This is a genomic window from Pedobacter vanadiisoli, from assembly GCF_042684385.1.
Taxonomy (GTDB): domain Bacteria; phylum Bacteroidota; class Bacteroidia; order Sphingobacteriales; family Sphingobacteriaceae; genus Pedobacter; species Pedobacter vanadiisoli.
Genome location: NZ_JBHULL010000008.1, coordinates 461,372 through 519,042, shown reverse-complemented (window position 1 = coordinate 519,042; position 57,671 = coordinate 461,372). Strand labels below are relative to the sequence as shown.

The 57,671-nt window shown below is 38.7% G+C and carries 56 protein-coding genes (2 of these 56 running past the window's edge); 26 read left to right on the top strand and 30 right to left on the bottom strand.

Annotated features, from left to right (window positions below):
- From ACFSR6_RS10935 to rsgA, 4 genes are all read right to left on the bottom strand, one after another.
- Positions 1-822, bottom strand: the beginning of a protein-coding gene (locus tag ACFSR6_RS10935; protein ID WP_379078594.1) for a preprotein translocase subunit SecA. The gene continues 2,655 nt to the left of window position 1, outside the view; the window shows 822 of its 3,477 coding nt (coding positions 1-822); it begins with the start codon at positions 820-822; its stop codon lies beyond the left edge, outside the window.
- Positions 823-956: 134 nt separating this feature from the next.
- Positions 957-1,256, bottom strand: a complete 300-nt coding sequence (locus ACFSR6_RS10930) for a hypothetical protein (RefSeq protein ID WP_379078592.1) — start codon at positions 1,254-1,256, stop codon at positions 957-959.
- 277 nt (positions 1,257-1,533) lie between these two features.
- Positions 1,534-2,487, bottom strand: coding sequence for a Smr/MutS family protein (locus ACFSR6_RS10925; protein WP_379078590.1), 954 nt, complete (start codon positions 2,485-2,487; stop codon positions 1,534-1,536).
- A gap of 106 nt (positions 2,488-2,593) precedes the next feature.
- On the bottom strand, positions 2,594-3,514 hold the full coding sequence (rsgA, locus tag ACFSR6_RS10920; protein ID WP_379078588.1) for a ribosome small subunit-dependent GTPase A: 921 nt from the start codon (positions 3,512-3,514) through the stop codon (positions 2,594-2,596).
- A 177-nt stretch (positions 3,515-3,691) separates the two neighbouring features.
- Here rsgA and fumC point away from each other — a divergent pair, with 177 nt between their 5' ends.
- The 7 genes from fumC (at position 3,692) to ACFSR6_RS10885 (ending at position 8,661) form a co-directional block, all read left to right on the top strand.
- Positions 3,692-5,089: a class II fumarate hydratase gene (gene fumC / locus ACFSR6_RS10915; RefSeq protein ID WP_379078586.1), complete on the top strand. Its 1,398-nt coding sequence runs from the start codon at positions 3,692-3,694 to the stop codon at positions 5,087-5,089.
- Positions 5,090-5,191: 102 nt separating this feature from the next.
- On the top strand, positions 5,192-5,539 hold the full coding sequence (locus ACFSR6_RS10910) for a hypothetical protein (protein ID WP_379078584.1): 348 nt from the start codon (positions 5,192-5,194) through the stop codon (positions 5,537-5,539).
- A 7-nt stretch (positions 5,540-5,546) separates the two neighbouring features.
- Positions 5,547-6,062: a fumarate hydratase gene (locus tag ACFSR6_RS10905; RefSeq protein ID WP_379078582.1), complete on the top strand. Its 516-nt coding sequence runs from the start codon at positions 5,547-5,549 to the stop codon at positions 6,060-6,062.
- Between the two features lie 2 nt (positions 6,063-6,064).
- Complete coding sequence (locus tag ACFSR6_RS10900) at positions 6,065-6,871, top strand: S1/P1 nuclease (protein WP_379078580.1); 807 nt, start codon at positions 6,065-6,067, stop codon at positions 6,869-6,871.
- A gap of 124 nt (positions 6,872-6,995) precedes the next feature.
- Complete coding sequence (locus ACFSR6_RS10895) at positions 6,996-7,418, top strand: hypothetical protein (RefSeq protein ID WP_379078578.1); 423 nt, start codon at positions 6,996-6,998, stop codon at positions 7,416-7,418.
- A gap of 1 nt (position 7,419) precedes the next feature.
- A complete protein-coding gene (locus ACFSR6_RS10890) occupies positions 7,420-7,854 on the top strand; it encodes a low molecular weight protein-tyrosine-phosphatase (RefSeq protein ID WP_379078576.1) in 435 nt (144 codons plus the stop codon).
- A 39-nt stretch (positions 7,855-7,893) separates the two neighbouring features.
- Positions 7,894-8,661, top strand: a complete 768-nt coding sequence (locus ACFSR6_RS10885; protein ID WP_379078574.1) for a ThuA domain-containing protein — start codon at positions 7,894-7,896, stop codon at positions 8,659-8,661.
- Between the two features lie 52 nt (positions 8,662-8,713).
- Here the strand turns inward: ACFSR6_RS10885 and ACFSR6_RS10880 are convergent, their stop codons facing one another.
- A complete protein-coding gene (locus ACFSR6_RS10880; RefSeq protein WP_379078572.1) occupies positions 8,714-9,382 on the bottom strand; it encodes a hypothetical protein in 669 nt (222 codons plus the stop codon).
- Positions 9,383-9,532: 150 nt separating this feature from the next.
- Between ACFSR6_RS10880 and ACFSR6_RS10875 the strand changes: the two genes are divergently transcribed.
- Positions 9,533-10,987 carry an alpha-L-fucosidase gene (locus ACFSR6_RS10875; RefSeq protein WP_379078570.1) on the top strand — a complete coding sequence of 485 codons (1,455 nt, stop codon included), beginning with the start codon at positions 9,533-9,535 and terminating at the stop codon, positions 10,985-10,987.
- A gap of 8 nt (positions 10,988-10,995) precedes the next feature.
- Here the strand turns inward: ACFSR6_RS10875 and ACFSR6_RS10870 are convergent, their stop codons facing one another.
- The 3 genes from ACFSR6_RS10870 to ACFSR6_RS10860 all read right to left on the bottom strand — a co-directional run bounded on the left by ACFSR6_RS10870 (position 10,996) and on the right by ACFSR6_RS10860 (position 16,673).
- Positions 10,996-12,522, bottom strand: a complete 1,527-nt coding sequence (locus ACFSR6_RS10870) for a rhomboid family intramembrane serine protease (protein ID WP_379078568.1) — start codon at positions 12,520-12,522, stop codon at positions 10,996-10,998.
- 7 nt (positions 12,523-12,529) lie between these two features.
- Positions 12,530-13,279, bottom strand: a complete 750-nt coding sequence (locus ACFSR6_RS10865; protein ID WP_379078566.1) for a class I SAM-dependent methyltransferase — start codon at positions 13,277-13,279, stop codon at positions 12,530-12,532.
- A 196-nt stretch (positions 13,280-13,475) separates the two neighbouring features.
- Positions 13,476-16,673 (bottom strand): S41 family peptidase, encoded by a 3,198-nt coding sequence (locus ACFSR6_RS10860; protein ID WP_379078564.1) that lies wholly within the window; start codon positions 16,671-16,673, stop codon positions 13,476-13,478.
- Between the two features lie 74 nt (positions 16,674-16,747).
- On the opposite strand from ACFSR6_RS10860, the gene ACFSR6_RS10855 reads away from it, so the two are divergent.
- The 4 genes from ACFSR6_RS10855 (at position 16,748) to ACFSR6_RS10840 (ending at position 20,239) form a co-directional block, all read left to right on the top strand.
- The gene (locus tag ACFSR6_RS10855; protein WP_379078562.1) at positions 16,748-18,028 is read left to right on the top strand and encodes a glycosyltransferase; all 1,281 of its coding nucleotides are present in this window, start codon (positions 16,748-16,750) and stop codon (positions 18,026-18,028) included.
- 136 nt (positions 18,029-18,164) lie between these two features.
- A complete protein-coding gene (locus ACFSR6_RS10850; RefSeq protein WP_379078560.1) occupies positions 18,165-18,911 on the top strand; it encodes a glycosyltransferase family 2 protein in 747 nt (248 codons plus the stop codon).
- Between the two features lie 3 nt (positions 18,912-18,914).
- Positions 18,915-19,607 (top strand): hypothetical protein, encoded by a 693-nt coding sequence (locus ACFSR6_RS10845; RefSeq protein ID WP_379078558.1) that lies wholly within the window; start codon positions 18,915-18,917, stop codon positions 19,605-19,607.
- A 71-nt stretch (positions 19,608-19,678) separates the two neighbouring features.
- On the top strand, positions 19,679-20,239 hold the full coding sequence (locus ACFSR6_RS10840) for a type 1 glutamine amidotransferase domain-containing protein (protein WP_379078556.1): 561 nt from the start codon (positions 19,679-19,681) through the stop codon (positions 20,237-20,239).
- A 113-nt stretch (positions 20,240-20,352) separates the two neighbouring features.
- On the opposite strand, the gene ACFSR6_RS10835 is transcribed toward ACFSR6_RS10840, so the two are convergent.
- From ACFSR6_RS10835 to typA, 5 genes are all read right to left on the bottom strand, one after another.
- A complete protein-coding gene (locus ACFSR6_RS10835; protein ID WP_379078554.1) occupies positions 20,353-21,396 on the bottom strand; it encodes a hypothetical protein in 1,044 nt (347 codons plus the stop codon).
- Between the two features lie 125 nt (positions 21,397-21,521).
- Positions 21,522-22,712 (bottom strand): serine hydrolase domain-containing protein, encoded by a 1,191-nt coding sequence (locus ACFSR6_RS10830; RefSeq protein ID WP_379078552.1) that lies wholly within the window; start codon positions 22,710-22,712, stop codon positions 21,522-21,524.
- Positions 22,713-22,742: 30 nt separating this feature from the next.
- Positions 22,743-23,657: a lysophospholipid acyltransferase family protein gene (locus ACFSR6_RS10825; protein ID WP_379078550.1), complete on the bottom strand. Its 915-nt coding sequence runs from the start codon at positions 23,655-23,657 to the stop codon at positions 22,743-22,745.
- Positions 23,658-23,743: 86 nt separating this feature from the next.
- Positions 23,744-24,730, bottom strand: coding sequence for a lysophospholipid acyltransferase family protein (locus ACFSR6_RS10820; protein WP_379078548.1), 987 nt, complete (start codon positions 24,728-24,730; stop codon positions 23,744-23,746).
- Positions 24,731-24,822: 92 nt separating this feature from the next.
- Positions 24,823-26,628: a translational GTPase TypA gene (gene typA / locus ACFSR6_RS10815; RefSeq protein WP_379078546.1), complete on the bottom strand. Its 1,806-nt coding sequence runs from the start codon at positions 26,626-26,628 to the stop codon at positions 24,823-24,825.
- A gap of 203 nt (positions 26,629-26,831) precedes the next feature.
- Here typA and ACFSR6_RS10810 point away from each other — a divergent pair, with 203 nt between their 5' ends.
- Positions 26,832-27,191, top strand: coding sequence for a DUF4180 domain-containing protein (locus ACFSR6_RS10810; protein ID WP_379078544.1), 360 nt, complete (start codon positions 26,832-26,834; stop codon positions 27,189-27,191).
- 131 nt (positions 27,192-27,322) lie between these two features.
- Here the strand turns inward: ACFSR6_RS10810 and ACFSR6_RS10805 are convergent, their stop codons facing one another.
- Complete coding sequence (locus ACFSR6_RS10805; RefSeq protein ID WP_379078543.1) at positions 27,323-27,775, bottom strand: VOC family protein; 453 nt, start codon at positions 27,773-27,775, stop codon at positions 27,323-27,325.
- A 133-nt stretch (positions 27,776-27,908) separates the two neighbouring features.
- Between ACFSR6_RS10805 and ACFSR6_RS10800 the strand changes: the two genes are divergently transcribed.
- Both ACFSR6_RS10800 and ACFSR6_RS10795 read left to right on the top strand, forming a co-directional pair.
- On the top strand, positions 27,909-28,586 hold the full coding sequence (locus ACFSR6_RS10800) for a TIGR02117 family protein (protein WP_379078541.1): 678 nt from the start codon (positions 27,909-27,911) through the stop codon (positions 28,584-28,586).
- 100 nt (positions 28,587-28,686) lie between these two features.
- Positions 28,687-29,127: a DUF1801 domain-containing protein gene (locus ACFSR6_RS10795; protein WP_379078539.1), complete on the top strand. Its 441-nt coding sequence runs from the start codon at positions 28,687-28,689 to the stop codon at positions 29,125-29,127.
- Between the two features lie 23 nt (positions 29,128-29,150).
- On the opposite strand, the gene ACFSR6_RS10790 is transcribed toward ACFSR6_RS10795, so the two are convergent.
- The gene (locus ACFSR6_RS10790) at positions 29,151-29,963 is read right to left on the bottom strand and encodes an alpha/beta hydrolase (RefSeq protein WP_379078537.1); all 813 of its coding nucleotides are present in this window, start codon (positions 29,961-29,963) and stop codon (positions 29,151-29,153) included.
- A 182-nt stretch (positions 29,964-30,145) separates the two neighbouring features.
- On the opposite strand from ACFSR6_RS10790, the gene ACFSR6_RS10785 reads away from it, so the two are divergent.
- The 10 genes from ACFSR6_RS10785 to ACFSR6_RS10740 all read left to right on the top strand — a co-directional run bounded on the left by ACFSR6_RS10785 (position 30,146) and on the right by ACFSR6_RS10740 (position 42,199).
- Positions 30,146-30,853: an esterase family protein gene (locus ACFSR6_RS10785; RefSeq protein ID WP_379078535.1), complete on the top strand. Its 708-nt coding sequence runs from the start codon at positions 30,146-30,148 to the stop codon at positions 30,851-30,853.
- A gap of 81 nt (positions 30,854-30,934) precedes the next feature.
- Entirely contained in the window at positions 30,935-31,990 is a 1,056-nt protein-coding gene (locus ACFSR6_RS10780) for an ATP-grasp domain-containing protein (RefSeq protein ID WP_379078533.1), read from the top strand.
- 29 nt (positions 31,991-32,019) lie between these two features.
- Entirely contained in the window at positions 32,020-33,120 is a 1,101-nt protein-coding gene (locus ACFSR6_RS10775; protein ID WP_379078531.1) for a carboxylate-amine ligase, read from the top strand.
- A 7-nt stretch (positions 33,121-33,127) separates the two neighbouring features.
- Positions 33,128-33,955 (top strand): type 1 glutamine amidotransferase, encoded by an 828-nt coding sequence (locus ACFSR6_RS10770; RefSeq protein WP_379078529.1) that lies wholly within the window; start codon positions 33,128-33,130, stop codon positions 33,953-33,955.
- A gap of 121 nt (positions 33,956-34,076) precedes the next feature.
- Positions 34,077-35,264, top strand: a complete 1,188-nt coding sequence (locus ACFSR6_RS10765) for an ATP-grasp domain-containing protein (protein ID WP_379078527.1) — start codon at positions 34,077-34,079, stop codon at positions 35,262-35,264.
- Positions 35,265-35,677: 413 nt separating this feature from the next.
- On the top strand, positions 35,678-36,265 hold the full coding sequence (locus tag ACFSR6_RS10760) for a Crp/Fnr family transcriptional regulator (protein ID WP_379078525.1): 588 nt from the start codon (positions 35,678-35,680) through the stop codon (positions 36,263-36,265).
- A 197-nt stretch (positions 36,266-36,462) separates the two neighbouring features.
- Positions 36,463-36,993, top strand: coding sequence for a YceI family protein (locus ACFSR6_RS10755; protein ID WP_379078523.1), 531 nt, complete (start codon positions 36,463-36,465; stop codon positions 36,991-36,993).
- Positions 36,994-37,070: 77 nt separating this feature from the next.
- Entirely contained in the window at positions 37,071-37,943 is an 873-nt protein-coding gene (locus ACFSR6_RS10750; protein ID WP_379078521.1) for a pirin family protein, read from the top strand.
- 422 nt (positions 37,944-38,365) lie between these two features.
- A complete protein-coding gene (locus ACFSR6_RS10745; RefSeq protein WP_379078520.1) occupies positions 38,366-41,662 on the top strand; it encodes a glycosyltransferase in 3,297 nt (1,098 codons plus the stop codon).
- A 75-nt stretch (positions 41,663-41,737) separates the two neighbouring features.
- Positions 41,738-42,199 (top strand): hypothetical protein, encoded by a 462-nt coding sequence (locus ACFSR6_RS10740; RefSeq protein ID WP_379078518.1) that lies wholly within the window; start codon positions 41,738-41,740, stop codon positions 42,197-42,199.
- Here ACFSR6_RS10740 and ispF read toward each other — a convergent pair.
- Both ispF and porV read right to left on the bottom strand, forming a co-directional pair.
- Entirely contained in the window at positions 42,196-42,675 is a 480-nt protein-coding gene (ispF, locus tag ACFSR6_RS10735; protein ID WP_379078516.1) for a 2-C-methyl-D-erythritol 2,4-cyclodiphosphate synthase, read from the bottom strand. The genes ACFSR6_RS10740 and ispF overlap by 4 nt on opposite strands.
- Positions 42,676-42,720: 45 nt before the next feature.
- Entirely contained in the window at positions 42,721-43,911 is a 1,191-nt protein-coding gene (porV, locus tag ACFSR6_RS10730; RefSeq protein ID WP_379078514.1) for a type IX secretion system outer membrane channel protein PorV, read from the bottom strand.
- A gap of 652 nt (positions 43,912-44,563) precedes the next feature.
- Between porV and ACFSR6_RS10725 the strand changes: the two genes are divergently transcribed.
- Positions 44,564-46,240 (top strand): SUMF1/EgtB/PvdO family nonheme iron enzyme, encoded by a 1,677-nt coding sequence (locus tag ACFSR6_RS10725; RefSeq protein ID WP_379078512.1) that lies wholly within the window; start codon positions 44,564-44,566, stop codon positions 46,238-46,240.
- Positions 46,241-46,392: 152 nt separating this feature from the next.
- Here the strand turns inward: ACFSR6_RS10725 and ACFSR6_RS10720 are convergent, their stop codons facing one another.
- From ACFSR6_RS10720 to nuoH, 13 genes are all read right to left on the bottom strand, one after another.
- Positions 46,393-46,893, bottom strand: a complete 501-nt coding sequence (locus tag ACFSR6_RS10720) for an acetyl-CoA carboxylase biotin carboxyl carrier protein subunit (RefSeq protein ID WP_379078510.1) — start codon at positions 46,891-46,893, stop codon at positions 46,393-46,395.
- Between the two features lie 3 nt (positions 46,894-46,896).
- The gene (locus tag ACFSR6_RS10715) at positions 46,897-47,481 is read right to left on the bottom strand and encodes a DUF4159 domain-containing protein (protein ID WP_379078744.1); all 585 of its coding nucleotides are present in this window, start codon (positions 47,479-47,481) and stop codon (positions 46,897-46,899) included.
- 128 nt (positions 47,482-47,609) lie between these two features.
- The gene (locus ACFSR6_RS10710) at positions 47,610-48,314 is read right to left on the bottom strand and encodes a 16S rRNA (uracil(1498)-N(3))-methyltransferase (protein WP_379078508.1); all 705 of its coding nucleotides are present in this window, start codon (positions 48,312-48,314) and stop codon (positions 47,610-47,612) included.
- Positions 48,315-48,322: 8 nt separating this feature from the next.
- A complete protein-coding gene (locus ACFSR6_RS10705; RefSeq protein WP_379078506.1) occupies positions 48,323-49,750 on the bottom strand; it encodes a hemolysin family protein in 1,428 nt (475 codons plus the stop codon).
- Positions 49,750-50,301, bottom strand: coding sequence for an inorganic diphosphatase (locus ACFSR6_RS10700; RefSeq protein WP_379078504.1), 552 nt, complete (start codon positions 50,299-50,301; stop codon positions 49,750-49,752). Before ACFSR6_RS10700 ends, ACFSR6_RS10705 begins: the two co-directional genes overlap by 1 nt.
- A 2-nt stretch (positions 50,302-50,303) precedes the next feature.
- The gene (locus tag ACFSR6_RS10695; protein ID WP_379078502.1) at positions 50,304-50,963 is read right to left on the bottom strand and encodes a DedA family protein; all 660 of its coding nucleotides are present in this window, start codon (positions 50,961-50,963) and stop codon (positions 50,304-50,306) included.
- Positions 50,964-51,010: 47 nt separating this feature from the next.
- On the bottom strand, positions 51,011-52,384 hold the full coding sequence (locus ACFSR6_RS10690; RefSeq protein WP_379078500.1) for an NADH-quinone oxidoreductase subunit N: 1,374 nt from the start codon (positions 52,382-52,384) through the stop codon (positions 51,011-51,013).
- A 3-nt stretch (positions 52,385-52,387) separates the two neighbouring features.
- Complete coding sequence (locus ACFSR6_RS10685) at positions 52,388-53,851, bottom strand: complex I subunit 4 family protein (RefSeq protein ID WP_379078498.1); 1,464 nt, start codon at positions 53,849-53,851, stop codon at positions 52,388-52,390.
- Between the two features lie 20 nt (positions 53,852-53,871).
- Positions 53,872-55,776: an NADH-quinone oxidoreductase subunit L gene (gene nuoL, locus ACFSR6_RS10680; RefSeq protein WP_379078496.1), complete on the bottom strand. Its 1,905-nt coding sequence runs from the start codon at positions 55,774-55,776 to the stop codon at positions 53,872-53,874.
- 13 nt (positions 55,777-55,789) lie between these two features.
- On the bottom strand, positions 55,790-56,119 hold the full coding sequence (gene nuoK, locus ACFSR6_RS10675; RefSeq protein WP_039472993.1) for an NADH-quinone oxidoreductase subunit NuoK: 330 nt from the start codon (positions 56,117-56,119) through the stop codon (positions 55,790-55,792).
- Positions 56,119-56,622, bottom strand: coding sequence for an NADH-quinone oxidoreductase subunit J family protein (locus ACFSR6_RS10670; RefSeq protein WP_379078494.1), 504 nt, complete (start codon positions 56,620-56,622; stop codon positions 56,119-56,121). Before ACFSR6_RS10670 ends, nuoK begins: the two co-directional genes overlap by 1 nt.
- Before the next feature lie 131 nt (positions 56,623-56,753).
- Positions 56,754-57,257: a NuoI/complex I 23 kDa subunit family protein gene (locus ACFSR6_RS10665; RefSeq protein WP_379078492.1), complete on the bottom strand. Its 504-nt coding sequence runs from the start codon at positions 57,255-57,257 to the stop codon at positions 56,754-56,756.
- A 2-nt stretch (positions 57,258-57,259) separates the two neighbouring features.
- Positions 57,260-57,671 carry the final stretch of an NADH-quinone oxidoreductase subunit NuoH gene (gene nuoH / locus ACFSR6_RS10660; protein WP_379078490.1) on the bottom strand. It continues 626 nt past the right edge of the window, so only the last 412 of its 1,038 coding nucleotides appear in the window; its start codon lies off the right edge, out of view; its stop codon occupies positions 57,260-57,262.

Genomic DNA, 57,671 nt, shown 5'->3' with positions numbered 1-57,671 from the left:
ATCAAACCCGAACTCATTATTGGTTCCGTAAGTAATATCTGCGGCGTAAGCCTTTCTTCTTTCTTCCGAGTTTGGTTCGTGTTTATCGATACAATCAACCGTTAAACCATGGAACTCGAATAACGGGCCATTCCACTCACTATCACGGCGTGCAAGGTAGTCATTCACCGTAACGATGTGTACACCCTGTCCGGCCAAGGCATTTAAATAAGCCGGCAGTGTACTCACAAGGGTTTTACCCTCACCGGTAGCCATCTCGGCAATTTTACCACTATGCAATACAATACCACCAATTAACTGTACATCGTAATGTACCATGTTCCAGTTTACCTCGTTTCCGGCAGCATCCCATTTATTGGCCCACTGTGCCTTATCGCCAACAATTTTTACATTGTTTTTGCGCGCAGCGTAATCCCTGTCAAACTGGGTTGCAGTAACTTCTAAATAATCGTTTTCGCTTAAACGGCGTGAAGTTTCTTTAATTACAGCAAAAGCCTCCGGAAGGATTTCCGATAATACTTTTTCTAATTCTGCATCACGGTCTTTACCCAAGGCATCAACCTGATCGTAAATAGCTGTTTTCTGGTGAAGATCCAGGCTTTCGTTCTCTGCATCGGCTTTTAAAGCTGCAATTTTTTCATCGATCCCGGCTAAAAAACTAGAAATCCTTTCTTTAAATTCGATGGTTTTACCACGTAACTCATCGTTGCTTAGGGCAGACAGTTTACTGTAGTGCTCATTAATTTTAGTAACAATTGGCTGAATAGCCTTTATATCTCTTTCTGATTTACTTCCGAAAATCTTCGCTAAAAATCCTAACATTATATTTTAAATCGTATTTATTTATTAAAAAATGGTGTGCTTACAACAACCAAGCCACTGTCAGTATTAAGTCAGTTTGGCAGTTGTTGGTATAAAATGGGGCTTAAATCTTAAAAGATTTTTAACAAAACGAACTAGGGACTGTTGTTTTTCGGTTTCTTGCGGATCGTTAAATCAGTGATTACCTGATTTACACTTACATATTTTACTACCTTTAATTGAGGTTGGGTTCCAATTAAAGCTAGACGTGTGTACGATAACAAATAAGGGTTACGCTGTTCGTTGAACTGATTAACACTTTTATCAGACGCATTAGCACTGATTTTATACTCGTTACAATATTCGTTCAATATCCTTAGCCCTTCAACACGTTCGGCTTTTGCCAAATGTGTTAAACTAAAAAATACAAGAGATATGGTAACCAGGTGTTTCATTAATAGCGGCAAAGCTAGTTTTAATCTTTTATAAAAAGAAATTACAGCGCAGCAAAAAGTGTTCCTTAATTTTCCCGTCATTCTAAACGCAATGAAGAATCTGGCCCCATGGATGTCGAACCCAAAAAACTTGCACTTGCGATTATTGAAGTATAGTACTGACAAAACAATACAACATTCTTCATCACATTTGGGATGATAATAAAGTTAATTCGTTACGCAGTTAGGTATTATCAGAGTATGTTAAAAAAAATGATTCAGTGTAAGATGGCTATTATTACTTAAAAACTACCTCTGTAGCGCCATATCCAAATTTTTCTTTTCTGGCATCCATATAAGTTTTAATATGCGGATTTTTACTAATCAGTTTATGGATCTTATCGCGTAAAGTACCATTTCCTGAGCCATGGATAAAAATCATCTTATCGAAATGATGCACTATCGCTGCATCAAGTGCATTCTGAAAATGTGTGAGCTGAATCTGCAAAATTTCGCCAGCTTCTAAAAAGTGGTGGTCATCACGTAATTTTTCAATGTGCAAATCTACCTCCTTTGCAGGCGCTTCGACTATTTTCTTTTCATCGGCCGATTTAAAAAAACTTTCTTTTAATTTTTGCGCATCGATGGTTACCGGTACCAGGTCATCTAAACGAACCAGCCAACCCTTGTTTCTAAGATTAGGCAATTCTTTCTGTTCGGTACTAAAATCTTTTGCCCTGAACTTCTTGCGGATCACCAATGGGTCTACAGGTTTAGCATCGGCTAGCCCCACCAACAAAACCTGAAAGGTAAACTCTGGCCAAAGCTCCAGATCGGCTAAAGATGCCGCATACACCAGTGCCAGCGAATAAGGTTGTATAATGCCATGAAAGGCATTCGCATATTTTCCCTTTCTTTCGGTAGTCAGGTTCAGCAATAAAGTATTGGGCGATTGGTTCTGCACATGCAAATGAACCACATTACCTGCTTTATCATCAGTTGCTGCAGCTACATAAATACCATTTTCTATTTTAGTAACGCCGGGTACATTAACCTGAATCGGCTTAGGCACATCAACCTCTTCGGCTATTACACCATGGCCATGTACAGATGTTAAGTTACTCACCGCAACCGGAATTTCAAAACCATCTTCATCCGTTACTCCCAAGGTTTGGGCATCGATAATGCGGGTTACATAGCCCTCGCGTTTTTCATCAACAAAACGCACAAAATCTCCCAGTTTAAATTTCATCTCTTTATTTTTTAAGAAGGTTTTTAATATAATTCGTTATTTAATTAAGAGGTGTTTCTATCGCATTCCATAGCTTGGAACTTTGAACTTCCAACTCCTGACTTAACTAATGCCTGGTATCGTTTCCGTGATAAATACTCAGGTAACTTTCGTATCTTGAGATGGCGATTTCGCCTTCATTAACCGCTTCAATAACAGCACAACCCGGTTCGTTTACGTGACGGCAATTGTTAAAACGGCAATTGTGCGAAGTTTCGAAAATCTCCCTGAAAAAATGCCCCAGTTCCTCTTTTTCGATATCGATCACCCCTAATTCACGGATGCCTGGCGTATCTACAATAAAACCACCTTGTGGCAATTCGAACATTTCGGCAAAGGTTGTGGTATGTTGCCCTTTATCACTCCAGTCAGAAACCTCTCCCGTTCTTAAATCACGATCAGGCAATAAGGCATTAATCAGGCTCGATTTACCTACACCGGAATGACCTGAAATTAAGGTAATTTTATTGGTAATCAGTTCCTGGATCACAGGGATATTAATTCCTTTTAAGGCCGAAACTTCATAACAGGCATAGCCGATATTTTCGTAGATATTTTTAAACTCCTGTAAAATCTCCAAGCCCTCCTTGCTGAACAGGTCGAGTTTATTGAATACTAAAACTGCAGGTACATCGTAAGCTTCGGCGGTGACCAAAAACCGGTCTATAAATCCCAAAGAGGTACGCGGCGAAGCTAAAGTAACCACCAGAATGGCCATATCTAAATTCGCAGCCAGGATCTGGGCCTGCTTACTCAGGTTGATCGACTTGCGGATAATATAGTTTTTACGGGGCAGCATTTCATTGATTAAACCCTGATTGCTATCACGCTCGAACTCAAACTTCACCCTGTCGCCCACTGCAATAGGGTTGGTTGTTTTAAGTCCTTTAATCCTGAATTTCCCTACAATCCGGCAATCATAACGTTCGCCATTATCGGCCAGAACACTGTACCAGCTTCCTGTAGATTTGATAACTAATCCCTGCATATTTGCAGTAAAGGTATGAATATGATTCCATTGGTAGAAGTGGCCCTGGTGGATAAAAGTTTGTGCTTTAACCAGTACCTTCCTCCTATATTCTTGCTATCTACCAAATATCTTACATAAATACAACGCTTTAAAAGGCAAAAAACCTAAATTTGCCACAACAAAAATCAAAATATAATGAGTTTCAGAATAGAACACGATACCATGGGCGAGGTGCAGGTACCTGCCGACAAATACTGGGGTGCACAAACCGAACGCTCACGCAATAACTTTAAAATCGGTCCAGAAGGTTCGATGCCTAAAGAAATTATCCATGCTTTTGGTTACCTGAAAAAAGCAGCGGCACTGGCCAATAATGAGCTTGGTGTATTATCGGCTGATAAAGCTGAACTTATTGCCAAAGCTTGTGATGAAATTATTGCAGGTCAGCTTGATGATCAGTTTCCACTGGTAATCTGGCAAACCGGTTCGGGTACGCAAAGTAACATGAACGGAAATGAGGTAATTGCAAACCGTGCACATGTTATTAATGGTGGTGCACTGGCTGATGATAAAAAAGTTCTTCACCCTAATGATGATGTAAACAAATCACAATCATCAAACGATACCTATCCAACTGCAATGCACATTGCAGCCTATAAATTAACTGTAGAAAATACCATTCCGGGTTTAACTCATTTAAGAAATGCTTTGGCTAAAAAAGCTGAAGAATTTGCCGGAATTACCAAAACCGGCCGTACCCACTTTATGGATGCTACGCCATTAACCTTGGGGCAAGAATTTTCGGGTTACGTACAACAGATCGATAACAGCATAAGGGCTATTAAAAATGCCTTAGTAATGGTTGCCGAACTGGCTTTGGGTGGTACTGCTGTTGGTACAGGCTTAAATACACCTAAAGGATATGATGTTTTAGTAGCTAAAAAAATTGCCGATTTAACAGGCTTACCTTTCGTTACAGCTCCAAATAAATTTGAAGCATTGGCAGCACATGATGCAATGGTTGAACTTTCTGGCGCTTTAAAACGTACAGCTGTTGCTTTAATGAAAGTAGCTAATGATGTAAGGATGTTAAGCTCTGGTCCGCGTTGTGGTATTGGCGAAATCATTATTCCTGATAATGAACCGGGATCATCAATTATGCCGGGTAAAGTTAACCCAACCCAGCCTGAGGCTTTAACCATGGTTTGTGCCCAGGTAATCGGCAACGATGTTGCTGTTTCAGTAGGTGGCATGTCAGGTCATTTCGAACTGAACGTTTTTAAACCATTAATTGCCGCTAATGTGTTGCAATCAGCACGTTTAATCGGCGATGCCTGCGTTTCTTTCACGGATAAATGTGCGGAAGGAATTACCGCCAACTTACCTGAAATTGAAAAACACCTACAGAATTCGTTAATGCTGGTTACTGCATTAAACCCACATGTAGGTTACGAAAACGCAGCAAAAATTGCAAAAAAAGCACATAAAGAAAATAAAACTTTAAAAGCTGCAGCAGTAGAACTGGGTTTACTAACAGCCGAGCAGTTTGATGAGTGGGTGCGTCCTGAAGATATGGTTGGCAGCCTAAAATAAGCCAACAATTAAACCGCTAAGTTGCCGGCAACTTAGCGGTTAATATAAAATACCAGCTTTGAGTTAGGTTCAGATCAAAACATTAAATAAATAACAGACCATATGGAGCCAATAATTGTTACAATGATCAGCATGGTATCTATTATAGCCCCATGCATTGTACTTGGCGCATGTTGTTATTTTTTAACCAAGAAAGCAACTACTGAGGCTATTTTAATGACTATTGGGGCAGGCACTGGTCTAATTATTCACTTAATTTACCTTTTAATGCCTATTTTAATGAGCTACAAAAATGTGCCCTACAGTAATATTTCTAAGTATTATACTGTAATTGGCATTTTTAACTTCATTTCAAGCCTATGCTTTGCTATTGGTTTTTTAATATTGATCATCAACACAGTTAAAAAGAATAAGATTGTTAAGGATGAGTTCCCTAAAAGCATCGATTAACCATACAATGAACAAATTGCATCCTGGCTCAAGAATTTTCTACATTATTCTTTTAGCATTACCCATTTTACACCTAGCTTGTAGTCCGCGACCAAATATCCAGGGCAAGGGCGAAGACTTTATGCAGGGTGTTTGGAACGAAGATTCGGTTGCTTTTAGCAATAAGCTGAGCAACTATACCCAGCATCACTTTAAATTTACCTGCGATTCGGTCTATATCGACATGGTTACCCACAGCAAAGTAAACCTTTACGAAGATTCGTGCTACAAAAACGGTATCTGGAAAGAGTATGCCAAGGGTGTTTATGTGGTAAGAGGCGATACATTATTTGTTGGGGCTACTTTTACACATGCCAATTACAAACAAAAAATATCAGGTTGCTACCGCACCGGTAGATATGAAAAGAATTTCCTGATCAAAAAACATGCTGCCGATACCTTATCTTTAGAAAGTTTAAGCGATCAGCGCGAAATCAAATTAATCCTCAAACAAAAGATTACCTGCGTACAAAAAGAATTATAAAAATGATTTTAACATCGATTAAAAAGAAAATAACCACTGCCATTGCAGTTGGTTTTTTGGCTTATTTACCCATGCAGGCAAATGCCTGGGGTATCATTGGCCACCGTGTGGTTGGAGAAATTGCCGATAGTTATCTAAAGGCAAAAACGCGTAAAGCCATTAAAGATATTTTAGGCTATGAAAGTCTGGCCATGTGTGCCAATTGGGGCGATTTTATCAAATCAGACTCGACCTACAATTATATGTACAACTGGCATTTTGTTAATCTACCGGCAGGATTGAATAAAGATGGTGTTTACAACTTTTTGGAAACAGAAAAATCTCCTAACCTTTACAATAAAATACCTGAACTGATTGCCGTTTTAAAGAAAACCAGCAGTACCGCTGATGAAAAAAAACTGGCTTTACGTATGCTGGTGCATTTAGCAGGCGATTTATGTCAGCCGATGCATGTTGCGCGTAAAGAAGATTTAGGTGGAAACCGTATTCCGGTACTGTGGTTCAACGAAAAGTCAAATCTGCACAGAGTATGGGATGAGCAGTTGATTGAATACCAACAGTTAAGCTATACCGAATATACAAAAGCCATTAACCATGCTTCGGCCATACAGCTTTATAACTGGCAGAATACAAATTTGAAAGATTGTATTTACGAATCGTATACGATCTGCAATAAAATTTACGATACTGCCAAGCCTGATTCGAAATTAAGCTACCGTTATAATTTCGATTGGATTGATACCCTTAACAACCAACTTTTAAAGGGAGGAGTACGCCTGGCAAAAATGCTGAACGATATTTACGGATAAATAATCTTGTTATTATTATTCAATGCCCTAATGCTATTTAGCTTAGGGCATTTTTTTTGGCAGGTGTAACACATCAACAATGAGATCCGTTTAATGTAAAATAAACCAAACCAATTATAAACCAATGAAAAAATTATTACTTATTTTAACCGTTTGCCTAGCATTTGGCTGCAAAAAAAACCTGGACGAAACACTAACCAAAAAAGACTGGCGCATCGAGTCGGCTACGGTAAAACCGGCGATGACGATTGGCAAAAAAACAAGTACAAACTATCTCGAACTGATGGGACCATCGAGTTGTGTGAGCAACTCCATAATGTCTTTTTCATCGGAAGGAACTTACTTTTGGAGCTCAAACGGAGCACTTTGTGATCTCTTATCCGACACAAGCGTTAAGACCTGGAAAAGAGAAGGCGATCAGATTTTTTTATCGGATATGCCAAAATATCCGATGACATTAAAAGGTGATAGGCTCATCCAAACCACTTCAAGCACAACAACAGACGGAATTATTTATACATTTGTTTTTGTATATAAATCCAAATAAATTGAAAATATTAATGGTTTGCCTCGGCAACATCTGCCGTTCGCCACTTGCCGAAGGCATTATGCAGCACCTGGCAGATGAAAAACAATTAAACTGGGAAATTGCTTCAGCAGGAACAGGTAACTGGCACATTGGCCAAGCACCAGACTACCGTAGTATTGCAGCAGCCAAAGCAATGGGTTACGATATTAGTAAACAGCGTGCGCAACAGTTTAAGCACTCCATGTTTGCCGATTACGACCTTATTTTGGTTATGGACCGTAATAATTTAGCTGATGTTATGAGTCTTGCTAAAAGTGATGAAGAGCGGAAAAAAGTTAAACTTTTTCTTGATAACGACGAAGTTACAGATCCATATTGGGATAATACGCTATTTAGCCCTGTTTGCAGGCAGGTTGAAAAAAGATGTATGGAAATTATCAAACAACTTTCTTAAATTTAGCACTTACAATTGAAAATCCTAACCAAGTTAAAAATGAAAAAATACTTATCCCTGTGTTTATTAATCGCAACTATTTTTTTATTCCAGGCCTTTACCAATGCAAAAAAACCGGCTAAGGTTTTGGTTTTTTCCAAAACAAAAGGTTTTAGACACAATTCTATCGAAACCGGGAAAGAAATCATCCAAAAACTGGGCAAAGAGCATCACTTTGATGTAGACACCACCGAAAATGCTGATCTATTCACTGAAAATAACCTTAAAAATTATTCAGCTGTCATCTTTCTAAGTACAACAGGCGATGTACTCGATAACAAACAGCAAATTGCTTTCGAAAGGTACATCCAGGCAGGAGGAGGTTATGTGGGTATCCACGCTGCAACCGATACCGAATACGATTGGCCCTGGTATGGCAAATTGGCTGGAGCTTATTTCATCAGTCACCCGGCCGTACAGGAAGCTAAATTTATCATTAAAGACAAAAAACACCCTTCTACCCAATTCTTTACCGATTCTGTTTGGATGAGAAAAGATGAGCTTTACAACTTTAAAAATATCAACCCTGATATTAAAGTGCTCATCACTTTAGATGAGAAATCATATAACGGGGGGAAAAACGGCGATTTTCACCCTTTTAGCTGGTACCATAACTTTGATGGCGGCAGGGCATTTTACACCTGCATGGGCCACACCAAAGAAGGTTGGGCCGAAGATAAATTTCAGAAACATTTATGGGGAGGCATTGAATATGCCATCGGCAAACAGAAAAACCTGGATTACAGCAAAGCCCATTCAAAATTTTAATAGCGCGTTGAGCTTGTTGAATCTCCGTCAGCAAGCTCAATGTTAATTACATCTATACTTTCTTATCGTTCACTAAATAAATATAGTTGAGCATACAGAAAGATGCTATTGCCCCGAAAGTATGCCATAGAAAATGCGTACCCATACTTAATATCCCCCATTTATCCACTATGCGGAAAGTAAGTGCAAATATGAATGCAATTAATGCAAAACCTACCCATTTGCCATTTCTCCATTCGGTTTTGATCAGGTAGCCAAACACAGGGAATAAAACCAGTGCAGCCATAAAAGCATAGTTGATATTGATAAAAACCTGAAAATCACCACGGCTAAAAAGACTTCTTATATAAAACTGGAAAAAAGCATAAACTGCTACAATCAGTATCGCGAAATACCACTTGGTAAGCTTCGACAGGAAATAAATACCGGCCGAAAGGCAGAGGAGCATAATCGGCATCCAATCCATCATGATAAAAATAGGCCAGCGCCTTAATCCATGATAGGTGGTACCGCCAATACCACCAATATAAAGTAATATCAGGGCAATGCTCAAAAAATTATGCTGTTTAAATTTCCCCCAAACCCTTATGGTCCAGTAAACGGCAATGGCCAGGAAAAAGCAGCTTGTTATCGTGTTGAAAGGTTCAGGAAACAGCTGATTCAAATTGGTCTCTGTGTACAGGATACCTCCATCTGGAGGGTTTTGGATAAAAGCGCCCATGAATAAATAACGCAGGAAAAAATTAAATGTTTGGTATGCTTATGTAACGATCAGGATGGAAAAACAATTTGTTTTTTATCAGTTAAATCTTGAAGCTGTTAAGCCAGTAACCGTAATTATTTGTACTTTAGTTAGATCTAAGCTATAATAATGATGAAATATTTATTAATCTTTTTTTTATCCGTTACAACGGCAGTTTATGCCCAAAAAGCGCCTGAACCTTATGGTGCATTACCCTCTACAAGGCAATTGGCCTGGCACGATGTAGAAGTTTACGGATTGATCCACTTTACCCCAACCACATTCGAAAACAAAGAATGGGGCTATGGTGATGCCGATCCGAAAACATTTAACCCAACAGATTTCGATGCCGATCAAATTATTAAAGCGGCTAAGGCAGGCGGATTAAAAGGCATTATCCTGGTGGCCAAACATCATGATGGTTTTGCCCTGTGGCCAACCAAAACAACAGATTACAACATCAGTAAAAGTCCATTTAGAGCAGGGAAAGGAAATTTGGTTAAAGAAGTGGAACAGGCTGTACGTAAAAACGGTTTAAAATTTGGGGTATACTGCTCGCCATGGGACAGGAATAATGCGCTTTATGGTACTGATAAATACCTGGCCATCTACCAGGCTCAGTTAAAAGAACTTTACAGCAATTTTGGAGAACTTTTTATGAGCTGGCACGACGGTGCGAACGGTGGCGATGGCTATTACGGAGGTGCTAAGGAAAAACGCTCGATTGATAACACTACTTATTACGATTGGAAAAATACCTGGACCATTACGCGCAAAATGCAGCCGATGGCCAATATTTTTAGCGATATCGGTTTAGATATCCGGTGGGTAGGCAATGAAAACGGAAATGCGGCAGAAACCTCATGGGCTACCTTTACACCGATGGCACCAGATGGGAAAAATGAAGCTGTTCCCGGACAGGCAAATTATCCGCAAAGCCCCGGAGGAATAAGAAACGGAAAATTCTGGATGCCGGCTGAGTGTGATGTGCCATTGAGAAAAGGATGGTTTTATCATGCCAACGAACAACCTAAAACCCCTGAAAAACTTTTCGACCTGTATCTAAAAAGTGTGGGCAGAGGTGCAGGGTTAGACCTCGGCTTAGCACCCGATACGCGTGGCCAGCTTCACCAAGATGATGTAGCCGCCCTAAAAACCTTTGGCGATATGGTTAAACATACTTTCGAAAATAACCTGGCAAAAAATGCCGAAGTTAAAGCAAGCAACACCCGGGGTAAAAAATACAACACTGCGGCTCTGCTTGATCATAACAAGGAAACTTACTGGGCTACAGCTGATCAGGTACATACAGCAAGCATCGAACTGAATCTGAAAAGCCCTACTACTTTTGATATCATCAGTTTACAGGAATACATTCCATTGGGACAAAGGATAGAAGCTTATACCGTTGAAATATTTGAAAAAAATGCCTGGAAAAAAGTTTACGATGGCACCAGCATAGGTGCAAAAAGACTGATTAAACTGGATAGTCCTGTTACTACAAATAAAGTAAAAATAAACGTTATCAAATCTCCTGTCTGTATTACACTGAGCGAAATTGGATTGTACAAAAAAACCAGTTAAACCAGTTATTATTCCGGCTTGTAAATAATCTCGAATACTTTTGCCAATGCATTAGAAGTTTCTTTGCTATAGCGATAAGAACTGTCGGCCTTAATATCACGGTACATCAGCATTACAGCACGATGGGATGCCTTGCTTAATTTTATTTTCTCCTTGCGTTCTTCAGCATCTTCAGGCCTTAAATTCAGGGCCTGCATTTGCTTAATGATGACCAGGTTTCTTTCCATGGGTATGATACCATCTTCTTTAATAGAAGCGAGTTTAACATCTTTAGGCAAAGAGATTTTCAAATTCATAATGCCATTGAGTGAACCCATATTACCGTTAAAAGTATCCCTTAATTTGCGATACTCCTCTGTCCCGTATTTCGGGCTAAAATGAAGCACTCCACTAAAAAAAATTAAAAATAAAAGTACTGATACCGCATATCTGGCCCAGGTTTTAACTTCGAAAGTTTTATCCCATTTATAGTTAAGCAGGTAGGTAAAGATAAAACCAGAAACAAAACCACCCATATGTGCCGCGTTATCGACCCTTTTCCCAAACGCCCCATTGATAAGCACCAACAGAGAAACAATCAAGGTGCTTACTAACAATGCTTTGGTAGCCTTTGGTTCGAAAGTTTTGGTAATCAATAAAGCTATAAAAGCGCCATACAAACCCATAATAGCCCCAGAAGCACCCATCATCACGCCTTCCTGGTGAAAAATCAAACTCACCAAGCCGCCACAAATACCACTCATCAAATAAATAAAGAGGTATTTCTTCCAGCCCAGTTTATTTTCTATCATCAAACCCAGGTAAACCAGGGCATACATATTAAAAAATAAATGCGATTTAGATCCGTGGATGAACTGATAGCTGATTAAACGCCAGTATTCGCCCCCAAGCACCAGATTGCGCTGGTTAACGCCAAAATTTAATGCGATCTTTTTGAGTTCTTCTATAAAATCGGGATTATAGTTATTCCCGTTTTTTACAAATTGATACCTAAGGTAAACTATTGAGAAAAGAACAAGCGCTATATAATAAAAGACATTTATGAGTACCAGAATAGGTGTTACAGTGTAGCCTTTTTGAGGGAAAAATAGGAATAATACATTTTTGATCTTATTTTTCGTAGCCAAAGGTGCTTTTTCGAAATAATGATCATCCTGTGTTTCGATAAACCGGTGGAATTTAAACAGATTCTCTTCCCAAACATCTTTCAGGTGGAATTCTACATATTCAAATTCGTGAAAAAATTTCTCCAGGTTCTGATCATTCTTGCCATAATCATTAAAAAGCATTTGGATACCAACACATTCACTCTTTACCACGGCAAAATTTCCATGGATACGTATTGATATTTCTTCACTGTACGATTGAAAGGATATTGGCGTATAGGCAATTAAACCGGTTTCGGAAACATGGCTCAGGCTCCAACCCAGATTTTCGATGGCCTGTTTGGCAACAATTAAATACTTATCTGCCGGAAAATCGGCTAAAGGAATATATTTTTCAATTTTAGGCGAGTACCCCCAACTTATTGACATAGCGTTTTTAGATTTTTTTCGCTACTAAGATAATATAAGGTGATAGATTTTTACTCTCAAATGGGATAATCTTGGTAACTATTTTTCCGGTCAGCCAAACTGCTTTTTTGAATAAACGTACAACAGCCGATTTTTGATCTTCATTTTCTAACCAGACACTAAAACGGCCAAAATAACCTGATTTTACCTCTTTAAGACCGGCTCGCTCGCATATCGATTTCAACAATGCCGGATCCATGCTATCGATATTATGTTTATCATAATTCTCTCTATCAAAATTCCTCTGGAACCAGCCATTAAGAGCCTTAAAATTCGGCAATGTAATAAACAGTGTTCCACCTGGCTTTACAAAGGCAATATGACGGTTAATAATATCGGCAGTATCGTTAAAATGCTCTATTAAACCGCAGCTTAGTACCAAGTCATATTGTTTTTCAGGTGTGTAGTTAAAAAGATCGGTTTCGATGATTTGGATATCTTTTTCAGTTAAATCATTTTTCTCCAAAAGCTCTTTTACCACAGGTGGATGAACAAAATAATCCAATAGGGTTACATCAAGCTTAAAATATTTTTTCAGGAACACGGCATAATAACCAGGGAAACCTCCCAGTTCGATGGCAGTTTTAACGTGGTCTTTTTGGATAACATCAGCAAGCTGACGATGGAATAAATAATTTGAGGGTAACTGAACCGCAAGTCCTTTTTTACTTTCCCAATAATTTACCCAAAAAGCCCTGTCGGTTAATAAATTTGCCATGTTTTAAATAATTCCAAGCTCAAAGAAACGGAAAGTATATTAAAGTTGAAAGGTTTGCATTGCTGGATTGTTAAATTGTTTTATTGCTCAATTGCTTTATTTTATTGTTGGATATGCTACAATATAACAATCCGACAATAAAACAATATTTTTGCACCATACCCGAATAACCGATTTAAACAGTAACCGATTAACCCTATTTCAGATCTTTCAAAATTTCAGCTACCGCCCTTTCAAGCTGAGGATCTTTATTGGCCAAACGGTCTTCGAAAGTGTTTTTCACAAAAATATCGGGTTTTACTCCTTCTTTTTCTATGTTTTTGCCATCCATGGTATAGCAGCCCCAGGATGGTAAACGGTAAGAAGATCCATCAACCAAGCCTTTAGCCGAGGTAAAAATAATCCATCGATAAGTTTCTGTACCGATAATTTTCCCCAATTTTAACTGTTTAAAACCAGCTGCAGTCATTTCGGCATCACTTAACGATTGCTCATTAATGAGTAACACAATCGGTTTTGCAGCCGGGCCAAAATTACTTTGCGGAGCCAATTTACCCCCACGGTATTTCCATTGCAGGTAAGGGCGCTGCGAAAGGAATTTCAGTACATCATCGTGTACGTTCCCGCCGGTATTATAACGGAGATCGAGGATTATAGCTTCTTTGTTTTCTTCCTGGGCAACCATATCCAGCAAAAAGGTTTCCAGTTCGCCACTACCCATATTTTTCATATAAGAATAAGCAATACGGTTATTGCTCCACTTATCTACATTTTGGTGGTTTTTGGTAATCCACTCATCGTAAAGATTTCCGCGTAAAGCACCTGAACTTTCAGGATGTACATTTACATAAACATCTTTTCCATCGCGTTTAAACGTTAAAGTCATTTCGCGGTCGAGCGAAGGTTTGCTGAAATAATAATCACGGTCTATTTTCTCATCTACCTTAACCCCGTTTACTTCTGTTAAAATATCTCCTGCTAAAATTTTTGTTCCAGTACGCGCAGCATTACTTTTAGCCGCAATACGTTCTACTTTCAAAGGATTTTCATTATCGAAAATAATCCCTGTTTCATTAGTGATATATGTAAGGTTTTTGCGCTCTTCAGCGCCTGCGCTGTTAAAGCCCATATGCGAAGAATTCAGTTCGCCCAGCATATCATTCAATAAAACTCTTAAGTCGCTTCTGTTATTTACATAAGGCAGATATGCAGCATAGCGTGTCCTCATTTTATCCCAGTCTACGCCATGAAATTTTTCGTCGTAAAAATTTTCGTCCAAACCTACCCAGGTTTCGTAAAACATCTGGTTAAATTCGGCATTCAGGTTCCTGGTAAATTTATAACCATGATCTATCCTATCAAGCTTATTGCCTTCCAGGCTGTATTTATTGATAACACCCCTCGATAAAACAAAGAATTTATCACCCGATGAGACAATCAAATAATCGCCACCATCGGCAACTTTTTCGGTTTTATTGGCTTCAAAAGGTTCAATTGTAGTACGGTAAAGGCCTGGCGCCCCTCCTTCATGGTTAGATGAATAAAACACATAGGTTTTATCGCCTTTGGCAAAAGCATCTGTTCCATACTGGCCACCAAATGAAGGGCCAACCAATTCTATTCTGTCAAGGATATCCTGCGTATTAATGGTAATTACATCGGCTGGCTTAGGTGTAGGCTTAACTTCATTTTTCTTTTTAGCCGTATCGGTTTTTGTTTTTTTGTCATTTTTATTTTCAAGCACTATAGGCTTAACATCCGTCGGCGCTGGCTTGCTTTCTTTAAACAGATCATCGAACTTATCAGAACGGTAAGGATCATCATAATTGTTCAATGCCATCCGGTAAATATGCGCATTCTGCATTCCTGTCGGATAGGACGGCTTGGTACGGGCGCTGGTAAAAAAAATATACTTACCGTCTGGTGACCATGCCAGACCAGTTTCTGTAACACCGGTATTGGTTAAGTTAATTGTTTTATTGTTTTTAATGTGGTGCACCATAATATCCTGTTCAAAATTCCGGTACACCGTAAAAAGTATATATTCGTCATTTGGCGAAAAACTTGGCGACGAGCTCTGTATCGCCCAAAATTCATCGGTTACCAAAGTTTTAGCATCAAAAGTTTTAAGATCCATGAGTTTAAGTTCATTTCTACCACTTAAATACACTGCCATGGTTTTGGTTTTATTCAAGGTGATATCACGCACATTTGCTTTATCTTTTGTAAGCTGTTTTATCGCCCCTTTTCCATCACCGGTAATGGTAAACCAGTTCTGGTAACCGTTAGCCGTTTGGCTGAATAAAATTGTTTTGTTATCGGCCAGCCACTTACACTCTAAAGCACGTTCGCCGCTATTGGTAATTTTACGGATAAACTTTCCGTCGGCATCACTCACAAATACTTCGCCACGCGAAATAAAAGCCATCTTTTTCCCATCTGTAGAAACATCGAATGCCGAAATATTGCCACGTACATCATATTCCTGCTCTTTGCTCAACACCTGATTGCGTGTGGTACTGATATTGATTTTTTCAGTTTTTTTAGAAGCTACATCGTAAGTATATAACTGGTAATCTTTTTCGAATACAACGGTTGTTCCATTGGCCGAAACAAAAGGACGTTTAATGGAAGTATCGAAATTGGTTAGACCCGTTTTTTTTCCGTTGATAAAGGTATAAAGGTTGTATTCATCATTGCCCTCATCCGAAACGAAAAATACATTACCCTTTTGGTCAACACTGGTCCAGAAATCCTTTCCTATATAATCAGTATACCGTTTATAACTTTTCGTTTTTGGATTGTATGATTGGTTATCGGGATTATATGCGCCTTTATAGTGCTTGCGGTTTGGAAAACGGTAACTCTCCCAGGTATCATTAAAAAACAGTTCTCCCGTTGGCGACTCGGCAATATGATGGGTAGTATTAAAATAATTATCGAACAGGCGAACGGCTGTACCTCCGTTTACCCCTACTTTATAACTCGAAAACGAATTGTACCGGCCAGAGGTAAAATAGATGGTTTTTGAATCCCAGCTCCAGTTATCTACTTCGTCAGATGCATCATTAAATGTTAACTGTTTGATATCGCCTCCTGCCAAAGGCATTACGTAAATGTCGTAATTTCCAAACTGATTGGAAGAAAAGGCTATCCATTTGCCATCTGGAGATACTTTAGGGTTAATTTCTTCGCCCTGCATGGCTGTGAGCCTTGAAGCTACTCCTCCCTTAACCGGAACTTTCCAGATATCCCCATCATAACTGAATACTATTGTCTGCGCATCGGGCGTTAAAGCAGGGTATGCTGCAAAATAGGTTTGGCCTTGGGTAAAAGAGCAAAGAGGCACAAAAAAAGCTAATGCGATTAGCCGTTTTAACAGGAATTTGATCATAATTTATTTTGTTTGGCTTTGGATGCCTCAAAATACGCAACAGATTTTATATTCGTAAACAATAAAATGTATTTTTGATTGATTTGAAAGTAGTACACCTAAATACCTACGATGGAAATGGCGGAGCAGGGCGTGCCTGTTTGCGTTTAAGTGATGCCCTAAAGGCTAGTGGAATCGATTCGAAAGTGTTGGTTTACTATAAATTTGGACAAAACCCAAAGATAGATACCTTTAGCAAATCGCCAATCCAAAAGGCAAAGGCGGTTTATAATATCCTGGCGGAAAGGTATTTCGCCAAATGGTTAAGTAAATCGGTAAAAACACCATTTAGCCTGCAATGGTTCGGCCGTTCGGTAATTCACCATCCCGATGTTAAAAATGCCGATATTATCCATATACATTGGATTAACCATGGCTTTCTTAACCCTAAATTTTTAGCGCAGCTGGATGAACTGGAAAAACCGATTGTATGGACTTTTCATGACAGTAATGCGTTTACCGGTGGGTGCCATGTGCGTTACGGATGCGAAAACTTTCATCATCAATGCGGTAACTGCCCCATTTTAAAAATCAGTGGTAAAAACGATATTTCGCACAAGACCTGGCTGCGCAAACAAAAAGCTTACACCGAATTGAATTTCCATATCGTGGCACCCAGTAAATGGATGGCCGCATCAATAAAATTCAGCAGTTTGCTTGGCACAAGGAAAGCCACTGTTATCCCGAATACCATCGAAACAAAAATTTTCAAACCTTACGTTAAATCGGAAGCCAAAAAAATCCTGAAGATCAATCCGGATAAATTTGTACTGATGAGTGGTTTTATGCCCTCCAAAAATGATAAACACAAAGGAACCCCTTATCTGATCGAAGCACTGGAAATCCTCTCCCGCCGCACCGGAATACAGAAAGAAAATATTGAATTGGTTATTTTTGGGAATAAGGAGAATGTCGAAATGCCCGAATTTCCTTTTAAAACCACTTTTCTGGGCACCATTAATAAAGACGACCATTTGGCAAAATGTTATTCTGCAGCCGATGCTTTTATCACCCCTTCTCTTGAAGATAATCTGCCTAATACGGTAATGGAAAGTTTAGCATGCGCCACACCGGTAATTGCCTTTACCACAGGTGGCATTCCGGATATGGTGAAACACATGCAGAACGGCTACCTGGCCGAATACCAGAATGCAGAAGACCTGGCAAATGGCATAGAGTGGCTTTATCACCGCCCGAATAAAGAGGAAATCCAAAAAGCAGCAAGGTTAAGCATTTTAACCGATTTTTCGGAAGAGGTTGTTGCCGCAGAACACATCCATCTTTATGAAACATTGGTTGATTTACAGCCTAAATAAAAGCAATCATTTACATTGATTTTATGTGTAAATATCCATTCAACAATACAAATGTTTACCAAATTTCATTTTAATTTCATCAGCCAAAATTTGAGTAATCTTTATTAAATTTACTCCGATCCAAAAAGTCCAACTCTTGCCAAAGCTAACAATCATCACCATTGTGTATAATAACGTTCGTGATATAGAACGCACAATAAAATCGGTTTTAAATCAAACCTACAAAAACATTGAATATATCGTTATTGATGGCGCTTCGACCGATGGCACACTACAAGTGGTTGAACAGTACAAGAATCAGATTTCGAAAATCATATCTGAACCCGACAAGGGTATATACGATGCCATGAACAAAGGTTTAGCCCTGGCTACAGGCGATTATGTACTTTTCATGAATTCGGGCGATGAAATCTACGATCCCAAAACCGTTGAGGATATTTTTGCGAGCTCGCCGGGTGCCGATATTTATTATGGCGAAACTGAAATGTACAATGATAACTGGGAAAGTTTAGGCCGCAGAAGGCATGAAGCACCCGAAGAATTTGACTGGACCAGTTTTAAATATGGCATGAGCATCAGTCACCAGGCCATTTATATCCGCCGTAGCATTGTTACACCTTATGATTTAACCTATAGATACAGTTCAGATATCGACTGGATTATTAAAGCAGCTAAAAAGGCATCTAATATTGTTAATGTTAACCGTTATGTAGCCAAATACCTGGTAGGTGGCATGAGTAAGAAAAAACACCGCGAAAGCTTAAAGGAACGGTTTAAAATCTTTACCAAATATTATGGTTTGTTACCCAACATCTTTAACCATATGGTTATTGCTGTCAATTTAGCCTTATATTTTGTGAAACACCGCAGAACGAACGACTAGCTTATGAATGAGGAAATTAACGAACTACTCTCTATTTATAAGCAGGAAAAAGAACTGATAGAATCTTTAATCAAAGAAGACGAAATTGATCATGATTATAAAGCTGTTTATCTTAAATCTAAAATCCTGAATAGGATCAAACAGCAGATCAGAACAATCGAACTGTTTATTGATCCACATTTACAGGAAAAGGAACAGCTGAAAAGAAGATCCGATTTTTTTGCCGAAATGGACAGGAATGGGTTAGCTAAAGATTATTATGCCTTTCAACTCGAAAAGATTAATCATGAACTTGAACAATTAAACAACTTCACACCAGGTTATTTTAACGATGGGCAGGAATTTGACGATGCTGTATTTAACCTTGTTGAAAATAAAATCAGTGCTTTCATTTTTAACCTGCGTAAAGAAGAAAACCTTTATCTGAAATTTTCGACCAAAAAGAATCAAATCATTATCCGTTTAACCCCATTCGCGGATATCCTGGCTAGCAATTATTTTATTAAATCTACAATAAACGTGCTTAAGCAAATCGGATTTAAAAAAAACAAATCGCGTACCTGTTTTCAGATGAAATACCCATTGGAGAGCTTTAAAGATGCCATTCCAGTTAAAACAATTGCGAGCAGGGTAATTTATGAGGCCTTCTATAACTACCAGATAAATCAATCAACAACCTTGGAGATTATTCCCTAATCTCAGATTTCTGAAACAATAATTTTTCTCAGCTGTCTTTAATATATCACCTATTAAAAACATTAAAGATTATGGGACAATTAAGTAACCGCACCATTGCTGTACTTTCAGAAAGCGGATTTGAAGAAGTTGAATTAACCGAGCCAGTAAAAAGGTTAAAGGAAGAAGGAGCTACGGTTCACATTATCTCCTCAAAAAGTGGACAAATAAAAGCCTGGGATCATGATCATTGGTCTATAGAAGTTGATGTAGATAAAACCATTGCCGAGGCAAATGCCGATGACTATAATGGATTGCTTTTACCCGGTGGTGTAATTAACCCCGATCAGCTACGGATTAACGGAGATGCACTGTCTTTCGTAAAATCGTTTTTTGCCGATGGAAAACCAGTGGCAGCCATTTGCCATGGTCCGCAAACATTAATCAATGCTGATGTGGTTCAAGGCCGAAAATTAACCTCTGTAAAAAACATTTCTCAGGATCTGATTAATGCAGGGGCAATATGGTCAGATGAGGAAGTTGTTGTAGACCAAGGGTTGGTTACCAGCCGTACGCCGGAAGATATACCTGCTTTTAACGATAAAATTGTGGAGGAATTTGCCGAAGGTGTTCATGAAGGGCAGCACGCCTAAAAACTTTGGACGCTCTTTCTAGATTCACTCAAAAACGGCTGGCAAATTGCCCGTCGTTTTTATTTTAGTCTTTTTTGTGCGGATGGTAACATCTTACATCACTGATAAGTCAATTACAATTTAACCTGCCTGATGATATTTTTAATGTTCAATTCAATAATATCGGTCATGGTTCTGCACCTCAGGTAATTTGTATCTTTAAAATAATCACTCATACCCTGTTTAAGCAAAGCGATATTTTCCGGTGTGGTAAGTTCCTCTTTGTTCGAAACATCGCGAAGATCCGTTAATCGGTGCCGTTCACTCCTCACCCGGTGCACAATCGATGAGCGTTCTTCCTGCTGGTATTGCAGTACCGTTTTCTCCGTCAATTGTTCCATGCTCATTTTTACGTACGGCAGATTTTCTTTAAAAAACTGTGGGAGGTAAACCTTTAAATTCCCTTCGTAAAACTGCTGGTCAAAATCTATTGCCCTAATGCGGAACTGGATATCATCAAAATCAGGTGTAATCTGTACCACAAAATTATACGCACGCATATCGCCCAAAAGCATAATTAAACAGCGCTCATTAAACTTCACAAACTCCTTGGCAATACGGGTAGGATTAAATTCTGGCGTATACAACTGTCCTTTGGTAAAAACATCTCCCGGAATACCGGCAATATGTTCTTCCACCAAAGTATCGCCATCAACCAGGTAATTTACCTGATTGGGAGAAAGGATCTCTTCCATTTCCAATCCATATATACGCGACGCATCAGCCTTTTTGATATAAAAATAATCGTAAACATCATTCAGTCGGTTTACAATCCTGATGCGGAAAGGATGTGTATTGCCAAATGTGCAGTATTCAATTTTATCGATGTATTTATGCTCTACAATCCGCAGGTTACCAGATGCCTTTAAATTGGCATAAATTTCCTTTAAGCCTTCGTGTAAGAGTCCGATTAAATCCTGGGCATAAATAGGTCCTTCCCAAAGTGAATCTTTACCAAATTTATCCATTAACGGGAAGGCTTCATTAAACTGCATCAGATCGTTGTAGCCGATCGGCAATTTCGCTTCGCGCTGGTAGGTACGCAGGTATTTCTGCAGGGCAGGCGTAACCGGAAAAATCGGTTTCTTTTTTGAAATTTTTACATCGTTATTTTCCATGCAAGGGCAATGTACATTTTTAAAAATTTAGCCGCAAAAACATGGCTCCTTTCTTTTCCTACTGCAAAGGACACCAAGTTTTACGCAAAAGACACGGAGTAAAAGCTACATAGCATACTTTGCAGTTAATTCTTCGGATAACTAAAAGGTAAGCCACTTAAATACCTGCTGATTTTCCGGTAAGGATAATTACCCGCACCATGGTCGGCAAACTGCACAATAATGGTATTTGTTTTCGGATCAACATATAACCTCTGCCCCAACATCCCTTCAGCAGCATAATCTCCTTTATCACCTTCCTGAGGGATCCACCAAAGGTAATGATGAGCAGATTTTTGCCATCCCTTTGCTGATGCGGGTATTTCGCTACCAATATTGATTGATTGATTTACCCAGTTTTCAGGAACAACCTGATTGCCATTGTACCTACCTTTATTCAAATACAGGCGACCTATTTTAGCTAAATCTATTGCTGTTACCTGAAAACGGCTTGCAGTATTTGTTAAACCATTTACCTGATCCAGTCCCCAGGTTGCATTATATTCGGCCCCGATCTGTTTCCATACGTGGCTTTCGAAATACTTGGCGACCGATTTGCCACTTGCTTTTTTCAGAACCCAACCCAATAAAATCGGATCGATACTTTTATATACCCAAACCGTACCAGGTTTGTTAACCAATTTTACTTTCATTAATTGAGCCTGCATATCATCAGTATAATAATATTTGGCTTCGTCAGAAAAAAATGCTTTTACAATCCCGCCCAATGCGTCTTTGAACTCTAGTCCAGATTTCATATCCAACAGGTTTTTTAAAGTAATCTGTTCGAAAGCGGGGTTCGATTTTAATTCAGGGATATATCTTGTTACCTTATCATTAAGGCTTTTAATACTACCATCGGCCAATGCCTGCCCAATCATAATAGAAATCATGCTCTTTGCTCCCGAAAATATGGTACTTAAAGTACTATCACTGTAACCTTTATCATACCTTTCGTACAGCACACTATCATTCCTGATCACGATAAAGGCATTAACCTGCCCATTTTTTAAGTAAGTCTTTAACGGAATCATCCGGTTATTTCCATCCCGCACATGTAAAGTGTCTAAATCATTGCGTGCTTTTGCCGCCCTGGTAAAATGAAAGACCGAATCGCTTTTATGCGAAATTTCCTGTGGGAAAATTTTATAGGTTTCGGCATTTGGTGTCCTGTATTTTAATACCTTTAAGAGGTACGGTTTCCAAAGAAATAAGGCAAACAATGATAAGAAGAATGCATAGATCAGCAGCAATAATATTTTTTTGAACGTTTTCATTTAAAGGCAGAATATTCACAAATATAAATATTATGCCTGTTTTAACATTTCATTATCAATAAATGCAGTTGCCGTTTTTGGTTTATATTTCCATCTTTTATGGCTCCACAACCAATATTCCGGTTTGTCTTTAATCATCTGTTCTAAAAAACGAGTGTGCAGTTCGGTAATTTCAAATTCAGCGGTTTCAGCCGGGTTTAAACATAACGGAATACAATCTACGCTATAAAAACCCCGTTTAAGCACATTTATCTTAAAATAAAATATCGGTTGACCCGTACGTTTAGCAATTTTTTCTATCCCCAGTTGTACCGAACTGGGCTGGTGCAAAAAAGTAGTCCAGTAATGGGACTCATCTTTAGAAGGCGCCTGGTCGTTCCCAAAACTAAAGATGCTGGGTTTGCCTTTGCTGGCCTGTAAAGCGCGCATGGTCTGCCGCATGGCAATGAGCTTATTTCCAAACCTGCTTCTTACTTTTTTAAACCAGTTATCGAATGTCGGGTTTGATAAAGGTTTATAAATAGGGTAATGATCTGCAACAAAATTGAGTCCGATACCCAATGTGCCCCACTCCCAGTTACCGTAGTGGGCCGAACAAACGAGTATACTTTCACCACGGTTTAAATAAGCTTGAACCTGTTCTTTATTTTTAAAAACAAAACGCTTTTCTATTTCTTTTTTGGAGATGCTACTCATCTTAATAATTTCGAATATCAATGATCCCAGGTAGCGATAGTAACGTTTTTCGATAAGCACAATTTCTTCTAACGTTTTATCGGGAAGCGCGTTCAATAAATTTTCCCGCACCACTTTACGCCGGTAGCCGAAAACAAAATAAAGCAACAGATAGGCTCCATCGGCTAAAATGTATAAAACAGACAGTGGGAACAGGGATAATACGCCTAAAAAAAATATTCCCAAATAGGAAATTCCCTTTTTTATCATATATAAGCAGTTGAAATGCTAAATTAAAAAGCAATTCAAAAAATTGTGCCACAAAAATGTTAGGTTTTTAATTTCAGGTAAATGGATTATACCATCGCATCCAAGATATCCTGATCTTTAGATACCGTTTCAACACGTTTTGGCGGGCGTTTATATTTCCACCTGCGGTGACTCCACAACCAATAAGCAGGTGCCTCTTTGATCATGTCTTCCAAGAAACGGGTATGCAGTTCGGTAATTTCAAATTCGGTGGTTTCAGCCGGGTTTAAACAGATCGGAACACAATCCACCTCGTAATATCCCCTTTTTACAGTATCAATTTTGAGGTAAAAAACCGGACGATTGGTTTTCTTAGCAATCTTTTCTACGCCCAGTTGAATCGAAGATTCCTGATTTAAAAACGTTGTCCAATAGGTCGAATCTTCTTTTGAGGGTGCCTGATCACTTCCGAAAGTAAACAGGGTCGCTTCATTTTTACTGGCTTGTATAGCCCTTAAGGTCTGGCGCATAGATACCATGCGGTTACCGAACCTGCTCCTCATATCCAGAAACCAATTGTCAAAAGTATCGCTGCTCAACGGCTTGTAAATGGGGTAATGTTCGCCGGAAAATGTTAAACCGATGGCCATACAAACCCATTCATAATTACCAAAGTGTGCTGAACACAAAATTACACTTTCCTGGTTTTGAAGGTAGGCTTCAACAAGATCTGCATTCTTAAAAACAACCCTCTTATGAAGTTCTTTTTTAGAGATACTCTTCATTTTGATCACCTCAATAAAAAGCGAGGCCAGAAACTTATAGAATTTTTTTTCGATCGACTTTAGTTCAGTAACACTTTTTTCAGGAAATGCGTTAAGCAGGTTTTCTTTAACCACTTTTCTTCGGTAGCCGAAAACATAAAAAATCAGCACATAAAAAGCATCTGCCAATCGGTATAAAATGAATAGCGGTAAGAGAGAGAGTAAATTCAGTAAAACTATACCCGCCTTGGATAACCCTTTATTAATCACTAAATTATAATGTTTGGTATAATGGGCAAAGGTACAGTTGAATAAACGATCAATTGCCACAAAATTGTTTTTTTATTAAAACGCTTATCGCTTAAACGCAAAAAAGCTCCGATTTATATCGGAGCTTAATTATTTATTTATGGTTAAAGGGCTTAAGCGAACTGCTTTCCTTTAACTTTACGTTCCTGCTCTGTTAAGAAGATTTTACGTAAACGCATACTTACCGGCGTAACCTCGATATACTCATCGGCCTGGATGTATTCCATTGCCTCTTCTAAAGAGAATTTAATGGCTGGTGCAATACGTACGTTATCGTCACTTCCTGATGCACGCATGTTGGTTAAAGCTTTACCTTTTACGATGTTGATCACTAAATCATTATCGCGGATGTGCTCTCCCAAAATTTGTCCTTCGTAAATATCAACTCCCGGATCAACGAAGAAACGGCCTCTATCCTGTAATTTATCGATCGAATATGCGGTAGTAGTACCTTTATCCATTGAGATCAACACACCATTTAAACGGCCAGGGATGGTTCCTTTCCAAGGCTCGTAAGCTTTGAAGCGGTGTGCCATAATTGCCTCACCTGCTGTAGCGGTTAAAACGTTGTTACGCAAACCGATAATACCACGCGAAGGGATCTCGAACTCTAAGTGTTGTAAATCGCCTTTTGGTTCCATAATCAATAACTCACCTTTACGCTGCGTTACCAATTCGATTACTTTACCAGAAACTTCTGCAGGTACATCAACAATTAAAGTTTCAACCGGCTCGTGCTTCTTACCATCGATTTCTTTAACGATAACCTGTGGCTGACCCACCTGCAATTCATAACCTTCACGTCGCATGGTTTCAATCAATACAGATAAGTGAAGAATACCACGGCCATATACCAACCATGAATCGGCACCTTGAGTTTCAACAACTTTCAATGCCAGGTTTTTTTCCATCTCTTTAATCAAACGATCTTTGATCCGCTGAGAAGTTACCAGTTTACCTTCTTTACCGAAGAAAGGAGAGTTATTGATGGTAAACAACATGTTCATTGTTGGCTCATCAATGCTGATTACCGGTAATTGTTCTGGTGCTTCAAAATCAGCAATAGTATCACCAATTTCAAAACCATCAATACCTACCACAGCACAGATATCGCCAGAGCTTACTTCTGTAGCTTTTACTTTTCCTAAACCTTCAAAAGTATAAAGTTCTTTTACCCTTGATTTTACAATTTTGCCATCGCGTTTAATTAAAGTAACCGGTTGGTTTTCTTTAATTGTACCACGGTGAACACGGCCAATTGCAATACGACCTACGAAAGAAGAATAATCTAACGAGGTAATCTGCATCTGTAACGTACCTTCATTTATTGGTGCAGGTGGAATATTAGCCACAACGGCATCCAACAACGGGAAAATATCAGTTGTAGGCACTTTCCAGTCTGTACTCATCCATCCTTGTTTAGATGAACCATAAATAACCGGAAAATCCAATTGTTCTTCTGTAGCCTCAAGGTTGAAGAACAATTCGAAAATCTGCTCATAAACCTCTTCAGGACGGCAGTTTTCTTTGTCTACTTTGTTTACCACCACAATTGGTTTTAAACCCAGTGCCAAAGCTTTTTGCGTTACAAAACGCGTTTGAGGCATTGCTCCTTCAAAAGCATCACAAAGCAAAAGTACACCATCGGCCATTTTTAAAACACGCTCAACCTCACCACCAAAATCCGCGTGACCAGGAGTATCGATGATATTGATTTTTACATCTTTATACCTCACCGAAACGTTTTTAGATACGATAGTGATACCACGTTCGCGCTCTAAATCGTTGTTATCCAATATCAATTCTCCTGTTTGTTCGTTGTCACGAAAAATAGAACAAGAGTGTAAAATCTTATCAACCAAGGTAGTTTTTCCGTGGTCAACGTGTGCTATAATAGCTATATTTCTAATCTTTTGCATAAAATGCGCCTCAAATTTGGCGCAAAGATAGTGTTTTGAAATGGATTTTCTACTATAAGAGCTACTATTTAATGCTATGATAATGTTGCAATTATCTCTTTTTCAAACATAAACGCAAACAGTTGTTTTCTTTGCACAGGAAAGATTCTTAAAAAATAGAATTTGTAACTTGCCAGCCATAACCCTTAAATATGAAAGCTACAATGAAAATAGAGACACACACTGTAAACAATATCAACATTGCTGAAATTATTTCGGAAGAAATGATCATCAATAATGCCGAAGATGGGCTGGACCTTTTAGGAAATCTATATTACCAGGGTTTTGATAAAATCATTATCGACAAGAAAAATATCACACCAGATTTCTTCGACCTGAAAAACGGGATAGCAGGTGAAATACTTCAAAAATTTTCGAATTACCGTGTAAGCCTGGCTATTGTGGGCGATTTTAGCGCATACCAAAGCAAGAGCATTAAAGATTTTATTTACGAAAGCAATAAAGGCAAGCATATTAATTTCCTGGCATCAACAGCCGGAGCATTGCAGCGTTTCGCCGGTTAAGCCATTTGCCCGCGAACTTTGCAACATTGAGCTTTGCCTGTATTGAGCTTGACGCAGTATCGAAATACTTTAAGCGGTGTATGATACGTCTCCGACAAGTTCAGGATTGACAATTTTATATAAGATTACATTTAAATACCTGCATTTAACCAGTCCTGATAAGAAATTACCCCTAAATCTGGTTTAGCCTCACCTTCTAAAATCGCGATGAATTCGAGCGCATGCCCATCGGGATCGTTAAAATAAATGGCTACAGCAGGCATCCAGGCAAATACCATAGGTGCAGCATCATCACTTTTTAAGAAATTATAAGGCTTCAGATGATGTTGTGTTAAAAAACTAACTGATTTATCGAGCACATCAGCTACCTCACACCTGAATGCAAAATGCCTGATATCGATTTCATCCTTTGGTTTTTCCCAGATACCCAGCATGGCTTCCTGCGGTTTGCCGATCCAGAAAAATGCAATCCTGCGTTCTTCTTCGTAATGGCATTGTGTTAAACCCAAAACATTGCTGTAAAAATCTATCGATCTTTCCAGATCTGTTACGTAAATATGTGTTTCAAATAGTCCCTTTATCATATTGTAAAATTAGGGAGAAGTGACAGTCATAAAAAATCATGTTTTTCGATGCCGGTATCAACAAAATCAATATTAAGCGTTTGGGTTACCAAAAACATTCATTTTGTATTAAAGATAAAATAACCAGGATAGCATGAATAAACGGTTTTTAAAATACACAGGTAGGTTTTGTACCGTTTTTATCCTTTTGATCGGAGTTTATTTCCTCACCGCTTTTTGCGCCTCACGGATAACCGTAAACCCCAATCCTACAAATCCAAAAGAAATTGCAATTTACATTATGACGAATGGTATACACACGGATATTGTAGTACCTGCAGTTACCGCACAGCTAAACTGGACGAAAGAAATCCGTTATCAAAACACTTTAGCGGCCGATAGCACTTATCGGTACCTGGCCATGGGCTGGGGCGATAAAAAATTCTACCTCGAAACACCCCAATTTTCTGACCTGAAACTTAGCAATGGTTTGAGGGCAATTTCCGGATTAAGCTCGTCAGCTATGCACACTACCTATTACCAAAATATACAGGAAGATGCAAGCTGTAAAAAAATTATGATCAGTAAAGCACAATACCAACAGCTGATCCATTACATCTTAAATAGTTTTAAAAAAAATAAAGAAGGGCATCTGATCAAGGTCAAATCGAACATTCACTATGATGTAGGTGATGCTTTTTATGAAGCTAAAGGCAGTTACAGTATTTTTAAAACCTGCAATACCTGGGCAAATGCCGCACTAAAGGCTTGCGGGCAAAGAAGCTGCCTTTGGACAATTTTTGACACAGGCATTTTTATTAAATACAGATAGTTTAAAGGGCAGAAAGGCGTAAAACGTTTACATGGTTTGCTTTACACATTGTTGTAAAAATTCGTTAATTTTAACACCCGGGCAGTTAAACTAAGTAAAAATGGCAGGAGTTAAACCCATACACCCTGATTTTGGCTATTTATTAAATTTCAAGGAGAAAGAACTCATCAACCTTTTTTACGATTTACGTACATTTATATTGGAGCTCCATCCTGAAGCTAACGAATTGCTTTATCATACCCATGCACTTACAACGGTATTTTCCATTTCAGATAAACTTAGCGATTCGTTCTGCATGATCCCGATTTACAGCAATCATTTAAACCTTGGGTTTAACAAAGGCACACTATTAAAAGATCCGCAGCAACTGCTGGCCGGAACAGGAAACCTCATCAGGCATATTCCGGTTAAACACCCTAACGACTATAGAAACGAAGCTGTAAAGCAACTGATTAAAGATGCAATAGCCCTTGCTATAAAAGACATGGAAAAACCAACCAAAATTATAGGCCAGCGGATTTCAAAAATTAAGAAAAAATAACCAGGGAAAAGTTTTTTTTAAGCCTAATAGCCAAATGCCCAATCCAAAAAAGCCGGCATTACGCTTTCCCAGGTGGGTACATCATGCTTACCCCCAACTTTTTCATAATAAAAAATATTACCAGGCCTTTTATAACCTTTATCCAGAAGGATTTTTACAATATCAATCGTATCATCAATCGAATCGATGATCATATTTTTATTCCGGTCGGCCTTTTCATCCTCCGTTCCGGTCATTAACCAGAATCTCATATCAGGTTTGGTGGTGGAATTTTCAATCTTGGTATGCATAATGCGGTCGGCATCGGTATAGCCGTCATTCAAATCCTTTTTCCTCCACCAAAATGCGCCGGAGAAAACACCAGTAACATCAAAAACCGAGGGATTGTTCCATGCAATATCAAAAGCAGATAAACCGCCTAAAGAAAAGCCGGCAAAACCTACTTTGCCCGAAACCGGCATTGCAATTTTCTTTTTTACAAAAGGCAGCAGTTCTTTGATTACAAAATCGTTGTAAGCCTGTGCTTTGGCACCCCGGCCCTTAAAATCGGGTACTCCGGCAACACCATATTCTATTAAACGGTCTTCTGATGCTTTAATGGCCACAACAACCAGTCTATGATTTCTCTTACCATGATGCGCATCTTCCAAAATCCGGCTAAAATCCATTCTGGCCACATCCTGGCCATCGTTTAATAGTAAAAGTTCTATTTTTTCGTTTCCTAAAATACCTTCAGGTGTATAAATATCTATTTCTACTTCGTGCTTTAAATAAGCTGAAGGTATTTTAAAGCTGCTGGTACTAACTTTTACCGATAAAATTGTGGTGTACATCATAATCAAAATCCCCTATCACATGGCTATCGCCTCAGAATGAGGCTGCAAAGGTACAAATCTCCGTAAACTATTAATTATCATAGGTTAATTTTTACAATATGCTCTTAATTTGCTTCATTTTACTGCCTTAGCTATTCTTTTTGTAGATTTTAATTTATACCTTAAATCATTCAATTTTTATTATGGTTAAAGAAGAACATAAGAAATGGTACAGCCCTAATCTAAGTGGCGAAATCGACATGCTCATCTTTGGTCACAGTGGTATTCCCATCCTGCTGTTCCCCACAAGCATGGGGCGATATTTTGAAAATAAGGATTTCAGACTGATCGATTCGGTAGAAGGATTCGTCAATGAGGGAAAAATTAAGATCTATTGCCCTGATGGTGTTGACAAATTGAGCTGGTACAACAAAAGTATCCATCCTGCCGACCGGGTGAAGAACCACATCTGGTACGATAAGTATTTATTGGAAGAAGTTGCGCCATTGGCACGGCACGAAACCGGACACAACAAAATTATTACGGCAGGCTGTAGTTTCGGAGGCTACCATGCAGCAAATTTTGCTTTCAGGCATCCCTGGCTGGTGAGTCACATGTTCAGCATGAGCGGCGCTTTTGATATTTCAGGACAATTGGATGGCTTCTATAATGACGATGTTTATTTCAACAACCCTGTCGATTACCTTTTGAACAACAGCAACCCCGAACTGCATTACATGAAAATTGTGCTGGGCACTACCGACCGAGATATGTGCCGGCCGGATAACGAACGATTATCCGGCATCTTAAGGCAGAAAGGGATCGATCATTGGCTGGATATCAGGCAAAATGCCGATCACGACTGGCCCATCTGGAGAGAAATGTTCCCGAATTATATTGCGCAACTTTAGTTTTAATCCCAAGCCGATTTAAGCTACAATCGTCAAACAATTAACCGATTAACCAGTTAAACATTAAACTTAATTATACCGATGAAGAAAATAGGGATTTTATTTGGGCAGGAACGTTCTTTTCCTGAAGCCGTAATTGAAAGGATTAATCAAAAAGCAGAAAAGGGGATCACTGCCGAAGCGGTTAAAATCGACAAAATATTTCAGAATGTACCCTTAGGTTATTCGGTAATTATCGACCGGATTTCGCAGGATGTGCCATTTTACCGTGCATCTTTAAAAAATGCAGCCATTACCGGAACTGCTGTGATTAACAACCCTTTCTGGTGGAGTGCTGACGAAAAATTTTTCAATAATGCGCTGGCCGAACAAATTGGCGTTCCCGTACCTAAAACTGCGTTAATTCCTTCGAGGGAGCACCCAACCGGAACTACATCAGAATCGTTCTCAAACCTCGAAATGCCATTAAATTGGGATGCCATTTTTGAGTATGTGGGTTTTCCGGCCTACATGAAACCTTATGATGGCGGTGGCTGGAGAGATGTTTATAAACTGCACGATAAAGAAGATTTTTTTAATAAACACAGCGGTACACAGCAACTGGTAATGCTTTTACAGGAAGAAATCATTTTCGAAGAATATTTCAGGTGTTATTGTATCGGGGGCAAACATGTGCGTATTATGCAGTACGATCCGCGCAATCCCCATCATTTGCGTTATGCAACCGAGTCAAAATCGCCCGACCCTAAGTTGCTTAAAAAAGTAGAGGAATACACTTTAAAATTATGCAGATATTTAGGTTACGATTTTAATACTGTAGAATTTGCTGTGCGCAATGGTGTGCCTATTGCGATTGATTTCTGTAATCCGGCACCCGATGCAGATATAAAAAGTGTCGGCCAGGAAAATTTTGACTGGGTAGTGGAAACCACAGCCAATTACGCTATTGAAAGGGCAAAAGCACAAAAAAATGGTCAGGATAACTTAACCTGGGGCGAGTACATTAAAGCCTCCGTTGGCAATAAACCTTTAATTGCCAATGCACCATCTAAAACAACTAAAACCACAACGGTCAAAAAAGCACCAACGGCAGAAAAAGCTCTGGCAAAACCCAAAAAAACGGCACCAAAAAAATAACTGGGATTTAAATTCTAATCAACATTAATATGAATGAGTTTACGCTGGGTATAGAAGAAGAGTACATGGTAATTGATCCCGTGACCAGAGAGCTTACTTCGCACGACCAAAAAATTGTGGAGGCCGCACAAAAAATACATAAAGACCAGGTTAAAGCAGAAATGCACCAGGCGGTAGTAGAAGTTGGTACCGGAATCTGTAAAAATACCACTGAAGCACGGAAAGAGATTTCACAGTTGCGTTATACCGTATCGCAACTGGCCGGAGAGCAAGGTTTAAGAATTGGCGCTGCTGGCACACACCCCTTTTCGCACTGGGAAAAACAGCTTATTACCGAACATCCCCGCTATAATGAAATTGTTAACGAGTTGCAGGAAGCCGCCCGCTCCAACCTCATTTTTGGTCTGCATGTGCATGTTGGTTTTCAATCGAGAGAACTGGCCATCCACATTGCAAATCAGGTGAGGTATTTTTTACCTCACGTTTTTGCCTTATCAACTAATTCGCCTTTTTGGGAAGGCAGAAACACAGGTTACCGGTCATTCAGGACTAAAATTTTTGATAAATTTCCGCGTACCGGTATTCCTGATATTTTTAACAGCATAGAAGATTATGATAATTATGTAAAGCTGTTGATTAAAACCAATTGCATGGACAACGCCAAGAAAATTTGGTGGGATATCCGTGTCCATCCATTTTTCGATACCGTTGAGTTCCGCATTTGCGATTGCCCGATGTTAATCGAGGAAACCATGGCATTTACGGCACTATTTCAGTCACTATGTGCTAAATTATATAAACTGCGCCTGCAGAATATGGAGTTTATCAGTTATTCGAGGGCATTGATCAACGAAAATAAATGGCGCGCCGCCCGCTATGGTATTGATGGTAACCTGATCGATTTCGGCAAGGAAATGGAAGTTAACTGTCGCAACCTGATTTTAGAATTACTGGATTTTGTAGATGATGTAGTTGATGATTTAGGTTGCCGTGACGACATTAATTATGTACATAAAATATTAGAACATGGTACCGGTGCCGACAGACAGTTGGCTGTTTACCAGCAAACTGGTAACTTTGAGGCCGTGGTAGATTACATTACCACTCAAACACTTATAGGCGCAAAGTAATTTTACAATGGATAAAAGGAGCTTAAAGGTAGCTGTTATTGACATGAATAACGGCGCACCTAATCAGGGTATGCGGGGAATTCAGGAAATTTTATCCCGTTTTAGAAATGAAAACAATATTGATTTAAGCTTTGATATTTTTGATTTAAGGCAAAAAGGAGAAATACCCGGAATGGGTTACGATGCTTACATTTCCAGTGGCGGTCCGGGTAGCCCCATTGAAAGTAAAGGCGAGCAATGGGAAAATGATTTCTTTAATCTCTTAGATCAGATAGAGGCTTTTAACCATAAGACCAACAAAAGAAAAAAATACGTTTTTTTGATCTGCCATTCCTTCCAATTGGCTTGTAGAAAATATGAATTGGGCAATGTAACCGAAAGACGGTCGAATGCTTTTGGCATTTTCCCGATTAATTTGACTGAAGATGGAGAACAGGATGAAATTTTTAATAGCATTACCAATCCATTCTTTTCAGTCGACAGCAGAGATTGGCAAGTGATCGAGCCTGATTTTGCTGCTTTTGAGCAAAAAGGCGCAAAATTATTAGCCATAGAAAAAGAACGCAAACATGTTGATTTAGAACGGTGTATGATGTCGATCCGCTTTTCTGATGAAATTATCGGAACACAGTTCCACCCCGAAGCCGATCCGGTAGGCATGAAAATGTATTTATTACAGGAAGAAAAGAAAAAATCTATCGTTGAAATGCATGGAGAACAAAAATACCTCGATATGCTGAACAGTTTAGATGATCCGGCAAGGATTGTGCTTACGCAAAGTGTTATTTTACCTAATTTCTTGCAAAAGGCAATTGGGAATCTACAAGAAGCATAATCTCCTAAACTGGTCGTCCTTTCGACTGGAGCGCAGCGGAATGGAGAAATCTATTAAACAAGTTTAAAGGATTTCTCCACTTCGGTCGAAATAACGTTTTGAAAAAAATCAAATAAAACCTATGATACCTGCACAGCGACAAAAATACAACCAACAGTTTAACCCTGAAAAGTATCAAAACTTTTTAAATGAACTGGGTTTGGGTTATCCGGAAATTCCTTTCAGGGTTGCAGAAACTCCGATTTTTGTTCCACGGGTTCTAAAAGAAAAACTGATTGCTGCAGGCGAAGAAATCATAAAGCTGATTAAACAACCCAATTTTAAAGCTTTAACAGATAAAGCCATACCAGCCAACTGGAAAGTTCCTAACGAAAACGAACAGCCTCATTTTCTGACTTTCGATTTTGGTATCTGTAAAAACGAAGCTGGCGAGCTCAGTCCGATGTTAATTGAAATGCAGGGTTTCCCATCCCTATATGGCTTTCAGCATCACCTGGCTAAAACTTTTAAAAGCAGTTTTGGGATAGATGATAGTGTAAATCATCTCTTAAACGGCTTTACCGAAGAAAAGTACATCGTATTGCTTAAGCAAGTAATTATTGGTCAGCACCACCCCGCAGAAGTTGCACTGATGGATGTTGATGCGCCAAACCAAAAAACAGCAATCGATTTTTTCGTCACACAAAAAATGCTGGACATTAAAATTTTAGCTTTGGCAGATATTAAAAAAATTGGCAAACAATTGTTTTACGAAGAAAATGGCAAACAGATCCGGTTAAAAAGGATATACAACCGTTTAATTTTTGACGAAGTTGCCAATAATACCGAAATCTTTAAAAACAGTTTCGATCCGCGCGAGGAACTGGATATTGAATGGGTAACACATCCTAACTGGTTTTACCGCATCAGTAAATATACCATGCCCTTTTTAAATAGCGAATTTGTACCCGAAACGCGCTTTTTAAACGAAATAGAATCGCTTCCTGCCGATTTAGAAAACTATGTGCTAAAACCCCTATTTTCTTTTGCCGGCATGGGCGTTATTATTGATGTAACTCCATCAGACATCAGCAGGATCCAGGATCCTGAAAACTGGATTTTACAAAAAAAGGTAAATTATGAGCCTGCGGTACAGTCGCCCGATGGCGGTGTAAAAGCTGAAATCAGGATGATGTATTTATGGCCTGATGGTGGCGAGCCACAGCTGTGCATCAATCTTGCACGTCTTAGCCGCGGTAAAATGATTGGTGTACGCTACAATGCCGATTTTGATTGGGTAGGCGGAACGGTTGGCTTTATGGAGGACTAAATTCATTCTTTTAAAAATGGCATAAAGCATATAGATGAGGTAATTTGTCAGCCTGAGCGAAGTGTAGAAGGTAACCGCCGAGGCCTCAGAGAAAGATACAGAGAATAATATTTCTTAAGCCAAGGTTCAGCGATCAATCATTCTGTGTCCTCAGTGTAAAACTCGGTTTTCTCTGTGGTAAAACAGGCAATAATTTACATTCAATTGAACAGCTAAACACCAAAAGCACTTATATTTGTATTATGGATATTCAAGCGATTTTAGTCTTTTTACTTTTTGCCATAGCAATAGTATATGTTGGCCGTTTGGTTTTTAAATCATTACAGGTAAAAAAAGATGGTTGTGGGGGTAATTGCAAATGTGGCGTAGATTTTTCTGATATTAAGCCTGCAAAAAAATAAGATTAAACTTTTATGATTCATCAGTTTCAGAAGTACCTGCAAGAAAAAATAGAAATTACTGATGAACAGTTCGAAAGTATTTCGGCTGGATTAAAAGTAAGGAAATTTGAAAAAAACGAAATCCTTCAATATACCGGAGATACCCTTAAGCACGGTTTCTTTGTAGGCAAAGGCTTGTTGAGAGCCTATTCAATTGATGCTAAAGGTAAAGAGCATATCTTACAGTTCGCACCCGAAAACTGGCTTATCTCCGACCGCAACAGCATGAATAATGAGCCCTCGATATTCTTTATCGATGCTATTGAAGCAACCGAAGCAGTATTGATGCCCAACGATTTCATGGAAGAGGCAGCCAGTAAAGTGCCTTGCTTACAGCCGATGCAAATCAAACTGTTAAATAACTCGATCCGTTTTATGCAGAAGCGCATTAACATGCTGCTCAGTGCAACTGCCGAAGAAAGGTACCTCGACTTCATTAAACTATACCCTAATCTTACGCTGCGCGTTCCGCAGTGGATGATTGCCTCTTACCTGGGCATTACACCAGAATCGCTAAGTCGTGTAAGAAAAGAGCTGGCCAATAAACACTTTAAGGCTTAATAATTTTAAATGAATGCGTTTTGAGTGAGTGAATTTTGAACGGTTGAATGATTTTGCCCTTCAAACATTCCAACTTTACACCATTCAATCTCAACCACTTCCACATCCTTTCATTACTTAACATACATCAATTTTTCTGAAGAACCTTCGCTGTACTTTTGTGTTGTAAATAATAAACATCTCAAAAAAACAAAAATATGGCAACTACAAAATGGACATTGGATCCAACCCACAGCGAATTACAATTTAAAGTAAAACACTTAATGATTACTACAGTAACCGGTAGTTTAAAATCTTTCTCTGCAGAATTAACATCTGAAGGTGATGAATTCGAAAATGCAGAAATTTCATTCAAAGGTGATATCGGATCTATTGATACCGGAAATACAGACCGTGATAACCATTTAAAAAGCGGTGATTTCTTTGATGCTGAAAAATTTGCACACATCGAATTTAAATCAAAATCAGTAGAAAAAGACGGTGGCGATTATATCGTTAAAGGCGATTTAACCATTAAAGGTGAAACTAAACCAGTAAAATTAACAGCTGAATTTGGTGGTATTGCTACTGATCCATGGGGAAATACCAAAGCAGGCTTTACTTTAAGCGGAAAAATCAACCGTTCTGATTTTGGCTTAACCTGGAATGCCGCTTTAGAAACCGGTGGCGTAATGGTAAGTGAAGAAGTTCGCATTTTGGGCGAATTGCAGTTTGTTAAACAAGCATAATTTAGCATAGAGCAAAGTGCATGGGGGCTATTTAAGCTCCCTGCGCTATGCACCATGCCTTAAAAATTTAGAAGGTAATGGACAACACAAAACAAATAAACAATATACTTAAAGCTCCGGCGCCGCACATGGTTGGCGATGGCTTTAGGGTACATAATTTTTTCCCAAGCGGATATGAAATCGATATGAGCCCTTTTTTCCTGATGGATTATGGCTCAAAGATCGAATTTTCTGCAAGGAAAGAGCCAAGGGGCGTTGGTGTTCACCCGCACCGGGGCTTTGAAACGGTAACTATTGCCTATCATGGAGCAGTTGCACATCATGACAGCTCCGGAAACAGTGGGGTAATTTATCCCGGAGATGTACAATGGATGACTGCCGCAAGTGGTGTATTACATAAAGAATACCATGAAACCAACTACAGCTTAGCCGGAGGCCCTTTTCAAATGGTTCAGCTTTGGGTTAATCTACCTGCTAAGAATAAGATGGGCAAACCGGGTTATCAGGCAATTAAACAGGCTGATATGGCTCATTTTGACCTTCCTGAAAATGGAGGTAAAATTGAAATTATAGCAGGTCATTATGAGGGTATAAAAGGCAATGCAAATACCTTTAGTCCAATAGAGCTCTATAATGCCCGGTTAAATAAAGGTGGCAAAGCTACTTTTAACTTTCCAGAGAATTTTAACACCGGATTTATGGTAATTGAAGGTTCAATTAAAGTAAACGGATCAGAAACAGCAGTAGCAGATAATTTTATCCATTTCAAAAACAAAGGTGAAGAGATTAAAGTTGAAGCCCTGGAAAACAGCGTGGTTTTAGTTTTGAGTGGAGAACCAATAGATGAACCAATTGCTCAGTACGGTCCATTTTTAATGAATACTGAAGCTGAAATCCATCAGGCTATTGAAGACTATAATCAAGGTAGATTTGGTTATTTAGAGGAGTAAGAGGTTTAAATAAATTATATTTGGAGCCGGCACTTTTTTTAAAAATTTGCCGGTTTTTTTTGCCTTTATATTTGTACAAAGTCAAATGTTATTGGAGCTGCTGCATTTAAATAGGACCGGCATACTAATATATGTCGTTCCTATTTCTCACGGCCAAAAAGATCCGAAAATTCATTTTTCAGTTAATAAACAGATCAATAAAAATATTATCTTAGAGAAGAACTAACGATCTTACCTCGCAACGCTTTATTTTAAATCATTCATTCAATCTTCATATTCGTTAGTGATTTTTGATCATAAATCAGAATAGAAAAATGTCCGGAAAACAAATATTTCAAACTGAAACTAAAAGGCGGTGGCATGCATTTACATGGGTAAGCCGTACGTTTTTTTTAGTCTTCATTATCGCAATCATCTGCGTAGTGTATACGCTGTCTTCAGTACAGGCACCCAATCTGCCATTTATCAATACGAATACACCGTTAACTCAAAAACAATTAGAGAAGTTAAAAAAATCGCAACAGTATAAGGATTTTACCATAGAAAAATCTAAGCTGCAAAAGATCAAAAAAGACCGTGAACGCAGAATTTTAACCCATCGTGGCAATAATAAGCGCATCAATATGGCCTTTTATGTAAGCTGGGCAGCAAGTAAAGAATCTTCAATATCAGATTTAAAACGCAACATCAGCCATTTGGATATGGTGGCTACAGAGTCGTTCTTTTTAAATGGCGATTCTATTGTGGATAAAGTGGATACAGCAGCCTTAAAGGTAATACACGCTGGCAAAAAATCCGCTATTGCAGTCGTTTCAAATTATAATAAAGATCACTGGGATGGCGCTGCAGTAAAAAGATTGTTAAACGATCAGTCTGCTCAGCAAAAATTGATCTCCGACCTTATGGCCATTACCAAAAAATATGGCTATAACGGAATCAACATAGATTTTGAAGAACTCAATCTTCAAAACAGCGATAGTTTTAACGCTTTCATGAAAAATTTATACACCCAGTTTCATGCCCAAAAACTGATCGTTTCTCAGGATATTTCACCCGAAAACGACGATTATAAGCCAGAAATCCTTCAAAAGTACAATGATTACCTGGTACTGATGGCCTACGATCAGCATACTGACCAAAGTAATGCGGGCGATATTTCACATCAGGAATGGGTAGAAGAAAAATTGGACGATATCTGTAGCAAGGTCAATGCCGATAAGGTTATCCTGGCGCTGGCCTGTTACGGTTACGATTGGCCAAAAAACAGTATTGGCTCTCCAATTACTTACGAACAGGCCATGACCACTGCGGTTAACTACAAAAGTAAAATTAATTTTAACCCCGAATCGGCCAATCTAAATTACAGTTACAGTGATGGAAGCGGCATTAAACACGAAGTATATTTTACTGATGCTGCCACTTATTTTAACTTAATACGCAAGGCTGATGACTGGGATATTGCTGGTATAGCCTTATGGCGTTTGGGTTCGGAAGACAAACGTTTATGGTCATTTATTTCTAACGACCTTAGCCTTGATACATTAAAAAAGAAACCATTTGATCTGCGAAAAATTGCTTCATTAAATATGGGAGGGATCTCCTATTTAGGCGACGGTGAAATACTGGACCTCATTTCGACCCCAACCCCAGGCAGTGTAAAATTTACTTTAAATAAGGATAACTTTTCTATTGCAGATCAAAAGTACACCAGGCTCCCTGAGCAATACGTAATCAAAAGATTTGGTGAGGCAGATAAAAAGGTCGCCTTAACCTTCGATGATGGGCCAGATCCTGTTTATACACCACAAGTGCTAAATATTTTAAAACAGGAAAAAGTACCCGGCTGTTTCTTTGTCGTGGGGATTATGGCCGAACAGAACATGGAGCTGTTAAGACAAGAATACAATGATGGCTACGAAATCGGGAACCATACTTTTTTCCACCCGGATATGTCAGCCATTGGACCAAGACGTGTACAGTTTGAGCTGAACGCTACCCGTCGTTTAATTGAGGCGGTTACCGGCCACAGTACAATTTTGTTCCGGGCACCATTTAACGCTGATGCAGAGCCTCAAAACATTTCAGAAATTTTGCCAGTTGCCCAAAGCCGTAAAGAAAATTACATTAATATAGGAGAATATATCGATCCTGAGGATTGGGAACCGGGAAAAACCGCTGACCAGATTTTTAATGAAGTGGTGAAACAGCAGGACAATGGCAATATCATTTTATTACATGATGCCGGCGGCAACCGCGAGGCTACAGTGGCTGCCTTACCACGGATTATAAAATTCTTCAAAGCTAAAGGATATACCTTTACCACCATTGGCGATTTAATGGGTAAAAAACGGTCGGAACTGATGCCTGCTGTCAAATCTACGGCAAACAGTGGTTTTTCCGGCTCTGGCGATTACTTCTTCATTCATTTCTTTTATTACGGAAACATGATTTTGAATATCATATTTTCTGTGGCCATTGTCCTTGCCATTTTAAGAACCATATTTATTGCTTTTTTAGCCATCAGGCAACGGAAGAGAGCAAAACAGAATGCTGGCAAATTGATTTCAGATCCTTCTGAAAAAGTAAGTATTATCATTCCTGCATACAATGAAGAGGTTACGGCAGTTAAAACCATCAATAGCCTGTTAAAAACTACTTATCCTAATTTCGAGCTGATTTTTGTTGACGATGGATCAAAGGATAAAACTTACGAAATCATTAACGAACATTTTGGCAACCACCCGCAGGTAAAGGTTTTTACTAAAGTAAATGGCGGTAAAGCATCGGCCTTAAATTACGGTATATCACAAGCAACTTCCGAATTTGTGGTGTGTATTGATGCCGATACACAGCTAAAAAATGATGCCGTTACCGAACTGATGCGTTATTTTTATAGCGACCGGATTGCCGCCGTAGCCGGAACGGTAAAAGTTGGCAATGCCAATAACATCATTACCAAATGGCAATCCATAGAGTATATTACTGCTCAAAATATGGATAGGCGTGCTTTCGACCTGTTAAATACCATTACCGTTGTTCCGGGAGCAATAGGTGCATTCAGAAAAAATGTGATCCTCGAAGTTGGCGGTTTCACCATTGATACACTTGCCGAAGACTGCGATTTAACCATGCGTATTTTAAAGGCAGGTTATGAAGTTAAAAACTGTGATAGTGCAATTGCTTATACAGAGGCCCCTGAAACAGTGAGTATGTTATTAAAACAACGTTTCCGCTGGAGTTTTGGCGTAATGCAAAGCTTTTGGAAAAACAAAAAAACATTGCTTAACAAGAAATATGGCTATTTTGGAATGGTGGGAATGCCGAATATCCTGATTTATCAGATTATTTTACCATTATTTTCGCCTCTTGCCGACTTCTTTATGCTGATTTCTTTAATAAGTGGCTTATTTTCACTGAGCGCCATCAATAATTTAACATTAACCGGTTTTTCGGGTATTTTAAGTCTGCATAACGGTTTTGGCCAGGTTCTGTTTTATTACATCATCTTTATTGTGGTAGACATGATTTTTGCAGCAATTGCTTTCCGCATGGAGAAAGAAAAATATACCAACCTGCTATATATTTTCCCTCAGCGCTTTTTCTGGAGACAATTAATGTATATTGTGTTATTCCGCTCGTTCAGAAAAGCAATAAAAGGTGAACTGGAAACGTGGGGCAGCATCAAAAGAACAGGAAATGTGAAAGCGCAAACAGCTTAAAAATTAAAGCCGGCTTCCGAAGCTAAAAAGTGGTGTACTGGTAGGTTTCGGAAGCCAGGCATTAAAATCATGATTATGGAAAAATCTAACCAAGCTTCATTTTCATTAAGAAAGGTGCTGTTGATCACCCTCATTGCCGGAACGTTAGATGGCCTGGCAGCAGTTATATTCCTGGCAAAAATGAACTTTAGCGGTGTATTTAAATATATTGCCAGTGCTATTTTAGGGAGTCCGGCTTTTACAGGAGGCGTTAAAATTGTTTTAACAGGTGTAGCATTACACTATTTCATTGCCTTTAGCTTTACCTTATTTTATACATTTGCCGCTACAAAAATAGCTTTACTAAAACAGCATTTTATACTATCGGGAGCTATCTATGGCCTGGTGGTTTGGACAGTAATGAACTTAATAGTTGTTCCGTTGACCAAAATACCAGCGATACCATTTCACTATGAAAGGGCTATTATAAATATGGTAATACTCGTTTTTTGTATTGGTTTACCGATCTCTTATTTAACAGCCCGTAAAATTTATTAGGGCTTTTCTATTAAACAAACAGCATAAGAAACTACACCTTCTTCTCTACCGATAAAGCCCATCTGCTCATTGGTAGTTGCTTTTATAGAAATATCATCGATAGAAATACCTGTTGCATCAGCAATATGCTGCTGCATGGCAGGAATGTGCGGATTGATTTTTGGCGCCTCTAAGCAAAGCATGGCATCGATATTACCAATCTGCCATCCTTTTTCGGCCAATAGTTTAACAGTCTCTTTTAATAAAATAATACTGCTGATCCCTTTCCAACGATCATCTGTATTTTTAAAATGGAAACCGATATCGCGCAAATTGGCTGCACCTAAAAGGGCATCGCAAATAGCATGAAGCAGAACATCGGCATCCGAATGTCCGTAAGCGCCTTTATGGTGTGCTAATGTAACCCCACCAACAACAAAAGGGTGTTGATCTTTTAGCTGATGTACATCGAATCCGAAACCTACTCTAATTTTCATTGGGAAATCTTGGTTAATATTTGTTTAAACTCTTAATCGGCTAAATTACTTTTTGGTAATCTTTTTATCGCCAAAGTTAAACAAAAGACCAAAACGTAAGGTATTTGCGAGTGGGCTTGTTTGTGCATTTGCAATTAAATAAGAGAAATCGATATTAAAAACGTTATACTTTAAGCCCAGCCCCAGTGTAAAGTAGCGACTATCACCTTTCATCGGGCTTTGGTAGTTGTACCCGGCCCTTACCGCAAACTGCTGGTTGTACCAATATTCCAGCCCGGTTGAGATGCCAACTTCTTTCAATTCTTCTTTAAAACCTCCGGGAGCATCACTAAATGAGCCAAAAATTCCGGCAGGTACCGAACGGTTAGGGTTTTTTCCGCGGACAATATTATTGTTCGAATCGTATATCGGTTGGGTTGGCACCAAAAGTTTATTAAAATCGAGTGCAAATGTTAAGGTACTAAAATCATCCATTGTGAAGGTAGATGCACCTCCTAACTTCAGGTTGGTAGGCAAAAAGAAGTTTTCCCCGCCATCAGAATAGCTCATTTTTGTTCCAATGTTCGAAATATTAGCCCCTGCAGAAAGAACAGTCTCCTTACCAAACATTGAAGTTGTTGTTTTGTATAGTCCAGATACATCAACAGCTACAGCGTTGCCACTATGAACCTGACCTGAAGATGCAAATTGACCTGAAGCTAAATTTGAATAAATATATCTTAAGGATGTTCCCAATGAAAATTCCTCGCCAAAATTACGTGCAAAAGAAACATCAAAAGCCAGTTCGTTTGGGTTGGAAATGCCCAGGTCTTGTTGATTGATGTCGGTAAGCTGAATAGAGCCCAAAGAAAAATACCTTAATGAGGCACCAATGGTATTTCGATCATCCAATTTATAAAAGCCGCTTAGATAGGCAAGATTAATATCAGGGACTAAACTTTTTAACCATGGGCTATAAGAAATCGAAAATCCGTAAGGTTTTTCTAAAAAAGCAAGTTTCGAGGCATTTATGCTTGAAGAGTTTACGTCACCAGGAACAGCCACACCAGCATCACCCATTGCTCCGGCACGCGCATCAGGTGTAATGAGCAGAAAGGGAACTGCAGTTATAATATTATTAGACTCGCTACCATTTGTCTGGGTATTACCTATGGTTACCTGGGCATTTGTTTTACCAAATACCAAGGCCATTGAGAGTGCAGAAAAAGCAAGTTTACTGATGTACTTGAAATTCATCCTTTAAAGGTACGTAATTTTAGATTTTGGTATTTAGCAATAAATCAGAACATATACTGTAACGCAAAACCAAAACTTATATTTCACCAAATTACGAATTCTATAATTATTTACTAATTAAACCTACTATTTTTACATACGGGTGTAAAAGTAAAAATACAAAAATCTGAATTACAACACATTAATAATTTTTCATTAAGGTTTTAAATTCAGTCAAGTATATCTATTGGCCAGATTTAACCCCCTAGTATCCAATTTCTTCAGTTCAGATTTGGTTTAAGCAGTCTGGAATGTTAAAAATTTATCCGCAAAATTAATTCAATTACCACCTACATGATACCGAATTACTCCGAACAGATAATATTAAATCAAGGCGGTTTTAACGAATTGGAAAAACTACATAAAATTTAGGCTTTTACATTTATCAGCCCCTTAAACCAGGCTAATGAGGATCATCACCTATTTAGCTTATTTATAATTATTTAGCTATTATTTCATTAAAAAACCAAACAGACACAATACGCCATAAAATAATACGTTATGGCTTAAAAATATAATTGGTATTTTATTGTCATATAATTTATATAATCATTTAAAATTTGTTTAATTTTATCCTCTGAATCGCTTACAGGCGATATTTCTAACGTATTATATGAAAAAACTATTACTATATTCTTTTACCTGTTTATCATTAGCCACCCTACTTTTTAGCTGTAGCTCAAAAGGGGGAAACAGTTCTAGCAAAACAGGTATCCCTTATGCAAATAGAAAAAGTAAAAACAACCAGTCTGGTGCCTTTGCTGTGGCTACTCAGTACAAACGGGCACCTGGGCCGGGCCTGATCCCGATTGAAGGTGGAGTTCTGGTTGTAGGTGGAAGTGCCATTGAGGTGCCAGGTGTTGAGCCAAACATCTACAATTACAAAAGACAGGTTACTGTTCCTTCCTTCTATATGGACGAAACCGAGGTATCGAACACTGATTGGCTGGAATATTTACATTGGATCAGGTATAACTTCCCTGAAGACCGTGAATATTATTATAATGAGCTTCCTGATACCCTGGTATGGCGCCGTGCCTTATCATATAATGAGCCTTATGTAGATAACTATCTTCGCCATCCGGCTTACCGTGATTACCCGGTTGTAGGTGTTTCATGGGAACAGGCTTCACGTTATTGCGAATGGAGAACATCAAGGGCCAACGAATTTATTTTACGCGAAAAGGGTATTTTAACCGATTACAAAACATTGGCCGGCAACGGAAAAGCAAATAACAATAACGCTACAGCTGCAGCACCAAAACCAACAAACCCATTTAATACGGATGCCTATTTAAATGGCCAGTATGATGATAAAGGTAAAAATGCGCCGGTTGATTATAACACTAAATCTGGAGCAGCAACAACCACTGCAGGAGCAGCAGCAGGTAGTGGTAAAAATGGCCAGCCTAGAAGGACTGCAACCCTAGAAGATGGTGTAATTATGCAGCCATACCGTTTACCAACAGAAGCTGAATGGGAATATGCCGCTTTAGGTTTAATTGGCAATACAGAATACGAGAACATTAACCAAAATAAAATTTACCCGTGGAATGGTTTGGGCGTGAGTTCGGCTAAAAAGAAAACCAGGGGTATGATCCAGGCCAACTTTAAACGTGCACCTGGCGATTATATGGGTGTTGGCGGTTCCTTAAACGATAAAGGAGATTTAACTGTTCCGGTTATTCAATATGCACCAAATGACTTTGGCTTGTATAATATGGCCGGAAACGTGAATGAATGGGTTAATGATGTGTACAGAACAGCAACATTTACTGATGCTGATGCATTTAACCCTTATCGCGGAAACTATTTCACTAACAAGAAGTTAGAGGATTCTCAGAATGGAAAAATTGCATTAGATAAATATGGCAACCCGATCAAGGAAAATGCTTATTCGGGAAGAAAACAAACCTGGGCTGAAAAACAAGCACAGGCAAAACGCGCTGATTCGGTTTCAAAATCAACAGATCCACAATCGCCAGCAGCATCAACCACTTATCAAGCCGATCAAAGAGGCTATCGCGACAGGCAAAATACACTGTTAAATGAAGAAGGTGTAACGCTGGTAAACGATAAATCAAGGGTATATAAAGGTGGTTCCTGGAATGATATGGCTTACTGGTTAAACCCGGCAACCCGTCGTTTTATGCAACAGGATGAATCATCAGCTGAAGTTGGCTTCCGTTGTGCCATGACGATGCTTGGTGCTCCAGAAATCAGTACTGCAGGAAAAAGAAGTTTTAAAAATCCTCCGCAAAAACCTTACAGGGTAAGCAGAGGTAAATAAAAAAGAAAAGTCCCGATTTTTTAACCGGGACTTTTTTTATGCTTTTTATTAAACGAGATTCGTCATCTCGACTGAAACGAAGTAGAATGGAGAGATCTATCTCGAGTTAGATTTCTCGGCTACGCTACACTCCGCTCGAAATGACGTATGGCCTACTTAAACTGAACCAATATCTGGTTTTTTTCTACCTTATCGCCCTGTTTTACCAATATTTTTTTAATTATACCATCCGTTGATGATTTCAGGATATTTTCCATTTTCATGGCTTCGAGAATAAGCAGGTTATCTCCCTTTTTCACTTCGGTATTTTCTTCAGCAAGCACTTTCAGTACCAGGCCGGGCATAGGTGCTTTAATTTCTAAAACTTTATTAGCCTTTAAATTATCCAGTCCGAGCTGTTTTAATAAAACGTCAAACTGATCTTCAACACTGACCTGGTAGATATTTCCATTAACCTTTATTGTGCAGGTTTTATCAGCCTTGTTTAGTTCAATAACCTCGGTATTAAAAGACCTGTTTTGGTATAAAACATGCGTAACATCGTTACCAAGTTTACTTAAATCAAGCTGAACAGGATTGCCATTTACCGAAAGAACTGCATCCTTATCTTCTATTTCGAATAAAAACTGATCGTTTACTTTTACTTTATGCATAGCTTATTGAGTTAAGGCATATTGAACCAGGTTTGCACCCATTTTAAGGGCCTTTGTCCGTGTTTCCTGCGTGTCTTCAGGATAAGTGCCAAAATCTTCCCAACCGTTGCCTAAATCGCATTCGTAAGTATAATAACAAACTACTCTCCCCTTAAAGATCAAGGCAAATCCCTGAGGGCGTTTATTATCATGTTCATGAATTTTTGGCAAGCCTGCAGGAAACTTAAATTTTTGGTTATAAATGGCATGGTTGGCAGGTAGTTCAACAAAGTTTAATTCCGGAAATACTTTTTTCATCTGCGGCCTGATAAATTTATCCAAACCGTAATTATCATCAATATGCAAAAAGCCTCCCCCGGTAAGGTACTGCCTTAAATTTTTTGCCTCCTGATCGCTGAATACCACATTACCATGTCCTGTCATGTAAATAAAAGGATAATTGAATATCTCTTTCGACCCCACTTCAACAATACTTTCTTCTGGATAAAAATTAGTTTTAAGATTGGTATTGCAATAAGAAATTAAATTGGGCAGTGCTGTACGGTCTGCATACCAATCGCCGCCTCCGCTATATTTTAATTTGGCCATCCGGTAAGTTGGAGGAAAAGTGCTGAAAGACCAAAGCAAAAAGCTAAAAGCTAAAAGGCCAAAGCAGAAAGCCGATACCTTTACTTTTTTTGAAAACTGAAAACTGGCAATTGAAAACTTCAAACTTACTATCGGTTAAGGTAATTGATTTCAAAACAAACAGATAAAGCAGCAGTTTCTGTGCGCAACCTGTTATCACCTAAAGTTAGTGCTTTAAAGCCTTTGTTCAAAGCTAAATTCACTTCTTCGGGTGTGAAATCTCCTTCCGGACCTATAAGTACAAGATATTTTTGATGCGGCGTTATTAACTTGGATATATATTGTTTCTCTCCTTTATCGATACAATGCGCAATTAATTTATCACCATCAAATGGTTCTTTTAAAAAGGCATCCAGAGAAATAGCATCATTTAATTTAGGATGATAAGCTTTGATTGACTGTTTGACTGCAGAAGTGATTACTTTATTCAGGCGGTCTTCTTTAACTACCCTGCGCTCAGACCGATCAGTAATAATGGGCGTAATTTCATCAATTCCCAGCTCGGTCGCTTTTTCCAAAAACCATTCAATACGGTCTATATTTTTGGTTGGTGCGACAGCAATGTGCAGGTAATGATTTCGTTTATGAAACTCCTTTTCTACATTTAATATCGCTAATGAAACTTTTTTGGGATTATCAAAAGTAATCTCGGCAGTGTAGAACCCACCTTTTCCGTCAACCAGGTTTACAACCGAACCTACCGTAAGCCGCAATACCCTTACACAATGTTTACTCTCTTCTTCGCTAAGGGTGTAGGTATTTTGGGTAATATCCGGCGTATAAAAAATATGCATAGCTGAAATTAGTGATTATCAACCATATCTTCTTTATTAATTACCAATTCTAACTTGATGGTTTCGATATTCTGCTCTGCTTTTTTAAGAATGGTAAACAGGTAACCATAAGATTCGTTACTCTCACCAACCTCCGGAATACGCTCAAAAATGTGCGAAACCAAGCCTCCTACGGTATCAAAATCTTCATCTTCGGGCAAGTCGTGAGGCAAATGCTCATTCACATCATAAACTGTTGCAAATGCATTCACAATAAACTCGTTATCGGAAACTTTCTCTACCAATGGTTTTTCTTCATCGTATTCATCCTGGATTTCACCAACCAGTTCTTCAACGATATCCTCCAGGGTAACCATACCGGCTGTACCACCAAATTCATCCAAAACAATAGCAATCTGTATGCGGTTACTTTGCAGTTCACTCATCAGGTCGTTGATTTTTTTGGTCTCCGTTACAAAATAAGGCTTACGGATGATATCATTAACGGTCCATGTTTGGTTACCGGCCGCCACTAATGGCAGAACATCTTTTGCATGGATAATACCAACAATTTTATCCATCACCTCATCGTAAACCGGTAAACGAGAGTATCCCTCCTTGATGATCGTGTCAATTACTTCATCTTTATCTGAAGTGAGTTCGATACCCGAAATTTTGGTTCGTGGTACCATGATATTTTTTACCACACGCTCATTAAAATCGAACACATTTTTGATCAGCTCATGTTCGTTGTTATCCAAAGCACCACTTTCTTTGCCTTGATCGAGCAGGTACTGTAATTCTTCGGTACTATGGATAGATTCATGCCCTGCAGAAGTATCAATACCGAAAGGTTTTAAAATAACGGAAGCAAAGCTGTTAAGTATCCAGATGAACGGACGGAGAACTACATAAAATAACTGTAGCGGAACAGAAACAAATAGCGTTGTAGCCACAGGTCTTTGTATTGCAAATGATTTTGGCGCCAATTCGCCAAACACAATGTGCATGATGGTGATTAGAGAGAAGGCAACAATGGTTGATGCTGTATGGATACTTGCATCGCTAAGTCCCCACTCTAAACTATCAAAAAGGTTTTTAAAGATGGTATGCATAACGCCTTCACCAACCCAGCCTAAGCCAAGTGATGCAAGCGTTATACCCAATTGCGTTGCTGCCAGATATCCATCGAGGTTATGGATAATGGTTTTGGCCATTTTACCCACCCGGCTGCCCGATTTTGCTTTAATTTCTATTTGCGAGGCGCGAACTTTTACTATAGCGAACTCTGCCGCTACAAAAAATCCGTTTAACAGCACCAAAAATAGTGCGAAGAACAACCGCCATCCAACAGATCCCGTATCTGGCTCCTGTAAGGCCACAAGAATCACATTCGGGATTGGTAGTGTTGCACTTAACGATGAATTTAAAAACAAACAGACCGTGGGTAAATCCATTAAGCTAATTCTCTAAATGTTGTGTTATAAAGTTCTATGCTTTCTTTAATTACTTTATGCGCATAACGAACACCTAATAAATGTTCGATGGTTACATTTTTATCTTCTAATGCTTTATAATCCTGAAAGAAACGAACAATCTCTTTCATTTGGTGTGGAGGTAATTCGTCTAAATCATTAATGTAGTTTACTGACATGTCATGAGCAGCTACAGCAATAATTTTATCATCCTGCTCTCCGTTATCAACCATGTGCATTACTCCCACAACTTTAGCTTCAATCAATGTCATTGGGTACACATCAACTGAACAAAGCACTAAAATATCTAATGGATCTTTATCATCGCAATAAGTTTGCGGAATAAAGCCATAATTTGCCGGATACATTACCGATGAAAAAAGAACCCTGTCCAATTTGATGAGACCTGATTCTTTATCTATTTCGTATTTTGCTTTTGAACCTTTTGGAATTTCAATAATTGCGTTAACAACTTCTGGAACGTTTTTTCCAGGGGATACGCTATGCCACGCGTGCGTTTCGTCTTTTGCCATTTTTAATTTAAATCTGTTTTATCCTCTTCAGCACCACTCACTACTTTTCTTTTTACAAAGGTAATTAATAATGGTATAGTTGTAATAAGGATAAAGCCAATAATAATATATAATAAATAATCGTTTATTTCTCTTTCGAATCTTCTGCCCAAAAAATAACCCAATAGGGTTAATGAGCAGATCCATAGCACACCACCAACTATATTGTACAATGCAAACTTTTTAAACTCTAGTTTTACCACACCAGCAAAAATCGGTGCAAAAGTTCTAACAATGGGAACAAAACGCCCCATAATCAATGCAAAGGCACCCTGTTTATTATAATAATCTTCTGCAGCTTTTAAATAACGTTTCTTGAAAAAGAAGCTGTCTTTTCTGGTATACAACAGCGGACCAGTTCTTCTGCCAAACCAATAGCCGGTAAAATTACCCGAAATTGCCGCAGTACAAAGTCCGGCTAAAAGAACGGCTATATTTACATCCAGTTTACCGGTTGCTACAAACATTCCTGCTAAAAACAATAGATAATCACCAGGAAGAAAGAAACCAAAAAACAGGCCTGTTTCTGCATAGATTACGAATACAACGAGATAGAAACCGCCCTCCCTCAATAATTTTTCGGGATCAAGTAGTTGATGCAGGTTATTCCAAAAATCGTGCATATTCAATTATTCGTAAAACTACAAATAATTATTAAACAACAGCATACCTATATCAGGTTTAAAATAATTGCCGGGTAAACACCTAAAATAAGGGTAATTACTACTGATACCAATAACACAACTTTATATTGTACTGGGGTAGAAAGCGTTGTTTCAGCGCCATCTTTAAACCACATGGCAACAATTACCCTGAAATAGTAATAAAATCCCACCAATGCATTTAAAATGGCAAAAGCTACCAATAAAGTTTTATACTCGGTCATTACATTCAGGAACATCAGGTATTTACCAATGAAACCAGCTGTTAACGGAATACCGGCTAATGATAACATTGCAACAGTTAAACATAAAGCCACCAATGGGTTTTTCTTTCCTAAACCATTAAAGCTTTCGAAGCTGTCGCTACCAGTTTTCTGTTTTACCAGAATTAATACCGCAAAGGCAATGATCGAAGCAAAGGTATAAGCGGCAGCATATACCAATACGTTGTTGCCAGAATTTTTAGTTATAACTATTAAAGAAAACAATAAGTATCCTGCATGCGAAATACTTGAATAAGCCAGCATACGTTTAAAGTTCTTTTGGAACAGGGCTGTTACGTTACCGATGAATAAAGTCAGGCAAACAATAACGATTAACGGCATTACCCAGAACTCGTGTAAAGGCTCAAGAGGTCCGGCAAACAAGCGTAAAAAAGCAGCAAAACCAGCGGTTTTAACTACCGTACTCATGAATGTGGTAATTAAAGATGGTGCGCCTTCGTAAACATCCGGTGTCCAGAAGTGGAAAGGTGCTGCACCGATTTTAAAGCATAAACCAATCATCATCAGGATTACGCCCGGATAAAAGATGGGCGAAACTGCTGTAATGTTATTTACCAGGTAAGCCTGAATTTTATCTAAATCGAAAGAACCTGTAGCTCCGTAAATTAAAGTAATACCAAACAACAGGAAACCTGTTGAAAAAGCACCCATCAGGAAATACTTCAACGAAGCTTCGTTAGAGGCAAAATCCTTCTTGCGGATACCGGCCAGGATATATAAACTTACCGACATGATCTCCAAGCCCACAAACAGCATGGCCATATTTTTATAAGATACCATCATAATCATCCCCGCCAGGGCGAAAAGGATTAAGGTATAGTACTCGGCAACGTTATCACTTTTAGCGTGGAAATAATTTTGGGTTAATAAGAAAATCAAAAGGGTGCCTACAATGCAAACGCCAGAAAATGCAAGTGCAAAATTATCGGTCTGCATCATGCCAAAATGAACAGCATTTCCTCCCCAGGCGCAAAAAGTAAAGCCTAAAGCTGTAAGTAAGCCAACAACGGTAAGCGGCAATAGTGCTTTATTTGCTTTAAACAAACCTGCGTAAAGCACAATAAAAGCTGTTATACTAATGGTTATTATAATATTCATTGCTTATTTTACTGATGTTAATTTTTGATTTACCTGTTCTAATAAATGTTGTACAGATGCCTCTGTTAAGTGCAATAATGGTTTTGGATAAACACCCAGAATGATAATTAAAGCACAGATCAAATAAAGGACAAATTTCTCTGATCCCTTGATATCGCTGAATGTGATGGTTAATTCGTTTGTTTTGCCCAACATTACATTTTGGTACATACGCAACATGTAAACTGCACCAAAAATGATGGTTAAGCCCGCTATAGCTGCAGCCCAAACTCCTACATTATAAACACCCATCAATAATAAAAACTCGCCGATAAAACCATTTGTTCCTGGTAAAGCTACGGTTCCTAAAACAATAATCAGGAAGGCGATAGCCAACTGTGGTGCTACTTTAGCAATACCACCTAACTCTTCAATTTTATTGGTTTTAACACGTGAGAAAATAATATCCAAAACAAAAAATAGACCTACCACATTAATACCGTGGCTAAGCATCTGCACCATGGCGCCTTGCATACCCTGCTGGTTCAAAGCAAAAATACCTGCAGAAATTAAACCTACGTGGCCAATTGACGAATAAGCAACCAAACGTTTGGCATCCTTTTGCGTAAAGGCAATTAATGATGCGTACACAATGCCAATAATAGACAGGGCAATTGCCACGCACGACCAATGCTGAACACCGGTCGGTACAATTGGTAATAACCACCTGATTACCCCATAAATACCCATTTTTAGCATAATACCCGATAACAGCATTGTTCCCTGTGCAGGGGCCGCTGTATAGGTATCAGGCTGCCAGGTATGGAAAGGAAAAATTGGCATCTTAATGGCGAAAGCAATAAAGAAAGCCCAGAAAATCCATCCCTGCTGTACTGCATCTAAATTTAAAGCATAAAAAGCCTGAATATCAAAGTTATGTGCCGGGTTTTGTAAGTACAGGTAAATAATCCCCATTAGCATAAATAACGAACCGGCGATGGTGTAGACAAAAAACTTCATGTTAATGCGAACACGGTCTTTTCCACCCCAGAAAGCACAAATAAAATAAATCGGGATTAATGCAGCTTCCCAGCCAATATAGAAAAGGAAAGCGTCTAAAGCAGTAAACACCAACAATAAGCCAGCTTGCATAAATAAAATCAATGCGTAAAAAGCAGCTGGATTTTTATAGTCGTGTTTGTAGCTTGACAGGATAATAATCGGGATTAATAAGTTGGTCAATAAAACCACAAACATGCTGATTCCATCGATACCCGCATGGAAATTAATGCCCAGATCAGCAATCCATGGTAAGTTTGCTTCAAACTGTGTACTCGCATCTGGGATGAAGTTACAGGCGATAAACAAAGTCAGCCCAAAAGAAACTACCGAGAATACGGTCGAAACTATCTTAGCCGACTTACCTGCAAACGCTGTAATAATAGCACCCGCAAGCGGAAGAAATATAAGTAGTAAAAGTTGTTCCATTATTTATTTTTGAACCCTTTTTATAATATGTAACTAAATGTATAGATCAATAAAGCGATGATACCAAATACCATCATAAACAGGTAAAAACCTACGTTTCCGCTTTGCAATAAGCGAAGGCCTTTACTTGCCTCATTTGTGCTCCATCCCAGTCCGTTTACAATACCATCAATAAATTTGTTATCGATAATGCGGTAAAAGAATTTAGAAAGGATATCCAAAGGTTTGGTAATGATGAAATCGTAAATTTCATCTAAATAAAATTTGTTATATGATAATTTCGCTAATGCCGAACGCGGTGCTTCATCAGCCACCGGAACATGCGCGCCTTTTACATATTTAGTGTAAGCATACAATAAAGCAATAACTGCGGCCACAACCGAAGTACCCATTAAGGCCCACTCGGTAGAATGGCTTAAATCCAGTTCGTGCTGAGCAACACCTGCACCAGTTAACCAGTGTGCCAACCACTCGTTACCACCAAAAACGTGTGGTAAGTTAATGGCTCCGCCAATAGCAGCCAGAACAGCTAAAATTATCAAAGGTAAAGTCATAGCGGCAGGCGATTCATGGATATGGCTTTCTGCATGGTGTGTTCCGCGGTATTTTCCGGAGAAAGTCAAGAACATCATCCTGAACATGTAGAATGACGTTAAGAATGCGGTTAATACCCCTATTCCCCAAAGTATTGGACTTGCCTGAAAAGCATGAGCTAAAATTTCATCTTTTGAAAAGAAACCAGAAAAAGGTGGTAAACCAGCAATTGCGATTGTACCGATCATCATGGTTGCAAATGTAGTTTTGAGTTTGCCTCTTAATCCACCCATGTGACGCATATCCTGCTCATGGTGCATGGCATGGATAACCGAACCGGCACCTAGGAACAATAAAGCTTTAAAGAACGCATGTGTTAATACGTGGAAGAATGAACCTGTATAAGCGCCCACACCTAAGCCTAAAAACATATAGCCCAATTGAGATACGGTTGAGTAAGCCAATACTTTTTTAATATCAGTTTGGGTTAAGGCAATAATTGCAGCGACTAATGCGGTTGCTATACCAACAATGGCAATGATGTGCTGGGTAAGTGGAGCAAGATCGAACAATACGCTTGAACGGGCAATCATATAAATACCCGCCGTTACCATCGTTGCAGCGTGGATTAATGCCGAAACAGGGGTTGGTCCGGCCATCGCATCTGGCAACCAGGTAAATAAAGGTAACTGGGCTGATTTACCGCATGCACCAATAAACAATAAAATAGTAATTATAACCAAGGTATCTTTACCTGGCAACATATTAGCTGCCTGAGGGAAAATCTTAGCAAACTCAACACTTCCAAAAGTATTGAAGATTAAAAATACACCTAATAAAAAACCTAAATCGCCGATTCTGTTCATTACAAAGGCTTTTTTAGCCGCCGATGCATAAGCAGTGTTGGTATACCAGAAACCGATTAGTAAGTATGAACATAAACCAACTCCTTCCCAACCGATAAACATCACGATGTAATTAGAACCCAATACCAGTAAAAGCATGAAGAATACAAACAGGTTCAGATAACTGAAAAATTTGCCAAAACCTTCATCATCGTGCATGTAGCTGGTAGAATAGAGGTGGATTAAGAAACCTATTCCGGTAATGATCAACAGCATGATCGAACTTAAGGGATCAACCAAAAATGATAAAGGAATGTGTAATGCACCAGCACTGATCCAATCAAATAAAAATACTTCGTGAGCCTTTTGTGTATCGCCTTGTAAACTAAAGAAAATAACTATGCTGATGATGAAAGAAGCCAAAATAACACCGCTTCCGATGATTCCAACAAGTCCTTTAGATAAAGATTTTCTGCCTAGTCCATTAATTACAAAACCTAAAAAAGGAAGTAAGGGAACCAACCAAATCAATTGTTCTATTGTCATTCTTATTATATATTTACCACTTAAGGCGATTTAAAACATTAATATCTATCGATTTCGTATTTCTGTACACCATTACAATGATGGCTAAGCCTACAGCAACTTCTGCAGCTGCCAAAGCCATAATGAAGAATACAAAAACCTGTCCCGAAGGATCGTTGCTATGCACAGAGAAAGCGGTTAAAAGCAGGTTAACTGCATTTAACATCAATTCTACCGACATAAAAATTACGATTGCATTTCTGCGGGTTAACACGCCAATTACACCAATAGTAAAAATAATTGCACTTAAATAGATGTAATGATTTAGCGGCACGCCTGCCATTTGTGTAGTTAAATTTTCCATTATGCTTCTACCTCATCTCTTTTAGACAATAAAACGGCTCCAACCATTGCTGCCAACAGTAACAGAGATGATAATTCGAACGGTAATAAGAATGGGCCGAAAAGCTCTTTACCTAAGTTTTCCACCAAACCTAATCCCTGATTTTTTAAAATTAACGGACTGCTGATGCTTGCTGCCTTTAACGAACCGATCAGGGTAACAATTAAGCAACCTCCGGCAATTACGCCCACAATTTTAATCAACGGCGATTTAGAAGGTTCGGTTTCCTTGTTCAGGTTGAGCAACATCAGCACGAAAAGGAACAATACCATAATAGCACCCATATAAACAATGAAGTTTACAACAGCCAGAAATTGTGCATTCAGCAATACATAATGTACCGTGAAAGTGAAAAAGGTAAGAATTAAGTACAATACACTGTGGATTGGATTTTTTGCAAAAATCACCATCAGTGAAAAAATGATACTTAATGTAGCTACGAAATAGAATACTTGTGTACTCATTATTTTGTTTTTTGTTTTATTTGTTTTCGTCACCCTGAATTTATTTCAGGGCCTTATAAAGGAGATGCTGAAATAAATTCAGCATGACGATTATCTTAATTATACAGTCTGCAGGTATGCTGACTGTACTATTATTTTTTCATTTCCAATGGCGCCTCTACCAGCTTGTCTTTTCCGTAAATGAAATCTTTACGTAAATAATCAGCAGGTACAATTGGTCCATCTAAATAAATGGCCTCTTTAGGGCAAGCTTCTTCGCATAATCCGCAGAAAATGCAACGCAACATGTTAATTTCATAAGTTGCAGCATATTTCTCTTCGCGGTATAAATGTTTTTCTTCCGGCTTACGCTCTGCTGCAATCATGGTAATTGCTTCAGCAGGGCAAGATAAGGCGCATAAACCACAGGCGGTACAACGCTCTCTTCCGTTTTCATCACGCTTAAGTGAGTGCATCCCCCTAAAGTTGGTCGAGAATTCGCGTTCTACTTCAGGATATCTTACTGTAGCCTCTTTTTTGAATAAGTGGCTAATGGTGATGCCCATTCCCTTAACAATTGCCGGAAGGTACATCCGTTCCATAAAGCTCAGTGGCTTTTGTTCCAGTACTTTTTTCTTATTACTTAATGATTCCATAATTAAAACTTCTCAATAATCGCAATCACAACTCCAGTTATTATAATGTTGGCAATGGCTAAAGGAATTAAGCCTTTCCAACCTAAGTTCATCAATTGATCGTAACGGAAGCGCGGGATAGTCCAGCGTACCCACATGAAGAAAAAGATGAATAATACAATTTTCAAAAAGAATACTCCGGTTCCTACCAGTGGTGCCCAGGTTGGGCCTAAATGTGTTGCCACATAATCCATACCTGGATAATTATAACCGCCCCAATATAGTGCAGCCATTACAGCTGACGAAACAAACATATTAATGTACTCTGCAAACAGGTAAAAACCTAATTTCATTGATGAATACTCAGTGTGGTAACCACCAATTAACTCTGTTTCACACTCTGGTAAATCGAATGGAGCACGGTTGGTCTCAGCA

Coding starts and splice junctions, on each gene's coding strand:
- ACFSR6_RS10835 (WP_379078554.1), bottom strand. CDS start 21,396: ATGGAAAATAACGATGTAAAAATTTCAAAAAAGAAACCGATTTTTCCG.
- ACFSR6_RS10880 (WP_379078572.1), bottom strand. CDS start 9,382: ATGGGCGCTTTTATCCAAAACCCTCCAGATGGAGGTATCCTGTACACA.
- porV (WP_379078514.1), bottom strand. CDS start 43,911: ATGAATTTCAAGTACATCAGTAAACTTGCTTTTTCTGCACTCTCAATG.
- ACFSR6_RS10765 (WP_379078527.1), top strand. CDS start 34,077: ATGATACCTGCACAGCGACAAAAATACAACCAACAGTTTAACCCTGAA.
- ACFSR6_RS10720 (WP_379078510.1), bottom strand. CDS start 46,893: ATGCATAAAGTAAAAGTAAACGATCAGTTTTTATTCGAAATAGAAGAT.
- ACFSR6_RS10805 (WP_379078543.1), bottom strand. CDS start 27,775: ATGATAAAGGGACTATTTGAAACACATATTTACGTAACAGATCTGGAA.
- ACFSR6_RS10690 (WP_379078500.1), bottom strand. CDS start 52,384: ATGAATATTATAATAACCATTAGTATAACAGCTTTTATTGTGCTTTAC.
- ispF (WP_379078516.1), bottom strand. CDS start 42,675: ATGAAAATTAGAGTAGGTTTCGGATTCGATGTACATCAGCTAAAAGAT.
- ACFSR6_RS10710 (WP_379078508.1), bottom strand. CDS start 48,314: ATGCATATTTTTTATACGCCGGATATTACCCAAAATACCTACACCCTT.
- ACFSR6_RS10670 (WP_379078494.1), bottom strand. CDS start 56,622: ATGAGTACACAAGTATTCTATTTCGTAGCTACATTAAGTATCATTTTT.
- ACFSR6_RS10895 (WP_379078578.1), top strand. CDS start 6,996: ATGAAAAAATTATTACTTATTTTAACCGTTTGCCTAGCATTTGGCTGC.
- ACFSR6_RS10665 (WP_379078492.1), bottom strand. CDS start 57,257: ATGGAATCATTAAGTAATAAGAAAAAAGTACTGGAACAAAAGCCACTG.
- ACFSR6_RS10780 (WP_379078533.1), top strand. CDS start 30,935: ATGAAGAAAATAGGGATTTTATTTGGGCAGGAACGTTCTTTTCCTGAA.
- ACFSR6_RS10705 (WP_379078506.1), bottom strand. CDS start 49,750: ATGGATTTACCCACGGTCTGTTTGTTTTTAAATTCATCGTTAAGTGCA.
- ACFSR6_RS10910 (WP_379078584.1), top strand. CDS start 5,192: ATGGAGCCAATAATTGTTACAATGATCAGCATGGTATCTATTATAGCC.
- ACFSR6_RS10770 (WP_379078529.1), top strand. CDS start 33,128: ATGGATAAAAGGAGCTTAAAGGTAGCTGTTATTGACATGAATAACGGC.
- ACFSR6_RS10865 (WP_379078566.1), bottom strand. CDS start 13,279: ATGGCAAATTTATTAACCGACAGGGCTTTTTGGGTAAATTATTGGGAA.
- ACFSR6_RS10785 (WP_379078535.1), top strand. CDS start 30,146: ATGGTTAAAGAAGAACATAAGAAATGGTACAGCCCTAATCTAAGTGGC.
- ACFSR6_RS10695 (WP_379078502.1), bottom strand. CDS start 50,963: ATGCACGATTTTTGGAATAACCTGCATCAACTACTTGATCCCGAAAAA.
- ACFSR6_RS10800 (WP_379078541.1), top strand. CDS start 27,909: ATGAATAAACGGTTTTTAAAATACACAGGTAGGTTTTGTACCGTTTTT.
- nuoL (WP_379078496.1), bottom strand. CDS start 55,776: ATGACAATAGAACAATTGATTTGGTTGGTTCCCTTACTTCCTTTTTTA.
- ACFSR6_RS10700 (WP_379078504.1), bottom strand. CDS start 50,301: ATGGCAAAAGACGAAACGCACGCGTGGCATAGCGTATCCCCTGGAAAA.
- ACFSR6_RS10725 (WP_379078512.1), top strand. CDS start 44,564: ATGAAAAAACTATTACTATATTCTTTTACCTGTTTATCATTAGCCACC.
- ACFSR6_RS10860 (WP_379078564.1), bottom strand. CDS start 16,673: ATGATCAAATTCCTGTTAAAACGGCTAATCGCATTAGCTTTTTTTGTG.
- nuoK (WP_039472993.1), bottom strand. CDS start 56,119: ATGGAAAATTTAACTACACAAATGGCAGGCGTGCCGCTAAATCATTAC.
- rsgA (WP_379078588.1), bottom strand. CDS start 3,514: ATGCAGGGATTAGTTATCAAATCTACAGGAAGCTGGTACAGTGTTCTG.
- ACFSR6_RS10875 (WP_379078570.1), top strand. CDS start 9,533: ATGATGAAATATTTATTAATCTTTTTTTTATCCGTTACAACGGCAGTT.
- ACFSR6_RS10760 (WP_379078525.1), top strand. CDS start 35,678: ATGATTCATCAGTTTCAGAAGTACCTGCAAGAAAAAATAGAAATTACT.
- ACFSR6_RS10790 (WP_379078537.1), bottom strand. CDS start 29,963: ATGATGTACACCACAATTTTATCGGTAAAAGTTAGTACCAGCAGCTTT.
- ACFSR6_RS10740 (WP_379078518.1), top strand. CDS start 41,738: ATGGAAAAATCTAACCAAGCTTCATTTTCATTAAGAAAGGTGCTGTTG.
- ACFSR6_RS10830 (WP_379078552.1), bottom strand. CDS start 22,712: ATGAAAACGTTCAAAAAAATATTATTGCTGCTGATCTATGCATTCTTC.
- ACFSR6_RS10755 (WP_379078523.1), top strand. CDS start 36,463: ATGGCAACTACAAAATGGACATTGGATCCAACCCACAGCGAATTACAA.
- ACFSR6_RS10885 (WP_379078574.1), top strand. CDS start 7,894: ATGAAAAAATACTTATCCCTGTGTTTATTAATCGCAACTATTTTTTTA.
- ACFSR6_RS10825 (WP_379078550.1), bottom strand. CDS start 23,657: ATGATAAAAAAGGGAATTTCCTATTTGGGAATATTTTTTTTAGGCGTA.
- ACFSR6_RS10685 (WP_379078498.1), bottom strand. CDS start 53,851: ATGGAACAACTTTTACTACTTATATTTCTTCCGCTTGCGGGTGCTATT.
- ACFSR6_RS10775 (WP_379078531.1), top strand. CDS start 32,020: ATGAATGAGTTTACGCTGGGTATAGAAGAAGAGTACATGGTAATTGAT.
- ACFSR6_RS10870 (WP_379078568.1), bottom strand. CDS start 12,522: ATGTCAATAAGTTGGGGGTACTCGCCTAAAATTGAAAAATATATTCCT.
- fumC (WP_379078586.1), top strand. CDS start 3,692: ATGAGTTTCAGAATAGAACACGATACCATGGGCGAGGTGCAGGTACCT.
- ACFSR6_RS10840 (WP_379078556.1), top strand. CDS start 19,679: ATGGGACAATTAAGTAACCGCACCATTGCTGTACTTTCAGAAAGCGGA.
- ACFSR6_RS10905 (WP_379078582.1), top strand. CDS start 5,547: ATGAACAAATTGCATCCTGGCTCAAGAATTTTCTACATTATTCTTTTA.
- ACFSR6_RS10930 (WP_379078592.1), bottom strand. CDS start 1,256: ATGAAACACCTGGTTACCATATCTCTTGTATTTTTTAGTTTAACACAT.
- ACFSR6_RS10810 (WP_379078544.1), top strand. CDS start 26,832: ATGAAAATAGAGACACACACTGTAAACAATATCAACATTGCTGAAATT.
- ACFSR6_RS10795 (WP_379078539.1), top strand. CDS start 28,687: ATGGCAGGAGTTAAACCCATACACCCTGATTTTGGCTATTTATTAAAT.
- typA (WP_379078546.1), bottom strand. CDS start 26,628: ATGCAAAAGATTAGAAATATAGCTATTATAGCACACGTTGACCACGGA.
- ACFSR6_RS10750 (WP_379078521.1), top strand. CDS start 37,071: ATGGACAACACAAAACAAATAAACAATATACTTAAAGCTCCGGCGCCG.
- ACFSR6_RS10715 (WP_379078744.1), bottom strand. CDS start 47,481: ATGGCCAAATTAAAATATAGCGGAGGCGGCGATTGGTATGCAGACCGT.
- ACFSR6_RS10925 (WP_379078590.1), bottom strand. CDS start 2,487: ATGAAATTTAAACTGGGAGATTTTGTGCGTTTTGTTGATGAAAAACGC.
- ACFSR6_RS10845 (WP_379078558.1), top strand. CDS start 18,915: ATGAATGAGGAAATTAACGAACTACTCTCTATTTATAAGCAGGAAAAA.
- ACFSR6_RS10900 (WP_379078580.1), top strand. CDS start 6,065: ATGATTTTAACATCGATTAAAAAGAAAATAACCACTGCCATTGCAGTT.